The sequence below is a fragment of the Liquorilactobacillus aquaticus DSM 21051 genome (genome assembly GCF_001436755.1).
Classification (GTDB): domain Bacteria; phylum Bacillota; class Bacilli; order Lactobacillales; family Lactobacillaceae; genus Liquorilactobacillus; species Liquorilactobacillus aquaticus.
This window is the reverse complement of the sequence record NZ_AYZD01000025.1, coordinates 1-57,671: the sequence shown is the minus strand read 5'-3', so window position 1 is coordinate 57,671 and position 57,671 is coordinate 1. Positions and strand designations below refer to the sequence as shown.

At 38.4% G+C, this 57,671-nt stretch carries 45 protein-coding genes and 1 CRISPR repeat array (1 of these 46 running past the window's edge); of the genes, 34 read left to right on the top strand and 11 right to left on the bottom strand.

Features of this window, described 5'->3' with window-relative positions; translation table 11 throughout:
- From FC19_RS08605 to FC19_RS08585, 5 genes are all read left to right on the top strand, one after another.
- Positions 1–220 carry the final stretch of a DUF6681 family protein gene (locus FC19_RS08605; protein ID WP_057876562.1) on the top strand. The gene continues 602 nt to the left of window position 1, outside the view, so the window shows 220 of its 822 coding nt (coding positions 603–822); the start codon falls outside the window, past its left edge; its stop codon occupies positions 218–220.
- A 500-nt stretch (positions 221–720) separates the two neighbouring features.
- The gene (locus tag FC19_RS08600; RefSeq protein ID WP_057876561.1) at positions 721–1,455 is read left to right on the top strand and encodes an amino acid ABC transporter ATP-binding protein; all 735 of its coding nucleotides are present in this window, start codon (positions 721–723) and stop codon (positions 1,453–1,455) included.
- Between the two features lie 14 nt (positions 1,456–1,469).
- The gene (locus FC19_RS08595) at positions 1,470–2,303 is read left to right on the top strand and encodes a transporter substrate-binding domain-containing protein (RefSeq protein ID WP_057876560.1); all 834 of its coding nucleotides are present in this window, start codon (positions 1,470–1,472) and stop codon (positions 2,301–2,303) included.
- Positions 2,300–2,938: an amino acid ABC transporter permease gene (locus tag FC19_RS08590; RefSeq protein WP_057876559.1), complete on the top strand. Its 639-nt coding sequence runs from the start codon at positions 2,300–2,302 to the stop codon at positions 2,936–2,938. Before FC19_RS08595 ends, FC19_RS08590 begins: the two co-directional genes overlap by 4 nt.
- Positions 2,939–2,955: 17 nt before the next feature.
- Positions 2,956–3,609, top strand: coding sequence for an amino acid ABC transporter permease (locus FC19_RS08585; RefSeq protein WP_057876558.1), 654 nt, complete (start codon positions 2,956–2,958; stop codon positions 3,607–3,609).
- Between the two features lie 92 nt (positions 3,610–3,701).
- On the opposite strand, the gene FC19_RS08580 is transcribed toward FC19_RS08585, so the two are convergent.
- Positions 3,702–5,021 (bottom strand): APC family permease, encoded by a 1,320-nt coding sequence (locus tag FC19_RS08580; RefSeq protein ID WP_057876557.1) that lies wholly within the window; start codon positions 5,019–5,021, stop codon positions 3,702–3,704.
- Positions 5,022–5,082: 61 nt separating this feature from the next.
- The gene (gene hflX / locus FC19_RS08575) at positions 5,083–6,333 is read right to left on the bottom strand and encodes a GTPase HflX (protein ID WP_057876556.1); all 1,251 of its coding nucleotides are present in this window, start codon (positions 6,331–6,333) and stop codon (positions 5,083–5,085) included.
- Between the two features lie 454 nt (positions 6,334–6,787).
- Here hflX and FC19_RS08570 point away from each other — a divergent pair, with 454 nt between their 5' ends.
- The 5 genes from FC19_RS08570 to FC19_RS08550 all read left to right on the top strand — a co-directional run bounded on the left by FC19_RS08570 (position 6,788) and on the right by FC19_RS08550 (position 12,558).
- Positions 6,788–8,410: a peptide ABC transporter substrate-binding protein gene (locus FC19_RS08570; protein WP_057876555.1), complete on the top strand. Its 1,623-nt coding sequence runs from the start codon at positions 6,788–6,790 to the stop codon at positions 8,408–8,410.
- A gap of 149 nt (positions 8,411–8,559) precedes the next feature.
- Entirely contained in the window at positions 8,560–9,489 is a 930-nt protein-coding gene (opp3b, locus tag FC19_RS08565) for an oligopeptide ABC transporter permease (protein ID WP_057876554.1), read from the top strand.
- A gap of 5 nt (positions 9,490–9,494) precedes the next feature.
- The gene (locus FC19_RS08560; RefSeq protein ID WP_057876553.1) at positions 9,495–10,520 is read left to right on the top strand and encodes an ABC transporter permease; all 1,026 of its coding nucleotides are present in this window, start codon (positions 9,495–9,497) and stop codon (positions 10,518–10,520) included.
- 9 nt (positions 10,521–10,529) lie between these two features.
- Positions 10,530–11,573, top strand: coding sequence for an ABC transporter ATP-binding protein (locus FC19_RS08555; protein ID WP_057876552.1), 1,044 nt, complete (start codon positions 10,530–10,532; stop codon positions 11,571–11,573).
- 25 nt (positions 11,574–11,598) lie between these two features.
- On the top strand, positions 11,599–12,558 hold the full coding sequence (locus FC19_RS08550; protein ID WP_057876551.1) for an ABC transporter ATP-binding protein: 960 nt from the start codon (positions 11,599–11,601) through the stop codon (positions 12,556–12,558).
- Positions 12,559–12,685: 127 nt separating this feature from the next.
- On the opposite strand, the gene FC19_RS08545 is transcribed toward FC19_RS08550, so the two are convergent.
- A complete protein-coding gene (locus FC19_RS08545) occupies positions 12,686–13,357 on the bottom strand; it encodes a histidine phosphatase family protein (RefSeq protein ID WP_057876550.1) in 672 nt (223 codons plus the stop codon).
- Positions 13,358–13,616: 259 nt separating this feature from the next.
- Positions 13,617–14,264 (bottom strand): VTT domain-containing protein, encoded by a 648-nt coding sequence (locus FC19_RS08540; protein ID WP_057876549.1) that lies wholly within the window; start codon positions 14,262–14,264, stop codon positions 13,617–13,619.
- 171 nt (positions 14,265–14,435) lie between these two features.
- Between FC19_RS08540 and helD the strand changes: the two genes are divergently transcribed.
- The 4 genes from helD (at position 14,436) to FC19_RS08520 (ending at position 22,591) form a co-directional block, all read left to right on the top strand.
- Positions 14,436–16,733 (top strand): RNA polymerase recycling motor HelD, encoded by a 2,298-nt coding sequence (gene helD, locus FC19_RS08535; protein WP_157061299.1) that lies wholly within the window; start codon positions 14,436–14,438, stop codon positions 16,731–16,733.
- A gap of 136 nt (positions 16,734–16,869) precedes the next feature.
- The gene (coaA, locus tag FC19_RS08530; RefSeq protein ID WP_057876547.1) at positions 16,870–17,790 is read left to right on the top strand and encodes a type I pantothenate kinase; all 921 of its coding nucleotides are present in this window, start codon (positions 16,870–16,872) and stop codon (positions 17,788–17,790) included.
- Between the two features lie 110 nt (positions 17,791–17,900).
- Positions 17,901–19,457, top strand: coding sequence for a glutamine-hydrolyzing GMP synthase (gene guaA / locus FC19_RS08525; RefSeq protein ID WP_057876546.1), 1,557 nt, complete (start codon positions 17,901–17,903; stop codon positions 19,455–19,457).
- Positions 19,458–19,924: 467 nt separating this feature from the next.
- On the top strand, positions 19,925–22,591 hold the full coding sequence (locus FC19_RS08520) for an AAA family ATPase (protein ID WP_057876545.1): 2,667 nt from the start codon (positions 19,925–19,927) through the stop codon (positions 22,589–22,591).
- A gap of 217 nt (positions 22,592–22,808) precedes the next feature.
- Here FC19_RS08520 and FC19_RS08515 read toward each other — a convergent pair whose 3' ends face one another.
- Complete coding sequence (locus FC19_RS08515) at positions 22,809–23,159, bottom strand: helix-turn-helix domain-containing protein (protein ID WP_057876544.1); 351 nt, start codon at positions 23,157–23,159, stop codon at positions 22,809–22,811.
- Between the two features lie 154 nt (positions 23,160–23,313).
- Here FC19_RS08515 and FC19_RS08510 point away from each other — a divergent pair, with 154 nt between their 5' ends.
- From FC19_RS08510 to FC19_RS08500, 3 genes are all read left to right on the top strand, one after another.
- Positions 23,314–23,610 (top strand): hypothetical protein, encoded by a 297-nt coding sequence (locus tag FC19_RS08510; protein ID WP_034989064.1) that lies wholly within the window; start codon positions 23,314–23,316, stop codon positions 23,608–23,610.
- Positions 23,611–23,671: 61 nt separating this feature from the next.
- On the top strand, positions 23,672–24,442 hold the full coding sequence (locus FC19_RS08505) for a hypothetical protein (RefSeq protein ID WP_057876543.1): 771 nt from the start codon (positions 23,672–23,674) through the stop codon (positions 24,440–24,442).
- Between the two features lie 49 nt (positions 24,443–24,491).
- On the top strand, positions 24,492–27,422 hold the full coding sequence (locus tag FC19_RS08500; protein WP_162261191.1) for an SEC10/PgrA surface exclusion domain-containing protein: 2,931 nt from the start codon (positions 24,492–24,494) through the stop codon (positions 27,420–27,422).
- Positions 27,423–27,818: 396 nt separating this feature from the next.
- On the opposite strand, the gene celB is transcribed toward FC19_RS08500, so the two are convergent.
- Genes celB through FC19_RS08485 form a run of 3 tightly spaced genes read right to left on the bottom strand, consistent with a single transcriptional unit; the run spans position 27,819 to position 29,886 of the window.
- Entirely contained in the window at positions 27,819–29,168 is a 1,350-nt protein-coding gene (gene celB / locus FC19_RS08495) for a PTS cellobiose transporter subunit IIC (protein WP_057876541.1), read from the bottom strand.
- Positions 29,169–29,194: 26 nt separating this feature from the next.
- Positions 29,195–29,533, bottom strand: a complete 339-nt coding sequence (locus FC19_RS08490; protein WP_057876540.1) for a PTS lactose/cellobiose transporter subunit IIA — start codon at positions 29,531–29,533, stop codon at positions 29,195–29,197.
- A 29-nt stretch (positions 29,534–29,562) separates the two neighbouring features.
- Positions 29,563–29,886, bottom strand: a complete 324-nt coding sequence (locus FC19_RS08485; protein ID WP_057876539.1) for a PTS sugar transporter subunit IIB — start codon at positions 29,884–29,886, stop codon at positions 29,563–29,565.
- 230 nt (positions 29,887–30,116) lie between these two features.
- Here FC19_RS08485 and FC19_RS08480 point away from each other — a divergent pair, with 230 nt between their 5' ends.
- Positions 30,117–30,860, top strand: a complete 744-nt coding sequence (locus FC19_RS08480; protein WP_235809354.1) for a MurR/RpiR family transcriptional regulator — start codon at positions 30,117–30,119, stop codon at positions 30,858–30,860.
- Between the two features lie 126 nt (positions 30,861–30,986).
- Here FC19_RS08480 and FC19_RS08475 read toward each other — a convergent pair whose 3' ends face one another.
- On the bottom strand, positions 30,987–32,426 hold the full coding sequence (locus FC19_RS08475; protein ID WP_057876538.1) for a 6-phospho-beta-glucosidase: 1,440 nt from the start codon (positions 32,424–32,426) through the stop codon (positions 30,987–30,989).
- Positions 32,427–33,038: 612 nt separating this feature from the next.
- Between FC19_RS08475 and FC19_RS08470 the strand changes: the two genes are divergently transcribed.
- Together FC19_RS08470 and FC19_RS08465 are read left to right on the top strand one after the other, a co-directional pair.
- Positions 33,039–33,368 carry a PadR family transcriptional regulator gene (locus FC19_RS08470; RefSeq protein ID WP_057876537.1) on the top strand — a complete coding sequence of 110 codons (330 nt, stop codon included), beginning with the start codon at positions 33,039–33,041 and terminating at the stop codon, positions 33,366–33,368.
- The gene (locus FC19_RS08465) at positions 33,365–34,222 is read left to right on the top strand and encodes a DUF1129 domain-containing protein (RefSeq protein ID WP_057876536.1); all 858 of its coding nucleotides are present in this window, start codon (positions 33,365–33,367) and stop codon (positions 34,220–34,222) included. The genes FC19_RS08470 and FC19_RS08465 overlap by 4 nt, the downstream gene beginning before the upstream one ends.
- A gap of 316 nt (positions 34,223–34,538) precedes the next feature.
- Here FC19_RS08465 and FC19_RS08460 read toward each other — a convergent pair whose 3' ends face one another.
- Entirely contained in the window at positions 34,539–35,891 is a 1,353-nt protein-coding gene (locus tag FC19_RS08460) for an MFS transporter (protein ID WP_057876535.1), read from the bottom strand.
- A 386-nt stretch (positions 35,892–36,277) separates the two neighbouring features.
- On the opposite strand from FC19_RS08460, the gene FC19_RS08455 reads away from it, so the two are divergent.
- The 4 genes from FC19_RS08455 (at position 36,278) to FC19_RS08440 (ending at position 42,377) form a co-directional block, all read left to right on the top strand.
- A complete protein-coding gene (locus FC19_RS08455) occupies positions 36,278–39,454 on the top strand; it encodes a glycoside hydrolase family 70 protein (RefSeq protein WP_057876534.1) in 3,177 nt (1,058 codons plus the stop codon).
- Positions 39,455–39,822: 368 nt separating this feature from the next.
- Positions 39,823–40,434 (top strand): GTP pyrophosphokinase, encoded by a 612-nt coding sequence (locus FC19_RS08450; RefSeq protein WP_057876533.1) that lies wholly within the window; start codon positions 39,823–39,825, stop codon positions 40,432–40,434.
- A gap of 13 nt (positions 40,435–40,447) precedes the next feature.
- Entirely contained in the window at positions 40,448–41,152 is a 705-nt protein-coding gene (locus FC19_RS08445; RefSeq protein WP_057876532.1) for a response regulator transcription factor, read from the top strand.
- On the top strand, positions 41,130–42,377 hold the full coding sequence (locus FC19_RS08440; RefSeq protein ID WP_057876531.1) for a sensor histidine kinase: 1,248 nt from the start codon (positions 41,130–41,132) through the stop codon (positions 42,375–42,377). Before FC19_RS08445 ends, FC19_RS08440 begins: the two co-directional genes overlap by 23 nt.
- A 257-nt stretch (positions 42,378–42,634) precedes the next feature.
- Here FC19_RS08440 and FC19_RS08435 read toward each other — a convergent pair whose 3' ends face one another.
- A complete protein-coding gene (locus tag FC19_RS08435; protein ID WP_057876530.1) occupies positions 42,635–43,180 on the bottom strand; it encodes a cysteine hydrolase family protein in 546 nt (181 codons plus the stop codon).
- A 116-nt stretch (positions 43,181–43,296) separates the two neighbouring features.
- Between FC19_RS08435 and FC19_RS08430 the strand changes: the two genes are divergently transcribed.
- The 10 genes from FC19_RS08430 to FC19_RS08385 all read left to right on the top strand — a co-directional run.
- Positions 43,297–43,701 (top strand): Lrp/AsnC family transcriptional regulator, encoded by a 405-nt coding sequence (locus FC19_RS08430; RefSeq protein ID WP_057876529.1) that lies wholly within the window; start codon positions 43,297–43,299, stop codon positions 43,699–43,701.
- Between the two features lie 636 nt (positions 43,702–44,337).
- Entirely contained in the window at positions 44,338–47,112 is a 2,775-nt protein-coding gene (locus tag FC19_RS08425; RefSeq protein ID WP_057876596.1) for a CRISPR-associated helicase/endonuclease Cas3, read from the top strand.
- Positions 47,105–48,802, top strand: coding sequence for a type I-E CRISPR-associated protein Cse1/CasA (locus FC19_RS08420; RefSeq protein WP_057876528.1), 1,698 nt, complete (start codon positions 47,105–47,107; stop codon positions 48,800–48,802). The genes FC19_RS08425 and FC19_RS08420 overlap by 8 nt, the downstream gene beginning before the upstream one ends.
- Positions 48,803–48,819: 17 nt before the next feature.
- A complete protein-coding gene (casB, locus tag FC19_RS08415) occupies positions 48,820–49,437 on the top strand; it encodes a type I-E CRISPR-associated protein Cse2/CasB (protein WP_057876527.1) in 618 nt (205 codons plus the stop codon).
- Between the two features lie 2 nt (positions 49,438–49,439).
- The gene (gene cas7e / locus FC19_RS08410) at positions 49,440–50,513 is read left to right on the top strand and encodes a type I-E CRISPR-associated protein Cas7/Cse4/CasC (RefSeq protein ID WP_187327545.1); all 1,074 of its coding nucleotides are present in this window, start codon (positions 49,440–49,442) and stop codon (positions 50,511–50,513) included.
- Positions 50,494–51,207, top strand: a complete 714-nt coding sequence (gene cas5e / locus FC19_RS08405; protein ID WP_057876525.1) for a type I-E CRISPR-associated protein Cas5/CasD — start codon at positions 50,494–50,496, stop codon at positions 51,205–51,207. The genes cas7e and cas5e overlap by 20 nt, the downstream gene beginning before the upstream one ends.
- Before the next feature lie 14 nt (positions 51,208–51,221).
- Positions 51,222–51,893, top strand: a complete 672-nt coding sequence (cas6e, locus tag FC19_RS08400; RefSeq protein ID WP_057876524.1) for a type I-E CRISPR-associated protein Cas6/Cse3/CasE — start codon at positions 51,222–51,224, stop codon at positions 51,891–51,893.
- 3 nt (positions 51,894–51,896) lie between these two features.
- Positions 51,897–52,850 carry a type I-E CRISPR-associated endonuclease Cas1e gene (cas1e, locus tag FC19_RS08395; protein ID WP_057876523.1) on the top strand — a complete coding sequence of 318 codons (954 nt, stop codon included), beginning with the start codon at positions 51,897–51,899 and terminating at the stop codon, positions 52,848–52,850.
- Positions 52,847–53,731, top strand: a complete 885-nt coding sequence (cas2e, locus tag FC19_RS08390; RefSeq protein ID WP_057876522.1) for a type I-E CRISPR-associated endoribonuclease Cas2e — start codon at positions 52,847–52,849, stop codon at positions 53,729–53,731. The genes cas1e and cas2e overlap by 4 nt, the downstream gene beginning before the upstream one ends.
- Before the next feature lie 29 nt (positions 53,732–53,760).
- A CRISPR array of direct repeats spans positions 53,761–55,378; the repeat unit is 28 nt; unit sequence GTATTCCCCGCGCATGCGGGGGTGATCC.
- Between the two features lie 486 nt (positions 55,379–55,864).
- The coding region (locus FC19_RS08385) for an SEC10/PgrA surface exclusion domain-containing protein (protein WP_157061297.1) at positions 55,865–57,671 on the top strand (1,807 nt) is incomplete at its 3' end.

Sequence of the window (57,671 nt, the reverse complement as noted above, 5' to 3'; positions counted from 1 at the left end):
TAATCAGATTGAAAGAAAGCAGCTCGGGCAAATCAAATCTGTTGGTTTGATGCCGGTTACCGAGGTGGAACGGAAATACAGCTTATTTGTTGCCGCTGCAGCTGTTCATGGTGGCCCGTACAAGTTTGCTGGTCGTTCAACAGTAATGCAAGAAGAAGGTCCTTATGAATTGAAGCTCCAAGTTGCGTATCGAGAAAAAGAAGTTCCCAAAAAGGTTTAGGCGTTTTAAAAAAGTGAAGTTTTATGATTGAAAATGCCTAAAAAGCTTGAGAATGAACTAAAAAACAGTTAGAAATTGGCTTTGTTCAGTTTCTAACTGTTTTTTTTAATGACGAGCTTTCCAGAAAGGATGGATACAGATTTTGAAATTTGGTTTGAGAGAGTATAAATAGAATGGTCTTTATTTTCGTTGTTTTAGATTCGTATTTTATGTATTAACACGCGCTCAAAGTCATTTTATTTTGAATAAACACGAATTATTTTAATAAACTAATAGTTACGTTCGTGATTATTTGTTGGATACAAAAATCTCTTATTTTTTATAATTTATTTTTTGATGTTATGTAATTTTTTTGGTGTAGCTAACTTTGTTTAACAAAGTTAAATAGCTATAATTTATCTTAAAAATAATATTAATTCGAATTTCTTGCACAAAATCAAATTAAATTTTAATATTGTAGTTACCGGAAATTAATGATTGCTCTCAAGGAGGAAAAAGAAATGGCAATGATTGAGTTTAAAAATGTCGAAAAGTACTACGATAAGTTTCATGCGCTAAAAAATATTAACCTAAAGGTGGACAAGGGTGAAGTTGTTGTTGTCATCGGTCCTTCTGGTTCTGGGAAAAGTACATTGATTAGAACTATTAACGGTCTTGAAGATTTTACTGAAGGACAGCTGATCGTCAATGGCTATGATCTGGCTGACAGTAAAACGGATCTAAATCAGATTAGAAAAGATGTCGGAATGGTTTTCCAACATTTCAATCTGTATGATAACAAAACAGTGCTTGAGAACATTATGCTAGCACCCAAACTAGTTTTGAAACGTGATCCTAAAGAGAACAAGGAACATGCCATGCGTTTGTTGAAGAGTGTCGGGGTGGCGGACAAGGCTGAATCTTATCCACGCCAACTTTCTGGTGGACAAAAGCAGCGTGTAGCAATTGCGCGTAGTCTGGCAATGAAACCTAAAGCACTGCTATTTGATGAACCAACTTCAGCGCTTGATCCTGAAATGATTGATGATGTTTTAAATGTTATGAAGAAAATAGCGACTGAGGGAATGACCATGGTCGTTGTAACACATGAGATGGGTTTTGCCCGTGAGGTGGCTGATCGGGTTATTTTTATTGATGATGGGGAAATTCTTGAAGATGAAAGAGCAGATGTCTTCTTTAAAGCACCTAAGGAGAAGAGAGCACAGCAATTCCTAAGCAAGATCATCAAGCATTAAGAGGGGGAAGAATAATGAGAAAACTAAAATCAATCCTACTTTTACTTGGGATGCTTTTATTGACCCTATCGCTTGGTGCTTGTTCAAATGAGAAGAGTACCGAACAAAATGCGCTTAAAAGAAGTCAAACAAGTAACACTTTGACATGGGGCGTTAAAGCTGATACGCGTTTGTTTGGTCTGATGGATATCAAGTCTGGAACAATTAAGGGCTTTGATATTGATATGGGCAAAGAGATCACTAAAAGGGTCCTTGGTAAAAAGGGTCATGCAAAATTTGTTCAAGTTACCAGTAAGACACGTATTCCCTTGCTCAAGAACGGAAATATTGATGCTATCATAGCTACAATGACGATTACACCGGACCGAGAAAAGATTGTTGATTTCTCAAATGTTTATTTTGCAGCTGGACAATCATTGCTGGTAAAAAGAGAGAGCAGTATCAAGAATGTTCGTGATTTGAATAAAGATGGAATGACAGTTTTGGCTGTCAAGGGCTCGACCTCTGCAGTTAACGTCAAAAAATATGCACCCAAAGCCAAGGTTTTGGAACTAGAGGATTATGCACAAGCCTTTACAGCTCTTAAATCAGGTCAAGGGGATGCGATGACAACCGATAACGGTATTTTATTTGGGATCGCATCAGAGAATCCTAGCTATCATGTTGTCGGAGGCACGTTTACTAACGAACCTTATGGGATTGCCGTTGATAAGAATCAAACACAATTGAAGAATAAGATAGATAAGGCGATCGCCGATATGAGAAGAGACGGAACTTATCAAAGACTGCTGCAGAAATGGTTTGGAAACGTCGCAGGCTTTGATTTGAAGGAGGCGAGCCAACAATGATAAATGTCTTTACACAACATTGGCAAGAATTGCTGCTTGGTTTTGGAAACACACTTCTTTGCAGTGTGATCGCATTATTTTTTAGTTTGATAATCGGTTCGACATTTGCAATTTTTGAAGTTTTGCCATACAAGATATTGCATATAGTCGGTCGTGTTTATATTGAAGTTTTTCGTAATATACCGTTACTGGTAATTGGAATGTTCTTTTATGTCGTTGTTCCGCAATTTTTTGTTACTTTGGATGGCTTCACAGCTGGGACGATCGGCCTAACGCTTTATACTTCATCTTTCATTGCTGAAACCGTGCGTGCAGGGATCCAAGCGGTTGATGATGGTCAGATGGAAGGCGCACGTGCCAACGGAATGAGTTTTATGCAGGCAATGTGGCACATCATTCTTCCTCAAGCATTTAGATATGTTATTCCGCCTTTAGGCAATCAATTCATAAACTTAGTTAAGAATTCTTCAGTGCTGGCATTTGTGGCCGGCTTTGATTTAATGTATCAAGGAGATGCGATTGCTTCGACAACTTTTGATACGTTCAATACGTATATTGTTGTTGGGATTCTGTACTTGATCATTACGTTGCCACTAAGCTATTACATGCGGTATTTAGAGAAAAAACTGGCTTAAGAAGGAGGGTGAATTAAATGTCAAATTTAGCTGAAGCTTATTCATGGATCAACTTGCGCTATTTACTGGAGGGTTTGTGGGTAACTATTGAAGTTTCGGTCATTTCAATTGTTTTGAGTTTTATTTTTGGATCAATTCTAGGTATAATTCGATATATTCGCTTCCCTTTCTTGTCTGCGATAGTTGGATTTATTATTGATTTAATTAGGAATTTACCACTGTTATTACTTTTGTTCTTTACTTATTTCGGGCTTCCAAAGATCGGGATCAAAATGGAACCTCTGTCTGCTGCAATTGCAGCAATGACTGTTTTTGAATCAGCAATGATCGCTGAAATCGTTCGTGGTGGTATCCAAGCTGTTGACACGGGGCAGATGGAAGGGGCCCGTTCAGTTGGAATGACTTACTGGCAGGGACTGCGTGTTATCGTTCTTCCACAAGCAATGAAAAAAATGATCCCACCGTTGGTGAGTCAGTTCATTTCTTTGATAAAAGATACATCTTTAGCAACTATTATCGTTCTGCCTGAATTATTGTATCGTGCTCAAATTATCTATGGTCAGAACACCCGTTATATGATTCCAATGTTTATCGCTCTGGCGGTAATGTACTTTGTGGTTTGTTATGCTTTATCACTAGTAGCATCAGGCCTTGAAAGAAGAACAAGCTAGCAGCAAGATAACACAAATAAAAAAGCTGTCCTTGAATACACGTATTGTGTGTATCAAGGACAGCTTTTTTGTTTTGAACATTGTAAATGAAATCACCGCTCGGGTCTATTTTTATAGAAGTAGATTGGGATCCCAACAATGACGATTATCAGCGAGACTAAAACACCTTGAGTATCACTGATGATTTCACTGATCAGAACAAAGATGGCTCCTCCAATCGCAATCAAGGGAATCCATGGATAAAGGGGAACTGAGAATGGACGAGGTCGCTGCGGATGAACGAGTCTTAGTTTGAAAAGTCCGCAAAATGCTATAACGTAGAAACAATAGACAGTAAAAATGCATAGTTCAGTCAAACGATCAGCATTGACACTCAATATCATTAAAACAGCAATGCAAAAAATTACAAGAGTTGCAATCATTGGACTATGTGTTTTGGCGTTAACGTAGGCTAATTTCTTAGAGAAAGGTAGATCATCGTTTTTGGCCATTGCATACATGATACGCGGAAAAGACATGATCTTACCATTCAGACAGCCAGCAATCGAAATAATGATTCCAATATTAAGGAGTTTTCCGCCTAAGTTGCCAAATGCAATTGAAGCAAAGTGAGGTGCTGCATCTTCACCGAATTGATGGATCTGGTCAGCCGTTAAAACACTGAAAATGCCCCAAGTTACTAAAATATAAGCAACCAAGACGATTACAAGTCCCCAAATTATTGCCAGTGGAAGTAGTTTTTGCGGATTTTTGATCTCGCCTCCCATGTTAGCCAGTAGAATCCAGCCATCATATGCAAAAAGCGTTGCTAGGATAGCGACACCAAAATTACCTGTAGAACTGCTTGATGATTGTGAGACAACATTCCCCAAAGCGTTATGATCTCCAAAGAAAAGTCCAAAGATGATAATTGCAATGATTGGAATAAATTTACCGATCGTAGTTAGAATCTGAAAAGCAGCCCCATAACGATTCGACAATAAATTAAAAATTGTTATAAGCGCCACCGAAAAAATAGCTAACGGGTGTTCCCACGAATTGGGCAGATCAAAAAAGGCAACTAATAAAACAGCAAGATAAGAACCTAAAGCAGCGATCATAGCTGGTCCGTAAACAATAATTTGCATCCATCCAGAGAGAAATCCCCACAACTTGCCATAAATTTTTTCCATATAAAAATAAAGTCCGCCAGTGTGGGGCATTTGTGCACCAATTTCTGCAATTGTCAGACCCGATGCTAGGGTCAAAAGTCCCCCGAAGATCCATGCTAGCAGTGCCATTGTGGTTGAGTGAGAATAATCAAGGACTGATGCTTGTTTGAAAAAAATACCGGAACCAATGACTGTTCCGATAACTAAAGCAAGCGATGACCATAGGCCAAGTGAACGCTTGAGTTGTGCTTGTTGTTTCATTCTTTACTTTCCTTTCCCATTATTTGTTTGTATTTATAAGACAAATAATTGCAGATAAATTTTATTCAGTTAAGAAACGTGAGAAGTATTCTTCCTGCACTGGTGCTACTTCGGCAGTTATCACGGTCCCTTTCTCTGTATAATCCGTTTTGGTTACACGTGCCAACTTGTTCAATTTTTCCAGATAGCGTCCTTGTTCGTAAGAGATGAAGTATTTATGTGTTTTGTAATCTTTAAAAAGAACCTGTTTCATCAAGTCCGCAAGAGCACTTATTGATTCTTCATCGCGTGCGCTATAAGTTATTTGGAGGCCTTCGATTACGGGATAGTCTCCACCAGTCTTGTCCGCTTTGTTAAAGGCATAAATCATAGGAGTGTTTTCAACTCCTAATTGCTTCAGTGTTTCAGTTGTGATTTTAATCATCTCAGCGGAGTGTTCGTCAGAAATATCAACAACGTGAAGCAAGAGGTCTGCGTTTTTGACTTCTGCCAGAGTAGATTGAAAGGCTTTGACTAGGTTGTGCGGTAATTTGCTGACAAAACCGACCGTATCACTCAATAGAAATTCACGATTATCTTTAAAGTGTAATTTGCGAACAGATGTGTCAAGGGTCGCAAAAAGCATATCTTTAGTCAGGACTTCTTTGGCATCAGGACTATTTAAAAAGTGAAGCAATCCGTTCATTGTGGTTGATTTGCCTGAATTAGTGTAGCCGACTAGCGCAACACTTGGGAGACCTGATTCACGTCGCGAGCTGCTTTTGATCAGCTGTTCCTTGTCAATGTTCTTCAATTCGCGGCTCAACTGAGCAATTCTTTTTTGAATTGTCCGCCGGTTTATTTCAAGCTTTGTTTCGCCTGCACCACGGTTGGCAAGTGAGCCGCCAGAACTTTGCTGATCGAGCTTTTCGTGTGAAGAAGTTCTTAAACGAGGTAATTTGTACTTCAAACGCGCAATTTCTACTTGAAGCTGAGCTTCTTTTGTTCGCGCACGTGACGAAAAAATTTCAAGGATCAATTCTGTTCTGTCAAGCACATCCAGATTTGTTTCTTTTTCTAAGTTACGGATCTGTGTTGGTGAAAGTTCATCATTCAAAAGCAAAACGGCAGCTTCTTTTGCTTGGCCGATGCGGTAGAGCTCCTGAATTTTACCTTTGCCTAGGTAGGTTGCAGCAACAGGTCTCTGAAGCTTCTGTCTAACATCAGCAACGACTTGCATGCCATTTGCGTAAGCCAATTCTGCTAATTCTTCCATTAAATAATCAAAATTGGTTTGCTGATTCTCAATTCCGGCGATAATAACTGGGATCATAAGGAAATCCCCTCCTTTGTTATTTGAATATTATAACATTTAATCAAGATGGTCGCTGAATAAGATATAGATGAGAGTTGAGAGAAATATTAAATAATTTTTTAACTTTTTAATAATTTAAGCACAGCCGTTTGAGAGCTGGACGATGTTTATTAGTAAGAAAAATAATATAATTTTGAAAAAAAAGCCTTGAAAAACATTTTTTTCAATCAGAGCGAATGTTTTTATGATTGGAAAATAATAGAGCTTTTTGCTTTGAAAAAGTAAATAAAACGGCAAAAATGTTAACAAAACTAAGTTATGGCACTTTTTGTAACATATAATTTCAACGGATTGTTTTTTGTTATCATGAATATAAGAATTTTTACTTGTATTTAATTTAAATTTCATATAAAATTTAACCACTGTAATAAATAATGTTTCGTTTAGAAACAAAAAAAGGAGTAGTTTTGCGATGAAATTGAATAAATTCGCTAAGCTTGGAGCAGTTGCGGTGCTGTCGGCAGTCTTTTTAGCAGCCTGCGGTTCTAAAAGTACAAGTAGCTCAACCAAGCAAGTCTTAAATTGGGATGAGAACGCAGAGTTGCCTACAATAGATCTTTCCAAGGCAACTGACCGTGTCAGCTTTGATACATTAAACAATACGAATGAAGGTTTGTATCGTTTAGGTAAGGATAGCAAGATCGAACCGGGTATTGCGACTAAAACCACGGTTTCTAGTGATGGCCTGAAATACACATTCACGCTGCGCAAGAATGCTAAATGGAGTAATGGTGATAAAGTTACTGCCAAAGATTTTGTTTACTCATGGCAGCGGACGGTTAAACCTTCAACTGGTTCACAATACGCTTACCTGTTCAGTGGTATCCAAAATGCGGATGACATTATGGATGGGAAGAAGTCACCATCTACTTTAGGGATCAAAGCAGAAGGCAATTATAAATTAGTTGTTACTCTAGATAAGAAACTTCCATACTTCAAGTTATTGATGGGCTTCCCAAGTTTCTACCCACAAAGTCAAAAGGCTGTTGAAAAGTATGGCAGCAAGTATGGCACAGCTTCGAAGTATATGGTATATAACGGACCATATGAATTGACTAAATGGACAGGAACTAATTTGAGCTGGACATTGAAGAAAAATAATGATTATTGGGACAAGAAGAATGTTAAGTTGTCAGCCATCAATTACAAAGTCAACAAGAGCAACACAACGGCTTATAACTTGTATCAATCTGGTAAGCTTGACATGACATACTTAAATGCCGAACAAGCAAAACAGATGAGCAACTCTAAAGAATTAGTTACACGTCGTGGTGCATCGACTTTCTATCTTGAATATAACCAAACCAAAAAGGAATTCCAGAATAAGAAAATTCGTCAAGCGATCTCACTGGTCATTGACCGTAAACAGTATGTTAACAAAGTCTTGGGTGACGGTTCAACTGTTGCTAAGGGCTTAGTAGCATCTGGGTTGTCCAAGCATAACGGCAAGGATTTTGCTGATGAGGCAGTCGTTAAAGATGCAACTGCTACAGATACAGCTAAGGCTAAGAAGCTGTGGAATGAAGGCTTGAAGGAATTGGGCGTTAAGGAATTAAGCTTTAGCATCTTAAGTGATGATACAGACTCTGGAAATAAAACAACTCCATTCTTACAAAGTCAGATTGAAGAAAGTTTGCCAGGTGCAAAGGTTTCCGTTACTAATGTACCATTCAAGACACGTTTAGATCGTTCAGAAAAGGGTAATTTCGATGTCGTTGTTTCAGCTTGGGGCGCTGATTTTGCTGATCCAATCAGTTTCTTAGACTTGTTTACTTCAGATAACTCTTACAATAATGGTAATTGGAAGAACACTGAATATGACAAATTGATCGAGGCTTCTAAGACAACTGATTCCGGGAACACAACAAAACGTTGGAATGATTTAGTTCAGGCTGAAAAGATCTTAATGCAAGACCAAGGTATTTCTCCTATCTATCAACAAGCACAAGCAACATTAGTTAAATCTAAAGTTAAGGGTGTAATTTACAACTCTTCTGGTGCTAATTACAACTTTAAGGATGCATATATTAAGTAAACAGTACCGTTTATTTTAGAATTTTAAAATTGATTGGGGGATTAACAGCAAATGTTAACCCCCAATTGCTGTTTGACGGTATATAATGAAGAAAGACTGCTAAATGCGGTTTGCTAATCTATCTTGTTTTTAGAATGTGAGGAAATAATATGCGTAAATATCTTCTTAAACGTGTTTTCTATATGATATTGACGTTATTCTTGGTAGCAACAATTACCTTTTTCTTAATGAAATTGATGCCAGGGACGCCTTATTCAAATCAACAGAAAATGACGGCTCAACAAATTCAAATCATGAATGAACAGTATGGTTTGAATAAACCAATGTGGATGCAGTACTTGATTTATTTGGGTGGAATGCTCCATGGTGACCTTGGAGTTTCATTCCAGTTCAGTAATCAACCAGTTTCGTATTTAATTGCCAGTCGAATCGGAGCCTCAGCACAGCTCGGTATCCAAGCAATGATTTTCGGGGTTGTTTTAGGAATAATCATTGGTTCGATTGCAGCTGTGCATAGGAACACATGGATCGATACCTTATGTACAGTTCTATCCATTATTGGGAAGTCAGTTCCTAACTTTGTTTTGGCTGTTTTGCTGCAATTCTATATTGCGTTGAAACTCGGTTGGTTCCCAATTGCCGATTGGGGTAATTTCAGTTATACGGTCTTGCCAACAATTGCACTTGGTGTTGGACCTTTGGCAGAGACAGCGCGTTTCATTCGAACCGGAATGGTTGATGTACTTAATTCAGACTATATCGAATTGGCTAAGGCAAAGGGTTTAAGCCGTTACGGAATTGTTTACCATCATGCTTTGCGTAATAGTTTGATACCGCTAGTAACTTTGATCGGACCGTATACGGTTGCTCTTATGACAGGTTCGATGGTTATTGAAAATATCTTCTCGATTCCTGGAATCGGGGAACAATTTGTTAAATCGATCCTGACCAATGATTATCCAACGATCATGGGTGTCACGATGCTGTTTTCTGCGGGCTTAGTTGCCATTATTTTGATAACGGATATCATTTATGGAATGATTGATCCGCGGATTCGACTAAGTGGAAGTGGGGATTAAATAAAATGGAAGAAAAAATAAAGTTAAGTCCAGAAAGTTTTGAGGCGTTACCTAAGGCTGCGGAGTTGGATAACGAAAAAATTGCTGCGCCGTCATTAACATTTGTTCAGGACGCATGGCGCCGGTTGAAGATGAATAAGGGTGCGCTTATATCTTTGTTCGTTATCATTTTGATGATGGTTGTGGCATTCGGCTCAACCCCCTTTATCAACCACGATTCCTTGGTTAAATCGGCTCCTCAATATGCTAATTTACCAGCCAAAATTCCTGGGGTTCCAATCAATGGATTGAACGGAAAACTGAAAGTATCAGGTGAATGGGTTGATGAGTATAAACAAAATAATGTTCCAAATAATAAGTATTTTGTCTTAGGAACTGATTATCTAGGTCATTCATTAGCGCAACGAATTATTTATGGAACGAAGATTTCACTGATCGTTGCTTTAGTCGCGACGTTCTTTGACCTGACACTGGGAGTTGCATACGGGATTATTTCCGGCTGGCGCGGCGGTAGAGTCGATAATGTTATGCAACGGATTATTGAGGTTATCTCTTCTGTTCCTAGTCTGGTAATTGTTGTGTTGATGCTGATTGTTTTGAAGCCCGGCATGACGTCGATTATTGCCGCGATTGCGATCTCAAGTTGGACAACGATGGCCAGGATGATTCGAGCCGAGACTTTGCAGCTGAAATCGCAAGAGTATGTTTTAGCTGCAAGGACTTTGGGTGAATCGCCGTGGAAGATAGCGTGGAAACACTTAGTCCCTAACCTTTCCAGTATCATTATCATTCAAACGATGTATACCATTCCGACTGCGATCTTCTTCGAAGCGTTCCTGAGCTTTATCGGAATAGGGATCAGTGCACCGCAGACTTCGTTAGGTGTGCTGCTGAATGATGGACAGAAAAACTTTCAATTCTTACCGTATCAAATGTGGTATCCTGCGATCGTGTTGTGTGTCTTAATGATTGCTTTCAACCTGCTTGGCGATGGATTACGCGATGCATTTGATCCAAAGACTAGGAGGTAGATGAGGATAATGGCTGAAAGAATTTTAGATGTAAAAAACTTAAAAATCGATTTTCACACTTATGCTGGAGATGTCAAAGCAATTCGTGATGTTAGCTTTCATCTGGATAAAGGAGAGACACTGGCAATTGTTGGTGAATCTGGTTCAGGTAAATCAGTAACAACTAAAAGTTTAATGGGCTTGCTCGCTAATAACGCTGAGGTCACTGGTGGTTCAATTATGTTTCATGATCAAGACATCTTGAAAAAGTCAGAAAAGGAAATGCAAAATATTCGTGGAAAAGATATCGCGATGATTTTCCAGGATCCGATGACTTCACTTGATCCGACAATGCGAATTGGACAACAGATCGCGGAACCACTTATCAAGCATAAACATGTTAATAAGAAAAAAGCCTGGGCACAGGCGCTGGAATTGATGAAACTGGTTGGAATCACAGATGCGGAAGAACGGATAAGAAATTATCCGCATCAATTTTCTGGAGGTCAGAGACAACGGATCGTAATTGCGATTGCGCTGGTTTGCTATCCGGAAATACTGATTGCCGATGAACCAACGACGGCGTTAGATGTCACGATCCAGGCTCAGATCTTAGAATTGATGAAGGAATTACAAGAGAAGATCGACACATCGATTATTTTCATCACGCATGATCTTGGAGTTGTGGCTGGGATGGCAGATCGAGTTGCAGTTATGTATGCTGGACAGATCGTTGAATACGGAACTGTTGATGAGATCTTCTTTAATCCGCAGCATCCTTATACTTGGGGCCTGTTGAATTCAATGCCGACCTTATCAAGTACGAAGCTTGAAGCAATTCCAGGAACTCCGCCGGATTTGTTGGATCCACCTAAAGGAGATCCTTTCGTAGCGCGCAATCCGTACGCGATGAAAATTGATGCTGAACAGAGGCCGCCATTCTTCAAGGTCTCAGAGACACATTATGCTGCAACGTGGCTGTTGCATCCGGATGCACCTAAAGTTACACCGCCAGATGAAATTATCCGTCGCAGACAGACCTTTAAAGACATAATGGCTCATGAAGCAATTTGAGAGACTGAGGAAGGAAGAAGACCGTATGTCAGAAAAACGGAAAAAAATTTTGGAAGTAAAACACCTTAAACAATACTTCAATGTGGGAAAACTCGATGAGGTCAAAGCAGTTGATGACATTACTTTTGATGTCTATGAAGGGGAAACATTTGGGCTTGTTGGTGAATCTGGTTCGGGGAAGACAACTACTGGAAGAAGTATCATTCATTTATATGAGCCGACTGACGGAAGTATCTTATTTGAGGGTAAGGATATCAGTAAGTTGAAAACTAAAAAGGATTTTTTGGATTTCAGAAGAGAAATGCAGATGATTTTCCAAGATCCATATGCTTCACTGAACCCCAGGATGAAGATCAAGGATATTGTCGCTGAAGGAATTGATATTCACCACCTTGCAAAAGACGATGCAGAACGCAGCAAGATGGTTGAAGACCTGCTGGAAACAGTTGGGCTCAACCGAGATCATTCAAGTCGGTATCCACATGAATTTTCAGGTGGGCAGCGTCAAAGAATTGGAATTGCACGTGCTTTGGCAGTTAAGCCTAAATTTATTATCGCTGATGAACCAATTTCGGCTTTGGATGTGTCGATCCAAGCCCAGGTTGTCAATTTGTTGAAGGATCTGCAGCGAGAACATGGATTAACATATCTTTTCATTGCCCATGACCTATCAATGGTCAAGTATATTTCTGATCGGATCGGTGTTATGCATTATGGCAAGCTGCTGGAAGTTGGAACAGCCGATGAGGTATACGCACATCCACTGCATGATTACACTGCTAGTTTGATTTCGGCTGTACCCGTGCCAGACCCAGAGTACGAGCGGAACCGCAAGCAGATCCCTTATGATTCTTCGGGAGAACAAGACCATCCAGATAATCCACGCAAATTGCGTGAAATTGTCCCAGGTCATTTTGTTCGCTGCACAGAGGATGAAGTTGCGGGTTATCGTCAGAAGGCAGAAACATATGAGCAGAAAGCCTAGTTTTAATTTGAAGTAGTCGATGATCGGCTAGAAAAAAAGACTCCATATATTCATTAAATTGAATATACGAAGTCTTTTTTTTGACTAAAGCGAGCAGCGATTGGCTGTGATTAACTCAAAATACAGTTTAATAAGTTTGTTCGTCGAGATAATGGTTGTAGTATTCAACTTTGACATTATCATTATCAACGATCATTTTTGTAACAGAACCATTAGCTGGTCCTCTTGAGATAATGTCGATGTCAGGTGCAAAACGGTGGACGATACTGCGGATGGTTGTGCCATGACTGACAAGCAGAACTTTGTCATTGTCCTGTTGTTTAGTGCGCAAATAATCAAACCCAGCATTAACACGAGCCCAGTATTCAGTATCATTTTCAGCGTCATGAAATGGATCAGTTTCTTTCATGAAGTCACGCGATTTTTCAATTGAGTACTTAGTGATCAATTCTTCGAAGGTTTCGCAGCCATGGATAGCTCCTACCATCAACCAAGTTTGACTTGAGTCATTGCCTTCGAAATAGCCATAACTTTGTTCCCGAAAATTACGCAGAATTTTAGGCTGCGGGAGTTCTGCTGATGCTACATTTTCGTCGATAATATAACCGCAGGTCCGCTTTGCTCGAGTTGTATCACTATGATAAACATCAGAGAAATTGATATGAGCCAGATGGCGTCCCGCGCGGTGTCCGTCTTCAATTCCTTTAGGTGTTAAAGGTGAGTCACACCATCCTTGCATTCGACGATAATGATTTAAAAAGGTTTGTCCGTGACGTACAAAATAAATAGTAAACGACATCAATTTGCCTCCTAAAAGTTAGTTACGAAATAATTAGCGCTACAATAAGTATACATTGAAATTCGTCTTGACTGAAATCAAATTGTTTACAAATAGTTGAAAAAAACAAAAAAGCTTGATCATCGACATAAAGTGAAAGAAAAGCTTGCATGGGTAGGGGCAAACCTGCCAAGCCAAATTAAAATATGCGGTATCTAAAAAAGGCTGGGGGCAAACAGTCGCTTTCCTCAGCCTTGTTGAATTTAGATTTAAGTTAGTATCAGTAACCTGCGGTAGTACCGTTTTTCATGAAACGGTAAAGTAGTACGAATAGCCCTGGCACAGCTGTCAAAGCTGCTAAGGCGATAAAGATTAAAGAGAAGTGTTCTTGGACATAACTGATTTGGCCGAAGAAATAACCTAGAGAAGATCCAAATGTTACCCAAAGTAAGACCCCGAGCAAATTATAAATTGAAAAACGTTTATAATCCATTTTGGCACTTCCAGAAATCAAAGGGATAAAGGTTCTGATCAAAGGAATAAAACGTCCAAAAATAACAGTTTTTCCACCATGTTTTTCGAAGAAGCGTTGCGTTTTTTCAAGCTTTTCTTCCGGTATCAAACGTCTAAAGAGCGGTAATCTATGCAGATTACGACCAATTTCGTAGTTGACAGTATCTCCGATCAAAGCAGCGAAGAAAAACACAGGGAGCAATATGCGAATATCAAGTGTCGAGCCTGTAAGAGCAGCTAAAGTACTCGTGAAGAAGATCAGTGACTCACCTGGAAGAAACGCAAAGACTACAAGCCCGGTTTCCATAAAAACAAGGGCAAATAAGGCAAGATACACCCACCCACCAAGTGTCTCAATTAGTGGTGCTAAATAGAGATGAAAGTGAGAGAGAAAAAACAAAGCTTGACTAATCAAGACAACACTTCCTTTACAATGTATTTAATTGAATTCTACTGGGTTTGAGGACAAATTACCAGTAATATAGCTGCAGTTAAACTATTTTTAACTTTCTTTGAATAGGCTTTAATTGTAGCTGTTCAGTAAAAATGATAGAATTGTATGATCAGTAATTATGTGAGCGGGGGGATTTATTTGACGATCAGGGAACAAGAACAGCAGCGAATGGATGACGTTATAGACAAGATTAAGATAGCGGAAAAAAAGCATCATGAAGAAATTAAGAATGCCGAAAGCGACACCCACGCCATTAAGAATGATTTTTCAAATAACTTACGACTAAAAACAGAGTCATATTCGGGTATTTTTGAAACAGCTGCTACAGTTCGGCAGCAGCAGCAAATGCTGCAGGAACGCGAAAACAGTTGGCAGCATGCTACCAAAAGACTGGATATCTTAAAAAAATTGGAGAAGACACCATATTTTGCTCGAATTGATTTTCAGGAGAAGGGCGAAAAAAGAGCGGAATCGATCTACATTGGGTTGGGTTCATTTGCTGACCAACCAGATAATTTTTTGATTTATGACTGGCGTGCCCCAATCTCAAGCATTTATTATGATGGCGGGATCGGGGATATTACTTATCAGACACCAGATGGGCCGCAGCATGTGAATGTAACTTTAAAGAGACAGTTTCTAGTTGAAGACGGAAAGATAAAGACAGTCTTTGACACGGATGAAGCAGTTGGAGATCAGATGCTGCTGGATGTGCTGGATGAATCATCTGACACTAAGATGAAGAGTATTGTCACAACTATTCAAAAGGAACAAAATCAGATCATTCGTGAGACTAATGCAGAACTTCTCTTCGTTCAAGGTGCAGCTGGTTCGGGTAAAACCTCTGCTGTCTTGCAGCGAGTGGCCTATTTACTGTACCGGTACCGTGGCAAGTTGACCGCTAGCCAGGTTATCTTATTCTCACCTAATCAATTGTTTAACGATTATATCGATCAAGTTCTGCCGGAATTAGGTGAACATAATATGGTTCAGATGACGTATTATCAATACGCACAGCGCCGGCTTCCGCGAGTTAGCGTTGAGACGCTCCAAGAAAGATTTGAGGCCAAGCGGACCCCATCCCAGCAAAAAATTCTTAATTTGAAGAATAGCCTGCTTTTCTTTGAGGCAACAACGGCATATACGCGTTACCTTGAGAAGAAGAACATGCGTTTCAAGAATATCATGTTTCGCGGCAAACCTTTCTTTGATCGGAATAAAATTAGTCAAATATATTATAGTTTCAACGAAAATTATCATTTACGCAATCGACTGAGCGCTACCAAAGAACGTTTGTTGAAGATGCTCAATCGCAAAGTTGAAAGTGAATCGCGGACCGAATGGGTCGAAAAAGCTATTCAAGAGGCAAGTTCGCAACAGTTGGCAGAGTTATATGGTGATCAACCACGTGATTTTGAAAATGGTGATAAAGAATTGCGTTTCCTTGCCCGTCGTTTCGTCATGGAACAGTACAAGAAGATTCATGCTGATATTGTTCATAATCGCTTTTTAAATATCAATGCTCAGTACGTTCACTTTCTTAAAAATGTGCCAGAATTGATCGAATTATCGAAGATGGGGATTTCAGTAGAGCAATGGAAAGATAGTATTGCAGATGTGATCGATCGGCTGAAAGCAAGAAAGATGCAGCTCGCAGATGTTACACCGTATTTGTGTTTATATGATCGAATTACCGGCAAGCGTGGGAACGTTGAGATGCGACACGTCTTTATCGATGAGATTCAAGATTACACACCTTACCAGTTGGCATTCTTGAAAGAAAACTTTCCGCGTGCCAGATTCACTGTTCTCGGAGATCTAAATCAAGCAATTTTCACAAAAACAAACAGCTATAATTTATTAGATGACGTGAGTGTAATGTTCCCCAAGGATAAAACCAAGGTTGTACAGCTGACCAAATCTTATCGCTCGACCCAGCAGATCACTGACTTTACCAAGCAGATTCTTATTGACGGAGCTGCCGTGGAATCATTTGAACGCAAGGGAGAACTACCGCAGATCATGGTAGACACGACACCGGACGCACTGACAAACGATGTTGTTGCGCAAATCAAGAAGAACGATGCTGACCAGCTGACAACCGCGATTATTTGTAAAACGCTTAGGGAATGCGAAGAACTGACGAATGCTCTGCGCGCTAAAGAAGTAAAGGTAACGTTGATTAAGACGGAAAATCAGCGCTTGGCTGCAGGAACGATCATCGTGCCAGCCTTTTTAGCCAAAGGGCTTGAGTTTGATGCTGTTATCATGTGGAATGCCAACAAGGAGAACTATGCGCTTGAGAGTGAACGGCAGTTGGTCTACACGATTTGTTCGCGGGCGATGCACCGCTTGAGCATCTACGCTTACGGTGGACTATCATCGTTATTCGAACGCGTTCCGACAAAATATTATGAACTGAAACAATAGGACTGTTTGCTTGAGTAAGATTTAGATGAGTCAGTTTGAGTTATTTTGAAGAAATACTAGTCATTACTATTTAGGCTTGCAGCTAAAAAATGGTATAATCAGCATAATTATTTTAAGTAGATATAGGGAGCCGCCAATGTATAATCAAATGAATTACTACAAGATTCCGCGAGAGGAATGGCGTGAATTTTATCAGGATCATATCTCTCCTTTGAATGCAGCCGAGTTGGTCCGAATCAAATCATTGAATGATCGGATTTCGCTGCAAGATGTGCAAGATGTTTATGTGCCGCTGGTCCATCTTCTGGGGCTGCATCTTGAGTCGCGCCAAGATCTTTTAAATAAACAGGCTGCGTTCTTGGGAGTTGAGCCGCATAAGGTGCCTTTCATATTAGGCATCGCAGGAAGTGTTGCTGTCGGTAAAAGCACGATTGCCCGCTTGTTACAGACGATGCTGAGCGAGATCTATCCAGATAAAAAAGTCCAGCTGATCACAACAGACGGTTTCCTTTTTCCAAATAAGGAGCTGAAAAGACGCCGCTTAATGAAGCGCAAGGGCTTCCCTGAATCATATGATATGCGGCGCCTGCTGCTTTTCACAAATGATGTCAAAAACGGTCTTCTCGCTAAGGCACCAGTTTATTCGCACAAGGTCTACGACATCATACCGGGAGAATACGAGATCGTTGATAATCCTGATATTTTGATTGTTGAGGGAATTAATGTTTTGCAACTGCCAAGCAAGCAGCAATTGTATGTTAGTGATTTCTTTGACTTCTCGATCTATGTTGATGCGCAGGAGAGCCTGATTCAAAAATGGTATTTGGAACGTTTTGAGATGCTGCTGGATACAGCCTTTCAAGATCCAACAAATTATTACTATCCGTATGCTATAGGGGATCGTTCTTCAGCTTTCAGAATGGCTAAGCGAGTCTGGCGTTCGATCAATCGGCCTAACCTGCATGAATATATTGTACCAACCAGAAATCGCGCAGATTTGATTGTTCATAAGACGAAAAACCATCTAGTAAACGAACTATTTCTACGGAAATATTAAAAAACTGTCATAAATGTACGTGGTTTCCATAATTTGATTTGACCAGTCTCTTAACTATCTGTAAAATAAGTGGGAGAATGTAGTAGTAAAAATAAGATGAGGTGAATATCTTGACAAATATTGACATGCAGGCTTTTGATAAGATCATTGTTCTTGACTTTGGGAGTCAGTATAATCAATTAATTACACGCCGAATTCGCGAATTTGGTGTTTATTCAGAATTATTATCACATAAAATAACGGCGGCTGAGATAAAGAAAATGGCACCTAAGGGTATTATTTTTTCCGGTGGTCCTAACAGTGTTTATGATGGAAAAGCCTTCCATGTTGATCCAGAGATCTTTAAACTCGGAATACCGATTCTCGGTATCTGCTACGGGATGCAGCTAATGGCAACTGAGTTACCAGGTGGTAAAGTCGAAGGTGCGACCAATAAGGAATATGGAAAAGCTGTCATTGAAGTTACAGACGACAAGGCGGTTCTTTTCCAAGATCTTCCTCAAAAACAAACGGTCTGGATGAGTCACGGAGACTTGGTGACACAGGTTCCAGATGGCTTCAAAGCGACAGCTACAAGTGAGAACTGTCCGATTTCCGCAATGGCTAATAATGACAAGAAATTTTATGGTTTGCAATTCCATACTGAGGTTCGCAATACAGAATACGGCAATGAAATTTTGCGTCATTTTGCATTCGATGTCTGTGAAGCACGCGATAACTGGTCAATGGATGACTTCATTGATATGCAAATCGCCAAGATCCGTGAAACTGTCGGTGACAAGAAGGTCCTGCTGGGGCTTTCCGGTGGAGTTGATTCGTCTGTTGTCGGAGTGCTGCTGCATAAAGCGATCGGCCCGCAATTGACGAGTATCTTTGTTGACCATGGACTTTTACGTAAGGGTGAAGTTGAACAAGTCATGGAAAGCCTAAAGGGCAAGTTTGGCTTGAATATTATCCAAGTCAACGCAAAAGAACGCTTTATGAAAAAGCTCGCCGGTGTTTCTGATCCAGAAAAGAAACGTAAAATTATCGGTAATGAATTTATCCGCGTGTTTGATGATGAAGCTGCCAAGTTAGACGGGATCGACTATCTAGCTCAAGGAACGCTGTATACTGATGTGATCGAATCTGGAACAGATACGGCACAGACGATCAAGTCGCATCATAATGTCGGTGGATTGCCAGAAGATATTCAATTCCAGCTGATCGAACCTTTGAATACTTTGTTCAAAGATGAAGTCCGCGAATTGGGTGAAAAGCTGGGGATGCCATCTGAATTAGTATGGCGTCAACCGTTCCCTGGTCCTGGTTTAGGGATTCGTGTCATTGGTGAAATCACTGAAGAAAAATTACAGATCGTGCGCGATAGCGACTTGATCTTACGTGAAGAAGTTGCTAATCACGGACTCGAACGTGAAATCTGGCAGTACTTCACCGTCTTACCCGGCATCAGAAGTGTTGGTGTAATGGGTGATGGCCGCACATACGATTACACGGTCGGAATTCGTGCCGTGACCTCAATCGACGGTATGACAGCTGACTTCGCCAAGATTCCATGGGATGTTCTCCAAGAGATCTCTGTCCGTATCGTGAACGAAGTTGCACATGTCAACCGCGTAGTTTACGACATTACGTCCAAGCCACCAGCAACGATTGAGTGGGAATAAAAAGCCAACTTAACTTGAAGAGGCAATCCCAGTTTATCAACGTTTTAAGAGGGAAAACTAGGCAAAAAACATCCAAATAAACAGACTTGTCTACCAAAAGTCTACTGTTTTAATTCCATCAGAGTAAGTTCTGGTGGTTTTTCTTTTATATTAATGATAGAAAATTATATTTCTGTACGTAATGTATTTTAATGTGAAATATGATAATTTGTAATACCTATAGGCTATAAAGGCTATAATTGATTCAGTTAATTTAATGAGTCGCTAGTGAATAAAGTATGAATACATTTCAAAATTCATTAGGTCACAGAAGAATTGAATATGATTCCTATGGTAAATTTATTTCTTTGATTAAAATTTATCCGCATTTATACATACGTTAATTTTTTAATTCAATTGATAATGATAAAACATATCTATTTTTTTATTGTGGTAAAATATAGTCTAGATAGGTTGGAGGCGTTTGTATGTCATTGAAAGATGCGGAAATTTTAAGAAAATTTATTGAAGAATCAGAGCCTGAGTTGACATTTTTTGAAAATAAGTTGTGTATATTGATGTATTTACACTTTAAAGAGCTAGAAAAAACAACTTTTTATTCAGGTGTCCGACAAAGAACTATTTCCCGACTCATTAGTGAGAACAAAGAATCGAAACTCGAATTACCAGACCGGTCAATGCCGCACTATACAGAAAATAGAGTTGCTCGATTGGCTAAAATGACAGTGAAGAGTTTTAGAGGATTTCAGAGTCAGCAAGAGTTTAGCTTTGGCAGTAAATTCACTTTTATTTATGGACGCAATGGAACTGGTAAGTCAAGTTTTGTAGATGCGATTGAATTTTCATTGATGGATAGTATTCAAGAAGCTAAGTTTAAACGAATTGACATTGAGGAATACATCAAAAATATTTATACTAATACTGCGATGCATCCTGTGTTGATTGGTGTGGATGATGATGGAAGTGAGATAAAAGTTACTCCGAATCCAGAGCAATTCAACTTTGCGATCGTGGAGAGAAATCGCATTGAAAATTTTGCACGAATATCTGCTGAAACAACTTCAGTCCAGCAACAACGTCTTGCCACACTTGTTGGTCTTGATACTTGGAATAAGTTTGTTAGCGGCTTTTCAAAAGATATTGATAATTATATGCCATATGTTGATGAACTTGATAAACAGCTAAGTGAGGCCAAGGCTAAGTTTGAATCCAATAACAAACGGTTTTCAGACTTAGAAGAAGCCCTAAAGGGATCAAACGCTAATTTGAAAGATTTATTAGAAAAATATGATCAGAAGGATCGGAAAAAATTAGATTTATATTTTATCACCCAGAAAAGGAATATTAATTTGAAACTGAATTCAATCGGTGATACGGCATCGTTACCAGAAAAATTGCTTTCAAATGTTGAAACAATGCAACAATTTTTTTTGAAAACACGTGATACATACCATAAAGATTGTTTAAGATTAAAGGATTATAAAGATGATTTATCACTAGTAGAATTAGCTAAAGTGATACTGAAACAAAAGGCGATTAATTCTGATAATTGCCCTGCTTGTCTTACCCCAATTCGAAATGCTTCTGGGTCTTTAATGGTGAAAGTTGATCCATATAAGCATGCTACAGAAGTACAAAAAAATTTTGAAGCAGCAACTACTCTTGAAAAACAAACAAACTCTGAATATAGGCAACTAAACAAACAAGCTAGGGAATTAGAAGCATCACTTCGAGCTTTGAATCAAAAGCTTGAATTGGTTAAGTTGTCAGAGCTTCTCCCAACTGAACCGTTGATTAATGCGCTAGATGATTTGTTTGACGAACAAAAGGTAATACCAGATAAAGCATGGATAAGTCAAGATGATTTTTTGAAAGCAAAAGCTGGCGTAAAAGAATTTAATGAAGGAAATGCTACTCGACAAGCTAGAAAACAACAACTTCAGTCGGAAATGGCTGATCTGAATAAAGCAGAAGGAATTTTTGTGAACTCAATCGGTGTACTTGATAACGCAAAAGCACGCCAAGAACAATTGAAATTAGATATAAAGAATTCAAAACAATTATGGGGGGAATTGATTGATAAAGCAAAGGAAGCCAAGCGATATAATGCGTCATTTAAATCTTATGCAGATGCGTATAAGGGATTAGTGGGTAAACTTAAACATTATACTGAGCAACTTCCAATCATAGAATTGTCGAATTTAAATGAATTGACGCTTAAAATATATAATCTCATTAATCAATATGATTTTGAAAGTGAGCAACTGACGAATTTGGAACTGCCAACTTCCGCTAATGAGGTTATTAAGATTAAATTTAATGTTCAAGATGCTCCATTAGTAAATGCACTTGATGTTTTAAGTGAAGGGCATATTCGTACACTTGGATTAGCTATACTCCTTGCAAAAGCATTGAAAAATGACCAGTTATTTATTGTTTTTGATGATGTTGTAAATGCTATTGATGATGATCACAGGAAAGCAATTGCTGAGCTTATTACTGACACGAAGGACATATTTTCGAATGTTCAATGGATTGTGACTACTCATGGTCAAGAATTTGCAAAACAGCTCATTAGTGCTACGCCCCAGTCTTTAAGACCAGAAATAAAAGAAATTACTTTTAAATCTAAAGGCATTTGTTCAGATGTCCAACCTATTGATAGAAGTCAGAATTATATTGTTTTGGCATCAAAAAGACTTGAAGAAGAAGATGTGAGAGGATGTCTTGCAGATTGTAGAAGAGAGCTTGAGGTGATTATGGTCAAACTTTGGAAATTATTTAGCAAACGATTTCATGAACGAATTAGCATTCTTGTTGATCTATCGCGACCAGATCCTGAAACCAAAAATGTGTTGACAACACTTAATTCCTCATTTAAAAAAAAGCTAAAAGGCAATGCTGATGAATTAGCTGTTATGTCACCTGTAATTGAAATTTTGGATAAAATATTAGATGACAGAGGCATAGACTGGTTTTTAGTTAATAAGGGGACTCATGAAGAGGAAAATGGCGATCAGCTAGACTGTGCTGAAACAAAAATCTTGTTGAATGAGAGGATAGCTCCACTCGACGAGTATCTTACAAGTTTAATAAAGGTTAAAAATTCAAGGCTAATTTCTGTGGGCAATTGAGTATTTTACCTAATTTTATGGATGTTAATAGCAGCCCAATTTTTGTAGACTTATGTGGGTTAATGAAGAAATTCTTTATATTTAACAATAATGAGTTTTTATCAACGATAAGCAGGAAAAAGGAGCCAAGATATTAACTTTAGCATATCCATTGAGTTTAGAAAATTGTATCAGTTTTAAAGTACATTATTAAGAGACTTAAAATCTAGTCTCTTTTTTATTTGTTTAAATCATCAATAAGCATTGAAAGGTGTTTGCTTATTTTGTTAGCTTTATCATAATCAAAACTGTTTAATTGTTTGAAAAGGAGAGACATTGAGGGAGGAATTTTAGGAGAAGGTTCATTTGGAGATGATAAGTTATTTTCTATTAATGAAATAATATTTACACCAAGTGTATCAGCTATGGACTTAAGTTTCTTAATACTAATATTCTGGCCATCAGTGCGCTCAAGCTTAGAAATAAAATTTATAGATAAACCACTATATTCAGCTAACTTTTCTTGTGTTAGGCCGGATTTTTTTCTTTGAATGCGTATATTATTACCAATGTTAAAGTCATTTTTCATAAAAATACCTCATATCATTTCTTATATACATGACATTAAAGCTTTTCATCACTAAAAATAACTCATTATAGTAATTAAAATAAACTGTTAAAATAGTAATACTTTGTGTTAAAATATCTTTGTGGAAAATAATATGTTAGGAGATGCACGATACATGGAAAATTTATTTGGATTTATTATTTTTATCGGAATAATTTACGTAGTCTATAAAATTTTAAGTAGACCTAAGTATCGAGTTATTTTGGTCGACCCTGTAACAGGCTATCGTAAATACCTTAAGTCAGTTGATGGTATTAATAATACTTTTCAATATACTGGGGATTCAAAAAGCGCACTAATTTTTAACAATGGTTCTCGTGCAGAACAGTTTATTACCGGTGTTGATCAAAATGCTATGCCTGAGGTAGAGGTAAAGAAATTTATTGGTTGGAAAAAATTGACTAGGGGTTAGTAATACATAGGTAGTGTCTTACTACAAATTTGAAAGTTAGCAATTTTTAGGGGGAGATTTTTTGTCTAAATTTAAATTTTTAAGTATAATTTGCCTTTTTTCACTATTATTAGTTGGATGTAAAAAACAGAGTGATGGTGGAAATACTGTTTATTCGGAAGCAAGTAAAAATGTTAGCAAAAAGCAAAGTACTAAAAACGATTTGCTAAAAAAGAAAGTGATAATTGCTAATAAAATAGTAAGCTCTCTTAATAGTCCTAATACAAAAATTAAGGTAGTTAAATCTAGTAATGGGGCTCTTGCTGTTAATGATGTTGTCTGGTCCTCAAATTCTAATAAGGAAACTTATGCCTATACAACAGGTACAGAAGGGGTAAGTATTACAAATTTTGCACAAAATAAGAACTTAGGTCAGACTGGAGTTAACGCAATACAAAGTTTTGTGTCCCATGCATACAATAAAAGTAACGATTCTATTTCGGATGCTTCTAATTTGATACCTGTAGGCTCGGATCCAAATAATTGTACATATAATTATGTAACGTTTAATGGTGTACACATTGAAAAAAATCCAAAAGGCTATGGAAAAGGAACAGTTGTAATCGAAGGCAATGTTATTTTAAATTATACAATTTCAGGGCAGGAAAAGACCGAGACATATAGTACATCTAAAACTCAAAATACAGTGATAAGTGATACTAAGATAGAAACTCTTAGAAAAAAATCCTTGAAAAGGATCGATAACGCAAAATTTAAAAATGTAACCTACCCAAATAATGTAATGACTTCGCAAACACATGATGCCAAAAATGATACAGTGATTGCCCAGTAAAAAAGGTGATATTTTAATGATTAGTTTGCAGCTTAAAGGTGGAGAAAAAATGACAAAAGAAAAATACATTGTTAGTAGGAAGTTAATAGCATTAACGGCGGTGTCAGGAGCACTGAGGGCTGTAGCATTTAACTCAAATATTTTGAAAGCAAATGCTGATACAGTTTCAAATGACAGCAGTTCTTCATCATCAGCACAGGCTTCCAACCAATCAAGTACGACTGATAAGAAACAGCAAGCTACCGATGATGTTTCTAAAGCTCAAACGGATTATTCACAAGTTCAAAGCGAAACCTCGTCAGCAAAGGCAACGGCCGATAGCACAAGTTCAGCTCAATCAAATGCACAAACTAAAGTCGATCAAGCAAGTTCTAGTGTTTCAAGTGCTCAATCAAGTGTTGATACAGCCAAGGCAAATGAATCATCTGCTGAAACAGCTCAATTGAGTGCACAGTCAACTAAAGATGAAGCTACACCAGATAATATTAACAAAACACAGGCTGATGTTACTGAACAAAAGAACTCTGTAAGTAATGCTGAAAATACAGCAAATAGCGCAAGTACCGCCACAAAATCCGCACAAACAGACGTTGAAAATGCACAAACTGCTGAAAGTGCAGCACAAACTGATGTTAACAATCAGCAAACAAACGTTGACCAAGCAAGTTCAAGTGTTGATAAAGCACAGGGCGATCTTGATGGAACAAATACTCAAAAAACTGAATCAGAAGTTTCAAGTGCCAAAGCCCAAGTTGCAACCGACCAGAGCAAGATTGTTGACGACCAAACAGATGTTACTAAAGCTCAATCAAGTGTAATTGATGCACAGTCGGCTCAATCTTCTGCTGAATCAACAACCGAAATTGCTAAACAAAATGTTGAAGATAAAACAGCAACGGTGAATGATAAGGCTTCTTCTAAAGCAGACGCTCAAAAAGATGTTGACTCAACACAAGCATCGGCTAACAAGGTTTCGGATGAAATCAATTCAACCAACACGATCACATTGCCTGATGGTTATAACGACAATATGTTTAAGACCAAGACAACTGATGAAATTGATACAATCGCTAAATCAGGACTTACAACCAATATTTACCAAGCTAGTGATACTGATAAGGCAACTAAGATTGCCGATGTTGACAATTTAGATGCCAATACTCAACAGCAATTAGCTCAATTCGTTGCTAGTTTATTACAGCCACTGCGTAAAGAGCTTGGAAATCATACTCTTTCAATTTCGCAAGGTTCAATTGATTTTGCACAGGCCGTAGCTAAACAATACGACACCGATAACTGGAATTTGTTTGCTAAGAGTGCGCATGATGAAGATGGTATCAGCAAGGTTGCAGGCCAATATGGTTTAATGACTGGTGGCAACTATTATGAAGATTTAAGTGCAGGTTTCTTGCCAGAAACTTCAAATATCACATTAAGTGATTTGAAAGAAGCTCTTTACAACACGATTGTTTCAATGCTTTTTGATGATAGTGGTTCATCTTACTTACATGCTGAATCATTGTTAGGTTATGACAACTACGGTTATTCAGATAACACGTACTTAGGTGTTTCAACTGATAAAATGGGACAGGTTCATTTCGAATTTGTTCAGGATTACCAAATTCAAGATGCTTCTAAGTTTAATACTGCAACAACTTATGAAATTCCATCAAACGATGTTTCTGCTTTGAAACAGCAATTAAGGAATTTGAATGACACCTTGTCAGCTCAAAAGCAAATTTTGAGTAATGCAACTACAGCTTACAACAGTGCGGTTACTGATTTGAACAACGCAAAAACAGATTTAACAAAAGCTCAAACTAACTTATCTACAAAGAAACAAGCTGTCGCTGATGCTGAAAATGCTGTTTCAAAGGCACAACAAACTTTGGAAAACGATCAAGCACAATTGACAGCCGATCAAGCAAAAGAAAAACAAGCTGAACAGGATTTAGCTGATGCCAATGCTGACATTGCAACTAAGCAAGCTAAATTAGCTAGTGCTAAAGCAGAATTGAAAACACAGCAAGATAAGTTAGCAGAATTACAGGCTATCTTGCAGAAAAAGCAAACTGCGGTTTCCAATGCTGAGAAAAAACTTACAACTGTTCAAGCTAACGAAAAAACAGCTAATGAAAATGTTGCTAACCAAAAAGCTATTTTAACAACGTTGCAAAACAAATTAGACACTTACCTAAATGCTGATACAGTTTTAGCTGATGCAAATGATAAATTGGCACAAACTAGGACGGCTGTTGAGAATGCTGAAAATGTATTGACACAGGCAAAAGCACGGTTAGCTGATGCTGAAACAGCTTTGGAACAGGCAAAAGGTAACAACAAAACTGCTCAAAAAGCTTACAAAGATGCTTTAGCTAATGAGCAAGCTAAAAAAACAGCACTTGCAAATGCCGAAAGTACATTGAACAAGATTGTTGCACAAGAACAGATTGAACAAGCTGTCAAAGAAGCTGAACAAAAAGCTAGGGAAGAGAATGCTAAGAAAGACAATAACAATCAGTCAACAGGTAATACAATATTTGGAAAAGGTACTCAAACTGTTTCATCTAGTCAAACTCAAAATGTTATATCAGGTAAGACACAAGCTGCATCTGTAAATCTTTCAAATGTTTCAGGTAGTGATGTTACGATCGATCTTAATAATCAAATAGTTCAAGCTTGGGTCAAGACATTGAAACAACGCGGCTATAGTGACAAAGCTATTGAGCGAATTTTGAAGAACAATACCAAAATTGTTCCCTTAGCGAAGGATACTTACATTAATAATAGGTTAGAGCAGAAGACTTACACTAACTCAACAGAAAAATTTGTTCGAAAGTCAAATAAGGTTGAAGTACAAAGTGTTTATCCTCAAACTGGGGATATGAGTAATCCAATTATGAAAATTTTGGGTCTGTTACTCACGTTATTTAGTCTAGGGTTAATTTTCAGAGACAGAAAAGCAAAACATTTTAGATAGTTATTTTAAAAAATTTTTAAATGAAAAAACTAGCCATATTGAACAGATACAATTTGTTCAATATGGCTTAGTTCTGTTGCTGTTTATAAAAGTTAATAGTATAGAACAAATTCAGAAAAAAGTATGTGCATTTATTTTCTAAGACTTATTTTCATGTTTATCATCAAGATAACGAAAAAGGTCGAATTCTACAATCCTGATATCATTTGGGCGCTTGATTTATCAGTAACTCTTGAACAATGCAATAAACAAAATAGACGACGAGAGTTATCCCAGCAAAAGAGGGGTACCTATCATCGCCTAGAAAATATTTTAAATGATGTTTTGAGGTTTGGGGAACATTATTTGGTAACTTCAAGTTCTCATGAGCTTGAATCAATTCAAGAAAACTTTTTATTATTTCTGTTCTTTAGCTGCCGCTTGTTCTTGTTTTAACAAGGTGCGGTCATAATATTTGATAAACGGATACCAAACGATGAAAGCAGCTGCGGCACAGATGAATGCAAGAATAGCACCCTGCCAACTTGTTGTGGCGGTGAAACCGCCCAAACCAATAGGTGTCGGCCAAGGTTGTTGAATAATAATTTTATGAACCAGATTAGTGCTAATTGCAAAATACCCAATGCCCCCTGAAACTAACGGTGCAAAAATAAAGGGAATAAAAAGTTTGACGTTATAAACAATTGGTAACCCAAAGATCAAAGGTTCATTAATGTTAAAGATCGCTGGAACGATTTCTGCTTTACCAATTTCTCGTAATTGAACGGACCTGGATCTAGTGACTAACCAAATAGCTACGCCTAAAGTAGCTCCTGAACCGCCAAGAAGAACAAAAGCATTCAATGGATCACCGGCGAAGAAATGGTTCGCCCCTTTAACATTAGCGGCCATATTTGCCAATACGATTGGTGTATAGAACGAGCTGACGATTGTTGCGCCGTGAATTCCAAACCACCAGAGAAAATGAATCAGGAAAATAATAACTAGGAAGCCCCACCAAGTGTCGGCAATGCTGCTAACAAATGAGAACGGAATGTAAAGAACTTTAAAGATATCAGTTCTGGCAAAGACTAGCAATAAGTTAAGCCCAGCAATTACAAAGGCCACACAGAATCCTGGGATCAGAGCACTAAATGAGTTAGAAACGCCAGCCGGCACTGAGGCAGGCATCTTGATCGACCAGTTGTGTTTGATCGTAAACCGATAAATTTGAACTGTCAGCCAACCAACAACTAAGCCAGTAAAGATCCCAACTGCGCCAATTCGTGTAACGCCCGAGACCGATACGGCATACCCGCCGCCAATAATGTTAGCTTTATCCAAGGTTTGGACGAACTGAACTGTTCCACCTTTCCAAACTAATTGCGGGACCGTAATAAACATTGCCATCAAAAACATCAACAGACCATTAAGCGGATTTAAGTTAAGATGTTCCTCTTGTTGGTAAATCTTGGTATAATTATAAGTGAATGTTCCTGCAAAAATTAATGCCAAAATGCCCATCGTTGAGTTATAGACGGTTTGGAACAAAACGTCAAAGCGACCTAGGGTGCCTGCATATAGCTCTGCAAAACCAGGAATTGGAAAAGCTTGGGGTAAAACTTGCAAGATTAAAAATATAGCTCCAATAATAGAAAAAGCAATAACACTGTATCCAGCTTCCATGATTGCACGGACAAAACGCGAGCCAGAAAACTTACCGACCATATTTGTCATTTTCTCTTTGAACGCATCAGAATTATTCATTAGACTAACACCTCTTTCTGCGAGATTTAAACTCTCTTAGTTTCAGCCAACTTTTCGTAAACACTGATCAATTCTTGAGCTAAGTCAATAAATGTAATGGCAGTCATCAGATGATCTTGCGAATGTACAGCCAATAAGGTCAGCTTCGCATGGTGTCCGTTCGCTTCTGCTGTTAACATTTTTGTCTGCATGTTGTGAGCTTCAACTAATGATTTGTTTGCTTCTTTGATCTTGTCATGAGCTGCTTCAAAGTTGTCGCTGTGTGCAGCGTGGATAGCCTCCATCGCCAGAGACTTTGCGTTACCAGCATTAGTTATCAGCCCCATCGTCTGCATTAATTGTTGTTCTTCGTTGTTATCAGACATTAAACTATCCCTCCAAAAAAACTGAATTTTTAGTTGCTTAATTTGAGACCTTGTTCCAAAACTTTGGCACCGTTCATCATGCCGTAAGCCTGCATGTCAATTACATCGACTTTGATGGGCTTATCTGCAACTTTTTTCTTGATATTATCAAGTAAGTAGCGAACTTGAGGCCCCAACAAAATACTGTTAATATTTTCTTGTTCCAGTTTTTCATCGACCTCTGCAGCTGGGCAAGCAAATATTTTTGCATCAATCCCTTTTTCACTGGCAGCCTTCTGCATTCGCGTAACTAACATACTGGTACTCATACCGGCAGCACAACACAGCATAATTGTTTTTGTTTTTTCACTCATGATAATTCCTCCTAGCTAATTTTGTATTTTAGTATCAAGAACGATAAAATTTTACATTTTATCACACCTGCCTTTGCTTTACTACGCTAATTATAGCAATGTATGTAAGCGCTATCTACAAAAAACAAAGAAATGGTTACATTTTACAGATAATGAAACAAAGTAGAATTTTGTTTTTTTTGAATTATTATTTTATAATTTAGTCATCGTATGTTTTAAGGAAGGTTGGGATGAAAGAAATGATCGATCTAAAGGACTTCACACCAACAGAAATTATAATTTACAATTATTTGATAGCCCATCCTAACGAGACACTTAAGTCAAGTATTCGCCAGTTAGCTATGGTGATTCATGTTTCATCTGCTTCTATTATTAGATGTATCAAAAAAATGGGTTATGATAGCTTTTATGAATTTAAGTTTGATTTAAAACAACAGAAATTGGTATTACAGACAAAAAAATTGTCAACAAATTATGAGACAGAAATTATAGATTTAACGGGTGAGTTCTTTAACCGACCCTTGCTGCAGCAGTACTCTAATGAACTGGCTGCTTTTAAAAAGTTAATTTCCAATACAAATAATGTTCTTTTTTTTGGTATTGGAACTTCAGGCGTACTAGCACAATATGGTGCTCGTCAGTTTGCTAATTTTGGGGTTAATTCAGTTTACAATAGTGATCCCTTCTATCCGCTGCCTCAAGAAGTTCGGCATGATACTGATCAGATTGCTATTATGCTATCTGTTAGCGGTGAAACACATGAGATTGTTGATCGGGCTATTAGTTTAAAAGGGGAAGGCTTTCATATTATCAGCGTTACAGATAATAATTACAGTACCTTAGCGAAAGTTTCTGAAATTAATTTTTCATATAATGTGAAGCCCGAGGTCATTAAGAAGACTTTAAACATCACGACCCAAGCTCCAGTAATCTTTATTTTAGAGCTTCTGGCTAGGAATATCGGGCAGCGCTAATATAAAAAGGGCGACAAAAATTATCGTGAAGAATTTTTGTCGCCCTTTTTGTGTTTATTTTGACACAATATTGTAGTGAACAGTCGAACACTTTTTAGATTACTTTCTAAAACAGTTGTCGGAAGTTTATCCTAGATCTTCTCCATTAGTCGCAATAACTTTTTGATACCAATAAAATGAATCTTTTTTCAGACGTTTGTTACTGCCATTACCTTCATCATCACGATTGACATAGATAAAACCATAACGTTTTGACATTTGTCCTGTTCCCGCGGAAACAAGATCAATACAGCCCCATGGGGTATAGCCGATAACTGAAACACCGTCTTTTTCGATCGCATCCTTCATTGCCTGAATATGGGCTTTTAAATAAGAAATCCGATAATCGTCATGTATTTTGCCCTCGGCCGTAACCTCATCTTTGGCGCCTAAGCCATTTTCGACGATCATTAGAGGTTTGTGGTAGTGGTCAGCTAACCAATTTAACGAGTAGCGCAATCCTAATGGATCAATTGGCCAGCCCCAATCACTAGTTGTCAAATAAGGATTTTCTTGTATTGCTTCAGGGCCGACAAAATGGAATTCAGGATTATTTTCTTGAGCGGCTATTGTTGTTGAATTGTAATAACTAAATCCAATATAATCAACTGTACCTTCTTTAAGAACTACGCGATCCTCAGCGGTAATATCTGAGCGTAAGCCATTGTCTTGGAAAAAAGCTTCCATGTGTCTTGGATAGTGACCGAGTGCTTGAACATCGCCAAACCAATAGCGCCGCTGCATTGCTTTTAAGGATTGGAAGGTATCTTCAGGTTTGCATGTTGCTGGATATAATGGTGAGACGTTCAGCATACAGCCAATCTTAAATTCAGGATTGATCTCATGTCCGATCTTCACGGCAAGGGCGCTAGCAACTAACTCGTAGTGAGCTGCTTGATACATCAGAGCCTCACTTTCTGGATCGTCTGGCTCTAACACTAGACCCGAATCGGTAGCCATTAAGAATTGTTCTTTGTAATCTGTTTGATTATTGATCTCGTTAAAAGTCATCCAATACTTAACTTGTTCTTTATACCTCTTAAAAACAGTTGTGGCAAAGTGAATGAAGAAGTCGATCACACGGCGGTCGCGCCAACCACCGTATTTTTTCACTAGATTATAAGGAATCTCAAAATGTGCCAATGTAATAATGGGTTCGATCCCGTACTTGTGGCATTCTGCAAAGAGGTCATCGTAGAATTTTAAGCCAGCTTCATTCGGTTGTTCTTCATCGCCTTGTGGGAAAATACGTGCCCAAGCAATCGAAGTCCGAAAGCTTTTAAAACCCATTTCAGCGAACAATTTGATGTCATCTTTATAGTGATGGTAGAAATCAATCGCTTCGTGGTTGGGATAGAATTTATCAGGTTTGACCCCATCGGTGATCTGACGAGGAACTCCATTTGCCCCAGCAGTCATAACATCTGCGATACTCGGGCCCTTACCGTCCGTCTGCCAAGCACCCTCTAATTGATGAGCCGCAACTGCGCCACCCCATAAAAAGTCTTTTGGTATTGAATATGTCATCTAAGTCGTCTCCCTTTTTTGGTTTTCTTAATTATATCTTATTTTTGAATGCGCTAACATTGCTGGTGAGTGAATAGTAACAGTAGCCGAAAGAATGTAATATGTTACAATTTTGAAACAGATGTAGAGAGACAGTACTTAAAGATTTGAAATGAATTATTTAAAAAGAAAGTAAATCTATGATTTAATTTCCATAACTGTGATGATCCTTAGTTAACCATGTAATTTAGATTCCTAAAAATAAAGAGGCTTAGTCATGAGTTCTAAGGCAAAGAGCTTAAGCTAGAAGGCAAGACGTGCATCAATAATTTTGAAAGAGTATCATACTACAGGTGATATTAGATACGTGAAAGCTAATCGATAATTTAACATGCTTTAAGAAATAACAAAAATTGGCGTATAATATTCGCTCCAGTGAACGCTTATTTTACCAGTAAAGCTTAGGTGTTTTTGCCATAATTATCGATTACATGGTAATTGAACAACTCTCAGAAACAAAGTATATAATCTGTATCTATTTAACTACTATGCTTTACAAACTAGTGAAAGGTATGATATATTTTTAAATATGGTAGTTGTTATTACATACTAGCTACTGAAAGGGGTGGAACATTGAGTAAAACACAAATGTTAAAAGGCGTCCTAGAAGGATGTGTTTTACAAATTGTTGCCCAGCATGAAACATATGGGTATCAACTTGTGCAAGAACTGCGTGCCGTTGGTTTTACAGATGTAATAGGTGGGACGATCTATCCGATTTTGCAGAAACTTGAAAAAAAAGCACTTATTATCGGCAGGATGAAGCCATCACCTGAAGGACCGAGTCGCAAGTATTTCAGTATTACTCCGGACGGAAAGGTAGAACTAACAGCATTTTTGCAGGATTGGCAAGAAATTAATAACAGTGTCAAACGGATCTTTAAACTAGGGGGAAAAGAATGAATAAAAAAGATACACGAATGGAAAAGTTAAGGGATGAGACAAATGAGCTCAAGAAACAGTTGGAAGGATCGAATGCAAAATTTTTTGATGATTTGAGAAGTTATTTGCTCACTTCAGGTATTTTTTACGATGAAGAAGATGTCACCGAACAGATATACAATGTCTGCCTGGACTTGATTGAAGCGCAAGAAAACGGACAGACCGCCGAAGAATATTTTGGTAAAGACAGTCGGAAACTGGCCAATAGTATGATCAAAAATTTTAAAAAGGCTGGTTTTAAAGAGATGGTCGACATAACATTAATTCCAATTGGAATTTTTTGGTTGATTACTTTTCTGAGTGATTTCGCCCATCCTGGAGCGCTTAAAATAAATGTTATAGAGTACCTTTTGATGGCTGGGTTATCAATTGCGTTGACATGTATTATTTTCAGTTTAGTTCATAAGTCCATTTATTTAAGTGAAAATAATATTTTGCGCAAGTCAAAAGTAGTAGGGTATATTGTTGGAACAGTATTTTTTGCAAGCTTTGTTTTATTGTTCTTGGCTATTTCATCTTGGACTCCCGACTTTTTGACAATTAAAATTGTCTATCCTTATGATACGATCCTTATTTTAGCTTTAGCAGTTATCTTCACGTTCTGGATTGTTAGCAGCAAGCAAATATATCTGTATCCGATAACACCATTTATTTTCTTGATAGCGTTAGTGGGAATTATTCAAAGAATACCTGTGATGGTTGATATCATAGGAGCAGGCAATATCAAATATCTGTCGGTTGGTGCTGCTGTTATTGGCTTTTTAGCCAATATCGTCTGGTCAAGGATTCAGGTGAAAAAAATAGCTAAGGATTAGGAATTATTATTACAGTGTTTTTCCTCAACAAGTAGTACATGTGTTATTGCAAGTTGGCAGAGAGTATGAACAAATCTCTACCGGTAACAGCGAAAGGAAGAAGCTTGAAATGTATCATAAAAGGCCAAGATAGATGGTTTGAAAACATACATACTTATAAACTATAAGATTTGAATCTCAATCATTCTCAACCTTCTTCTAACTAGCTGCTAAACTGTGATTTGTATTTTTGAAAATAAAAAGCAGGTATTGGTGTAAAAAACAATACCCGCTTTTTTGTTGTAGGCATACAACCGTATTAAATTACACTTAGTTGCTATTTTGTAGTTCTATTTTTGAAAAAATAGCTTGCAAATAATCCAAAGATCAATATCGCTAAACCGACAGATAACCAGGAGAAGTGCTGAAGACCGTTAGCAACCCCACTTTCGGACTGCAAAAGGGCACCTACTGTTGTTCCGAGCGCACCCATAAACATTTGCAGTGTTTGGACGATTGCTGTTGCATCTGCCTTATTACTTTCTTTTTCATCCGCAAGAACTGCGGTTTGCGCGCTTGTATATGACATATTCCGACCAATAATAAATGTAATGTAGAGTCCAATAATTAACACTAAGGATAAGTGATGTGACCACACAGCTATTATGAACACAGATACTGTGAAGATGGAATTACCCAAGTATGATGGCAGCTTAGCACCCTTCAAATCGTATAACCGTCCAAACACGGGAGTCAAGAATGCACCAAGTAAGGCACCCGGCAGTAAAGAAAAGCCTGCCCAAAAGCTTGAGGTGTGTAAGAAATCTTGAAGATATATCGGAATAATCAGATTCAGTCCCAACATGATGAACATAGAGATTGAAATAACGAGTAATAGCGACACAAATTTTACTTGGGCGAATAGTTTCAAGTTCAAAAAACTATGAGTTGATGTAAGGCCGCGCCAGATAAAGCCGATCAGAGTTACCAGTGCTGTAATAAGCCATGTCCAATTAACTGTGCCGCTTTCTAATTGATTAACGAGAAGCAAAGACGCCGTTAAGCAGATCGCTAATAAAACGAATGCGATTACATCAAATGTTTTACTCAATGGATGTCGTTCAATTGAGCCGACTGTTTTCCAGCCCAAAAGTAGCGAGACTGTCGGGGCAATCAGTAAAATAAAAAAGATTGAACGCCAGCCAAGCGTGTCGACCAACGCACCACCGTATGTTGGACCAAAAGATGGTGCCAAACCAACCACCATTGAAGCTAAACCTATCCATGTACCGACTTGAGTAAAAGGAACGGTTGCTACAACAATATTAAACATGAGCGGCATGGCAATACCAGCAGCAATACCTTCCAAAATACGACCAAAGAGTAGTAATACTACATTCGGCGCAAAACCGCCAATCAATGTTCCGATCATGAAAATTATTACACTAGCGAGCCATAAGCTACGGCTGCGATAGCGTTTGATCAGATATGCACTTGTCGTCATCATCACGGTAACCGCTAATAGATAGGCGGTTGTAACCCATTGAATGCTATTCAGATTGGTATGGAATTCTTTTGATAAGACTGGAAATGTAACATTCATCGCTGTTTCTGCCATGATCCCTGAGAAAGATACTAAGGCGACTGCTACAATGCTCAGCATTGTTTTTAATGAAACTTTTTCATTCATAAAATAACTCCCTTAAATTTTAAAATAAAAGTTGAATGTTGTTTCTGATAGGTAAATTCTAAATTTTGCTAGATGAGCTATATCTATAACTAAAATCTAACTGATAAAAAAAGTAAGTCAATAACTAAAACTATTAACTAGAAAGGTTTGCTCTTGTTCCCAAGTTAGGTGATTATTTTATTTGTAAAGCTTAGGCTAATTATCATCCCCCCAAAATTTTGTGTCAATGGGCAACAAAAATCATTGAAAACAGAGTGTTTCATGAATTGATAATCCTTTTATGAAAGTATCAGCATCTTTTTTTGAATAAAAAGCGAACATGCGTTTGATTATATTGAATCTTGGGCTTAAGATGAAATCAATCTTAAAGGAAGGGAAGTTTTGATATGATTCAATCAATCTTAGAAACACGGCAAAGAGTAAACAAACGGCACGGGGGAGAAGGCTTTAAGAATAAGAAACAAGTGCTTAATTCTGCTGGTAAAAGTAATGATTCTGAAGCTCGAGAAGTTTATGGGGGAAAATACGTAAACTCAAATGGGACACGTTTTTATCTTGACAGGTCCGGGAACAAGCTTAAGGGTTTAAATAAAATTAATGGACATTTGCAATATTTTGATCAGACATCTGGTGCACAATTGAGAGGTGAATGTCAAAGAGTTAATGGAACAACTTATTACTTTGATAAAGTTTCAGGTAATGCGATTCCCTATGTTTTGACAAGCAACGGCAAAACAACAGCTTATCAAAGTGATGGCAAACCAGCGAAACCAGGCTTTTTTAAAGCTCAAAGCGGTAATATTTATTACTTCAATGAGGATGGTTCGTATGCGAAGGGATTGCAGACAATTGACGGGGTAACGTATTATTTTGATACGGATGGTCACCTAGCTAAAGGCGTGTTAGAGACAGTTGACGGTAAAACATATTATTCCGATGAAGCAACTGGACAAGTTTCTCAATTGATTTCTCAGAACATCCCAAGTCAAGACAGTTCTGCTAAAGCAGTTGCTGATTTTGCAGCTCACAATACTGCTTATTCACATAATAAGAAGAGTTTTGAAAATATAAATGGTTATCTAACAGCTGATTCTTGGTATCGTCCAAAATATATTTTAAGAGATGGGCAATCATGGGACAAGGCAAGAAAAACTGATTTTCGACCGCTTTTAATGGCGTGGTGGCCTACCAAGAGCATTCAAGCAGATTATGTGAACTACATGCTTGCACAAGGAATTGTGCAGAGCGAACATAAATTTTCGGCTGATGATAGTGCGCGCTTGCTTGACAGTGCAGCTCACAATGTTCAGATCGCATTTGAAAAAAATCTGATGATAACGTCCTCTGCCAATTGGCTACGTCAACTGATGCATAATTTCATTAAGACAGAAACAATTTGGAACAAATCTTCGGAAGATGTCAGTTCAGATGGCCTACAATCATTGCAAGGTGGGTTCTTAACTTACATTAACAGTAAGTTGACCCCAAGAGCAAACTCTGACTATCGTATCTTAGGCTATGTTCCATCATATATAAAGAATAATGAGAATAAAGGTTCAGAGTTTTTGCTTGCCAATGATATCGATAATTCCAACCCAATTGTACAAGCCGAAGAGTTGAATTGGCTGCATTACCTACTGAACTTTGGCTCGATTACGGGAAATGATGCAACCGCTAATTTTGATGGGATTCGGGTTGATGCGGTCGATAATGTTGACGCGGATCTGTTGCATATAGCTGCTGAATATTTCAAAAACGCTTATCATGTTGAGCGAAATGATAAGACGGCTAATGCACACTTATCGATCTTGGAAGATTGGGGATCGGACGACCCGCAATATATCTTTGAACAAGGCGCTAACCAATTAACAATGGATGATTATTTTGTTGGTCAGATGAATTATTCTTTAGAAAACAAGCCGGGAACAAATGACAAGATGGACCGTTTCCTGCACTGGTATCTAATCGATCGTTCTAAAGACAGCACCGAAAATGCAGCTATTCCGAATTATACATTTGTGCGAGCACATGATTCTAATTCGCAAGATCAGATTCAAGCGGCAGTTCAAGCAGCGACAGGCGAAGAATATGGGGTATTTAACTGGCAACAGCTGCAGCAAGGACTAGAGTTATATTATAAGGACCAAGCTGCAACAAACAAGCAATATAATCGTTATAATATGCCAAGCACGTATGCGATGCTTTTAACTAACAAGGACACTATTCCACGAGTTTATTATGGTGATATGTACCTTGAAGGCGGCCAATATATGGCAGGTAAGACCATCTATTATGATACGATTGCTAATTTATTGAGGACGAGGAGCAAGTATGTTGCCGGTGGGCAGACAATGTCAGTTGATAGCAATGATATTCTTACCAGCGTTCGTTTCGGTAAGGGAGCAATGACGGTAAGTGACCAAGGAACAAGTGAGACACGAACCGAGGGAATTGGTGTAATCGTCAGCAACAATACTACTTTGAAATTATTAGAGGGCGAACAGGTTGTATTGCATATGGGCTCTACCCATCATAATCAAGCTTATCGCGCAGCTGTTTTGGCCACTGAGGCTGGAGTGGCTAACTACACTGTTGATGAAGGTGCTCCAATTGCCTACACCAATGATGATGGAGATTTATTTTTCAGCAATCAGGATGTAGTGATCAATGGACAAGTTGAAGCAAACACTCATGTTCAAGGATATGCTAATCCACAAGTGACAGGATATCTGGCTGTTTGGGTACCAGTGGGAGCGTCAGCTGAGCAGGATGCACGAACATCAGCTACAGTAACGGCATCAACTGATGGCAAAACGTTTCACTCAAATGCGGCATTAGATTCAAATGTTCTTTTTGAGGGTTTTTCGAACTTTATCTCTTATCCAGACACACATGATGATAATGCAAATGTTGTTATTGCGAAAAACACGGCGTTATTCAAATCACTAGGATTTACCAGCTTTGAATTAGCTCCGCAATACCGGTCAAGTGGAGACAAGACATTCCTAGATTCAATTATTGATAATGGCTATGCTTTCACGGATCGGTACGATCTGGGGTTTGAAATGCCAACAAAATACGGAACGGTCGATGACCTGCGGAATGCGCTTAAAGCACTGCATGCTGCAGGAATTCAAGCAATTGCCGATTGGGTACCTGATCAAATTTACAATTTGCCGACAAAGGAATTGGTGACAGTTGATCGAACAGATGAGAGAGGCAACCAATTAACAGATTCTAAGATGCACAGCTGTTTGTATATCACAAATACAATTGGAGGAGGCAAATACCAGAAAATATATGGTGGAGCCTTTCTAGATCTCTTAGAAATCGAATACCCAGAATTGTTTACTGATATTCAGGCTTCAAACGGTAGTCCCATCGATCCAAGTGTGAAGATTACGAGTTGGTCTGCTAAATATTTCAACGGAACAAATATTTTAGGACGTGGGATAGATTATGTTTTACGCAGTCCGTATAGCAACTACTTCTATGTCGGAGAAAATTCACCAGCAGTGCAGAAGTTTTTGCCAGCCCCACTTGTGGGCAAGCACTTTGAGTAGTTTTTTGCAGTATTGCTTTTTCGATTTATGAGATAACTGTAAGGACCATAAAAAACGGCACACTGTCTTTTTAGGGATATGCTCCCTTAAAGACGGTGTGTCATTTTTTTGATCTTTCGGTTTTCAGATATCAAATAAGTATTAATTTTTACTTCTATTCAGATTTTTTATAAGTAAATTTAATGTTTTAATGTTAACATTTGATACATCATAAATTTAAGTTTTTAATTATGAGATAAAACTATACAGTTAGTTAGATTAACAGGTGTTGTTTAATTATCTTTAGTTTTGTGTTTGTTTTGTTTAGAATAGTAATTGGCATGAATGCTGTTATAATGTTTAATTAATATACTAAAGGAATGACGATGATGGAAATATACGGGGAATTTAAGCCTTATCTTTCGCAAATAAAAGACGATGTTATGAAGAAACTCGCTGTTCTTAACCAGCAGGAAATTGAAAAAAATAAAAACAAGCTATATGAACACTTGATTGGTCGCGTTAAGACTGAAGATAGTATGGTAGAGAAGTGTCAGCGAAAAGGCTTTCCACTTTCTCCAGAAGGAGCACTTCGTGAATGCAAGGATGCTATAGGAATTCGCATTGTTTGTAATTTTATTGATGATGTCTATCGTTCTATTGATCTTTTGAAACATGCAGACTGGTGTGAGGTAGTTAAAGAGAAAGATTATATTACAAGGTCAAAGCCTAACGGATACAGAAGTTACCATCTTATTTTAAAAGTCGATACGCCATACCCCTATATTGATGGTAATACCTCGGGATGCTATTTTGTTGAAGTACAGCTGAGGACAATTGCGATGGATTCGTGGGCTAGTTTAGAACATGAAATGAAGTATAAACATAGTATTGAAAATCCCGAACAAATTGGTAAGGAATTAAAACGTTGTGCGGATCAACTTGCATCTTGTGATGTTCAAATGCAGACAATTCGGCAGTTGATTCATGAAAATGATTGAGGAGAGCGGTAGCATGCGAATATTATTAGCTGAAGATGAAAAAGAACTTTCCAGGGTGCTTGTCACTGCTATGCGTAGTCAAGGATACGATGTTGTCCCTGTTTATAATGGTTCAGAAGCCGTTGATAAGGCTGACCATGGGGTCTATGACCTGATGATTTTTGATATTATGATGCCTGTAATGACCGGGATCGAGGCCTTGAAAAAGATTCGATCGACTGGTGATCAAACTTATGTGATCATGCTGACAGCCATGTCTGAAATTGATGATAAAGTAACGGGCCTTGATGCTGGCGCAGATGACTATATAACCAAGCCATTCTCATTGAAGGAATTATTGGCTCGTTTACGTTCACTTGAACGGCGAAGTGAGGATTACACAAATGACGTACTGAAGTTCGGCGATATTACGCTTGACAGTAATGAGCAGCGGCTAGAGAGTTTTAACTCTATTAGTCTTTCCGCAAAGGAAACTAAGCTGTTAAACTTGTTCATTCTAAATGCAAACAAAAAAATAGATAGCGACATACTGATCGACCATGCTTGGGATAATGATGATGACATTGATCGCGATACACTCTGGATTTATATATCGTATCTTCGCCAGAAACTACAGTCAGTTAATGCACATGTTGAAATCTATGGGGAGAAAGGCGGTCCCTATCAGCTTATTAATACTAATGGGGGGGACTCTAATGATTCAGAAGTTTCGTTATAGGTTCATCGGTATTTCCACAGCTGCCTTGTTTATTGTTCTTCTCACGGTGATTGGAAGTATTATCGGAATTTCGATTTATCAAGCAAAGCAACAGGTTAATAATGTCCTTGTGATACTTTCACAAAATGATGGGCAAATAAACTCTCAGATTAACACGCAGAATGTCAGAAAGCGTTTTGGATCTGCTTTTAATCGTGAAAGTTTATATCAGTACCGATACTTCAGTGTTTCTTTTGATAAAAACGGTAATCAGACCAATCTGGATGATTCGCATATTGTTAGTATTTCAAGAGAAACGATTATGGATTTAGGACGCCAAGTTTACGACAGTGAAAAACAATCGGGAACAATCAGTTCTGTAATGTCGAATTATGCCTACAAAGTAACCAGAAAGGATGATAAGACAACGATTGTTTTTCTTGATGAGTCGGTAATTATGGAAAGTACGGATAATATCATGAAACTTGGCATGTTCCTTGGAGCAATTAGCTTGGTCCTCTTCACGTTGGTCTTGATCGCATTTTCAAAACAAGCAATCAAACCGATAATCCAAGCCGATAAACGGCAAAAGGAGTTTATTACTAATGCTGGTCACGAGCTGAAAACGCCGTTATCAATCATTAAAGCTAATACTGAATTGCAAGAAATGATGAACGGTGAATCTGAGTGGACAAATAGTAATGAGCAGCAGGTGGATCGCTTGACGCATCTGATTAACAACTTGATTTCACTGGCGCGGATGGAAGAACAGCCTAAAATCACTTTGTCGACGGTCAACGCTTCTGAAGTGTTCGAAAAGGCTGCGGATAGTTTTAAAACGGTTATGTCTCAAGAAAAGAAAGCTTTTAAAGTAAAGATTACGCCCGGGCTAAAAATCAAGGCTGATGAAAATAGTTTTTACGAGCTGTGCAACATTCTCTTAGATAACGCCAATAAGTATTGCGATGATGAAGGTGTTGTGACGGCTTCGCTGACCTCTGACAAACGGCAAAAGAAAATTACTCTTTCGATTGGCAACACGTATACGGATGGAAAAAAGACTGACTACGGTAAGTTTTTTGAACGTTTCTACCGTGACGACAAATCACATAATAGTAAGAAAGAGGGCTTTGGAATAGGTCTCTCCATGGCTCAAAAATTGACGGCTTCTTTTAAAGAAAAAATGAGTGTCCACTATGATGATGGTCAAATATTTTTCAGTGTTAATTTTAAACCGGTTAAATAAAAACGCTAGATAAATATTAAGTTATGGAGGTAAAAATCATAATTTTTTAGATAATTCTACAAGTGTCTTATGTGAATGATCTAGCTTTTTTTCGAGTAATTAAAGTTACCGATCATATTCGGCAACTTTAATTGCTCTTTTCTTTATCAAGAATATGCATGTCTAAACGGCTGTCGATCATTTCGCAGTGATAAGCAATAAAGCCGAAAATAATTGATTAGTTAAGGAACAATGGTAAAAAACGCACGAATAATTGATTAAACTTGGGAGATGAATTCAGTTGTTGTTTTAAGAGTTGCAAAATTTGTTAATGAGGCAAGAAAGGCATTTTGAACATCTTTAGCAAGTACAATTTTTTTGTTAATAGTTAAATTTTTTGTTGCAGTTGCATCACTGATCAAAAGAGGATCAAATTCCAGTTCTTTACTTGCTCTCGTGGTTGAGTCGACGCACATATGTGTCATCATACCGCAAATAACTAATTGTTCCACGCCAACTCTGTGCAGCTCGGTCTCAAGGTTTGTTTGATAAAAGCTGTTTGGGAAATGTTTCTCGATAATTATTGAAGAAGGCTTGTTCTGCAAATCAGAATGAAGTGCCGCCCCTGTCGTGTCGGCTTCAAAAAAGGCAGCGTTCTTTTCGTGTTTGATGTGTTGAATGTATATAATTGGAAGATTGTGCCTTAGAAAATATGATTCTAGCTGATTTATCTTTTTAAGTGCGGCCTCTGGTAGAACAAGCTCCATTTTTCCTTTTGCAAAATAGTCATTTTGAACATCAATTACTAGTAGTCCTTGTTTCATTAAAACAGCTCCTTTGTTTATTTAATAACCTCAGTATAAGAAGTATTGCTGTTTTTGAACATAATCTGTTGAAATTAAGTTAGCAATTTTACTTTCAGTGTGAAAGGAGTGAGTTAATGGATTATATTGATAAGCAAATAATCGCCTTATTGAAGAAAAATAGCCGTTTAACTAACAAAGAAATAGGAGAAAAAATCCATCTAACCGGACAGGCAGTCGGTAATAGGGTTAATAAGTTGATTGAACATGAAATCATAAAAAGTTTCACGATTGATGTTCGTTACGAAAACACGCAATATATCCGTTTGTTCATGAATAGTACAGCATTTAGCACGATTGAAAGAGTAGTAAACAATTTTGAAGAGATTGAAACATTTGACAAAGTCAGCGGGCAGGCTTGCTACGCAATTGTCACACATTTTTCTCAAGATCGTCTTAATGAATTTATTGAAAAAATTTCAAAATGGGCGCGTTACAGTGTGGAAACTGTGGTAACCAATAAATTGCGAAATGAAAGTTAAATAAATATTAGCGGTATACAGCACAATTGATGAAAGATTGATCATGAAAATGAAAAGTGAATATAAGAGAAGGGAGTGTGACATAAGTTAGTAAAATTGGAGTATTAACGCGAAGTTATGAGCACAATACATTGTTTGTTGTGAGTAATGCAGGGTTAGACGGATGATTTTGATTTATGTAACACGTTTAGAGAAAATTAAAAATGGGACTGGCTCAAAAATCAACTTGAAGTGCCTCATAATTGTTAGACAAAAGTCTAATGATTGTGAGGCACTTCGTTATGATGTCATCTTTTTTTAAGGCTATATAAACTAATAAATAATTGCTGGCCGCGGATAACGTCCATATAACTGTGTAAAAGATAAAAGGTCGCGTAAATGCCCTTTTACGGTACAATGTTTTTAACCGCAAAAACATACATAGGAGGCTTTACATGACTCAAGTGCATTTTACACTGAACAGCTAAATCCTATGTTCAACGAGTGACTCAGCTCTATAATGAAATGTATTAAGTTTGATCAGTAAGCAACTTTTAAAAATTGTAATATTTTTTACACAGAACTATGTGCTTGACTATGTTAATTAAGCTATAATAATTACATAAATAAATCTATATATGCAGGTGATGATTTTTGATTTCTCTATCAAGACAGGTAACGACCCTGTGGGCCAAAAAGCGGTCCCAAGAAGGTGAACATTATTGGTTACCATTAATTACACATTTACTTGACACACAAAATACTATCAACTGGCTTTTTAACCACTGGTTTAGTGATGGGCAAAGACAATTACTTGCACAACGGTCAAGTGAGGAAAATATTGAAAAACTGGTTAAATTTCTTGGATTTATTCACGATATTGGTAAAGCAACACCTGTGTTTCAAGTGAAGAGATCTTTTGATGGTGATAGTGAATTAGATATTGAAATATTGGAAAAGCTTTTTGAAGGCGGTTTTACAGGATTAGATGAATTAATTTTAGCAGCACCTCAGGAATCTCAACATGCACGCGCAGGAGAAGCTATTTTAGACCGTGAAGGCGTTCCTGAATCAATTACTGCAATCGTGGGTGCCCATCATGGTAAACCAGAGGAAGGACCACAGGACAAACAGATTGCAACTTATACTGCAAATTACTTACAGAGAGATGTTGGAAAAAATTCTGCAGATAAGAAAATCCAGGAAAACTGGAAGCAAGTGCAGAAGACTCTTTTTAAGTATGGATTGAATTTATCTGGCTATGAGTCAGTCGATGAAATTCCAGACGTTAATCAACCTGAGGCTGTTCTATTAGAAGGACTACTTATCATGGCCGATTGGCTTGCTTCAAGTGAATATTTGGGGAATGACACTGCAGTACCGCTATTTCCACTGATTAGTCTTGATCAATCATTTGAAGAGTTAGATATGAAAAAGAGATTTAGAAATGCCATGATGGTGTGGTATCAGACGGGAGAATGGGTACCAGATCAGATCGACACTAAAGATGACCTTTATAAAAAATATTGGGGATTTAATGCACGACCAGTCCAACAGATTATGACAAAAGCGATAGCTGCTACAAAAGATCCCGGCGTAGTGATTATAGAAGCCCCAATGGGCCTAGGGAAAACTGAAATCGCACTTTTAGCTGCCGAGCAATTAGCGTTTAAAACTGGACAAAATGGCTTGTTTATGGGATTACCGACGCAGGCAACAACAAACGCAATGTTTGCACGAGTGGAGGACTGGCTGGAAGTATTGGCTAAAATGCAAGATGAAAACTTCTCTATTAAGTTAATGCATGGTAAAGCTGAATTCAATGAAGATTATCGACAAATCCCTAATGCTTCTAACGTAGATGATGAAGGTGCGGTCGTTATTAATAGCTGGTTTTCGGGTAAAAAGTCAATCTTAACTAAATTCACCGTTGGGACTATCGATAATTTGCTGCTGATGGGGCTTAAACAAAAACATCTCTTCTTAAAGCACTTGGGATTTAGCGATAAAGTTGTCATTATTGATGAAGTCCATGCATATGATAGTTATATGAATCAATATCTATACAAAGCAATTGAGTGGTTAGGGGCTTATCACGTTCCTCTGGTAATTTTATCTGCAACCCTTCCAAAATTAAAGCGCAACGCACTGTTAAAAGCCTACTACAAGGGGAAATATGGAAAACATTTTAAAAAAAACGTTATTGCTCCAATTGGATGGCAGAACCAGCAGGCGTATCCCTTACTTAGTATTCTTGATGATAAAGAAATTAAGCAGATAACTGATTTTAATGGTCAAAGTGATCAGAAGTCTGTCGAGCTTCAAGTGAAACGACTTCAAGTGACTGATGCAGAAGTAATTCAAACCGTTTTGCAAAGAATATGTAATGGTGGTATTGCAGGTATTATCGTTAATACTGTTAAACATGCACAAGTATTGGCTAAGTTGGTACCGGACGATGTTAAGTTAATGGTACTGCACTCAGCCTTTTTAGCAACAGACCGTGTGTTTCTTGAGAAGAAACTTGAAAAGACTATCGGGAAGAATGCTGACCGGCCACATAAAATGATCGTGATTGGGACACAGATTTTGGAGCAATCATTAGATATTGACTTTGATGTCATGTTCACGGATATTGCACCAATGGATCTTTTACTTCAACGGGCAGGACGTCTACATCGACACTGTATTAAACGACCTAAGACGCTAGAGCGACCACGGCTCTACGTTATGGGGATTAATGAATTTGGTGATTATGGTTCTGCAAATGAATCGATATATGAAAAGTACCTTTTAATGAAGACAGACCATTTTCTAAGTGATAAAATTCAGTTACCGAATGATATTTCAAGTTTGGTGCAAAATGTTTACGACAATAACACAGATAAGGAAGTTGATCAATTAATTGAGGCACGAGATAAGTTCAATACGGACCTACAACGTGAAGAGAAAAAAGCTGAGGTTTTTCAAATTGATGCTCCCAATTTAGCGGTATCAGCAACGGATGATGACATGACGATTCATGGTTGGTTAAGCCGAGGACAGAACCATGTTGATACTGACGAGCGAAAAGCAGCTGCCGCTGTTCGTGATATTCAGGAGACAATAGAAGTTATCTTAGTTCAACATCTTGGAACAGGCGATTTTTTGATGGATGGGCAAAATTTAAAAGATTGTTCACCTATTAAAATTGCTCAGCAAGTTGTCCAAATTCCAGGAGCTATTGTACCAAGTTACAAAATAAACCAAGTGATTTCTCAACTTGAAACACAAACAAGTCACTATTTTTCAGATTGGCAAGATAGTCGTTGGTTAAGGGGGGCGTTAGCGCTGCCCCTCGATAAAAATTATCTGGGAGAATTGGCTGGTTGGAAGCTGCATTATTCCCCAATACTGGGACTAAGTTATGAAAAGGAGGATGACGATGAGTAACCAAGTTTTTAATTTAGTTACCGATCCATGGATCAAAGTGATTGATAAAGCAACAAATCAAGATAAAGAAGTATCCCTAACTGAACTATTTGAAAACGCGCAGCATTATAGTCGACTAGCAGGTGAGATGCGGTCACAAGATTTGGCTATCTTACGCTTTTTATTAGCAATCCTGACAACTGTCTATTCAAGGTTTGATGCTGATGGCATGGGATATGATTGGTTGGAAATTGATACAGAGACTTTAAAAATAATCAATTCAGTTGATGAGGATGACTATGAACAAGATGATTTGCAAAAAACTTGGCAGCAATTATTTCAGCAAGGCCATTTTTCGAAAATTGTAATTCAGTATTTAAAACGATACCAAAAACGGTTTGATTTATTTGGTGAGCAGCCCTTTTATCAGGTAACAGCGGATGAGTATGATGCTGTGGTACCTGAAAGAAAGAAAGTTGCAACGGGTTCTGGTACAGTTTCGGTTAAACAAATCAATCGTCTTATCTCGGAAAGTAATCATACACCAGATATTTTCACTCCCAAAACGGATGGCGAAAAAAATCATGTTTCGTTAGATGAGTTGGTGCGTTGGCTGATTATGTATCAAAATTTCACTGGTGTTACTGACAAAACAAAGGTTGACACCAACGAAAAGTTTTCGACACCCTCAGGATGGTTGTATAAATTAAATCCGGTCTTTGCAAATGGGGCTACCCTATTTGAAACTCTGATGTTGAACCTTATTTTATTTACTAAAAAGGAATATGTTACTCAAAAACCAGTTTGGGAATACGAAGATCTTCAAGATTATGTAGCAAATCGTAAAAAATTAATTTTACCAGATGATTTAGCGGGGTTATATACTACTTGGTCACGATTATTACACATTGAATGGGATGAGCAAAGTCAACCAACTATTTTCAGTGCAGGGTTACCAATGTTTAGTAACAAAAATGCTTTTATTGAACCGATGACGACTTGGAAACCAGATTCACAAGGGGGTGCAGAAGATTTTAAACCAGCTGTAAAAAGTACTCGTTCTCTGGGGATTGCGATGTGGCGTAATTTTGGTCAATACGTTAATGTTGACAAGAGTATATCTCATGAACCTGGAATCGTTACATGGTTGCACATTCTGGAGAAAAAAGGGATGCTAGTGCCGAATAAGCAACTTAACCTATCAACTGCCGTTCTGGTAAGTGACGGCAATGCTACATCTCAGGCGCCTATCGCAGAAATAGCTGATGATTTGGTCGTCAAAGCTGAAGTACTGTTTGATACTAAAGAAACACAGCGTTGGCCTGAACGAATTGAAAATATCATTGATCTGACACAACAAATTGGTAAAGATTATTGGCAATTTGTTGCAAATGTGGGTCAGATTCGGAATCTTGATTCTCGTCAATTTGCAAGCGAGTATAGTGCTAAGTTCTATGATCGATTAAATGAACCATTTAAACAGTGGCTAGCGGGATTATCAAACGATGATAATCGTGATGAGAAAGAGCTTGAATGGCAACGAACTTTAAGAAAAATTGTGTTACGCTCTGCAGAAGAATTGATGAATTCAAGTACTTCAAGAGATATTAGAGGTATTACAACTGTTAGGAAGGGTAAGTCAGTTATTCAGAACATTTTTACGTCAAATAATAATCTTAGGTATAACTTGAAACGACATTTAAACCTCTAGAAAGAGTGATCAAATATATGGAAAATTCAATTGTTATCTCCGTTAACAATATCCTTTGTAATTTGTACAGGAATGGAAATATCAATAAAGCAGTTCTTGCAAGTGCAAGACACGCTGTATCTATGGCAAGTCCACAAGCGCAATCAGTTTGGCCAGTAATGATGGCAGAACTGCAAAAGCCAATGTTGAGTCAAAATGGTGAACCAACATATGCGGAAATAGCAACCTATGCAGCAGTTCGACTATATGCGATTCATCAGCAAAGTACCGATACTTGTGTTTATTCGTCATCGTTTAATCAATATAATGAGAAGCCAGAGGGCCTTTCGTTATTCGCGGCTTTAGCTAGTTTACGACAAATCGAGGATGCTAGAGTTGCGTTGGACCGGCGGGTGCAGCCACTGCTTGCGACAACGAATGTTAACAGTGTTATTAATTCACTCACACATTTGGTTGCCATTCTTAAGGTTAGCCAACGAACATGTAAAATTGATTACGCCCGTTTGGCGGATGATCTTTTTCATTTTCAAATGAGCTACGAACAAGCCAATCGAGTTCGATTGAATTGGGGACGCCAATATTTTTATTCAATTAATAAATCCATAAAAACGCAATCTGAAGGGAAGAAAAATTAATGATTACTCCAAACTTGTACCTTGACATACATGTTTTACAGACTGTACCTTCTTCAAACCTCAACCGTGACGATACAGGTGCACCTAAAACTGCATTGTATGGTGGTGTAACTCGAGCGCGGGTTTCCTCACAGAGTTGGAAACGCGCAGTTCGTCAGGGGTTTAAAGCTGAAGATGTAACAGCTGGTGTTCGGACAAAAGAAGCTGCTCAATTATTAATTGACCAGTTAATGAAATTAGATGAGGACTTAGATGAGAAAGATGCACTCGAAAAGGCAATTGAAGTCTTCAAAGCTGCTGGTGTCAAAATTGATAAAAAAACAAGCGAAACAGGTGCATTGCTTTTAGTGAGCCATGGTCAAATTGAAAAACTGGCTCAGTATGCACTCAGTAATGCCGACCTAAATAAGAAAGAAATTAAAAAAGTTTTAAAGAGTGACCAATCCCTTGATCTTGCATTATTTGGACGTATGGTAGCCGATAATCCAGAATTAAATGTCGACGCTTCTGCTCAAGTTGCGCATGCCATCTCAACACATGAAGTTGTTCCAGAATATGATTACTTTACTGCTCTAGACGATTTACAACCAAAGTCCAATGCTGGGGCTGCAATGCTTGGTAGCTTAGAGTTTAACTCATCAACCCTCTATCGCTACGCAAATGTGAATGTAAATGAGCTGATACATAATCTGGATGTAGATAGTGCCATAACTGGTGCAGTTGCTTTTATTAAAGAATTTCTGTTGACAATGCCATCAGGAAAGCAGAATACATTTGCTAACAAAACGCTGCCTAGTTATGCCATGCTTAACCTTCGTACTGACACGCCAGTTAATTTAGTTTCTGCTTTTGAAGAACCAGTAAAATCAAGGAATGGTTATCTTAAAAAATCTATTGAAAAATTTGAAAAAGAATTTGAGATAAGTGAGCAATATCTTGATACGCCAGAATTAAACGTTGTTCTGAGTAAGTTTGAGACGAATACCGGTGCAAAGGTTGCTAATTTATCAGAGCTCTTGCAACGAGTTAATGATGGACTTAAAGAGGCGATAAAAAATGAAGACCTTAACGATTAGATTAAATGCACCTTTGCAATCTTTTGGCAATGAAGCTACGTTTGCCCGCCGGACTACTTGGAAATGTCCTTCAAAAAGTGCTGTTATCGGAATGCTGTCAGCAGCAATGGGTTATCGGCGTAATGATCCACGAATTGTTGACCTTAACACGTTAAAGTTTGCAGTCCGCATTGATCAGCCCGGCCAAATAATGACTGATTATCAAACTGTTGAATGGAAATTCAGTACGCGAAAAATAACCTATCGTGATTATTTGCAGGATGCTATTTTTATGGTAGCAGTTGGAAGTGAGGACGCTCAATTGATTGATTCCTTACAAACAGCACTTCGACATCCAAAGTTCCAGTTGTTTTTTGGTCGCCGTGCCAATGCTCCGGCTGGGCCGCTTCAACTACATTTAATTAATCATCGAGATCCAGTTCAAGTGTTAACAGATTTTAAGTGGCAGGCATCTAAGTGGTTTCGTCAAAAAACGAAAAAAGAGTCTGTCAGGCTTGAGCTGATTGCAGATGCTGATTTATTGCCAGACTCTAAAGTGGGTCCTGAATTAGTAAAAGACCGTGTTATTTCGCTTGATCAGCGGTGTCGGCAAATTGGATTTCGAGCTGTTTCACGCACGCGGGTTCAACTCAACAATGATAAGTTTAAAAAACAAACAGTAGATACTAATCATGATATCATGAATTTTCTCTAGAGAGGAGTCGCTCTATGTACTTATCAAGGGTCGAAATAGCAACTAAAAATCGACAAAAAATTAAGGATCTAACACATTTGGGCGCTTATCATAATTGGGTTGAGCAAAGTTTTCCGGATGAAATCAACCTCGGTGAACGAAAGCGCCATCTGTGGCGGCTTGATCAGCTAGCGGGTAAAAATTATTTGCTAGTATTAAGTGAAAATGAACCGGATGAAGGCCAACTGGAAAAATATGGTGTTTCAGGCACTGTCGAAACCAAATCTTACAATCGATTTTTGGATACAATTAAAATTGGTGAAATAATGCGCTTTAGATTAACCGCTAATCCAAGTTATTCTGTTTTGCAACCTGATAAAAAACGTGGACGAGTGTATCCACATGTTACTGTTAAACAACAGCGCCAATGGTTAAATGAAAGGTCTGAAAAGGCGGGATTTAGACTTGTTCGGCAACGGTTGTTGAATAGTGAAGGTAATGATGATGGTTTTGCTTTTGATATCGTCAGTCGTGATTATCCAGTCCTGTATCGTGAAAAAGGACACGGTATGCGATTGAGTCGCGTAACGTTTGAAGGTTTGTTACAAGTTCAGGATGTAAATGTATTCAAAGAAACCCTTATCAATGGTTTAGGTCGTGAGAAGGCTTTTGGGATGGGATTAATGACGGTGATTACCGAGGTGTAAGCAATGAATAAGAAGATAGGTGCAAAGAAACCTGAGCGTTCTGAATTGGGGCGAGTAAGAGACCGACTGACTTTTCTTTATTTAGAGCATGCAAAATTGAATCGGCAAGATAGCGCTATCCTTGTAATGGACAGCAGGGGAACAGTGTGTGTTCCAGCAGCAGTAGTCAGTGTTCTAATGCTTGGACCAGGTGTTGATGTAACTCACCGTGCTATGGAACTGATTGGCACATCAGGGATGGGTGTTATTTGGGTCGGTGAACATGGTGTAAGACAGTATGCCTATGGGCGCCCGTTAAACCATGCTTCAACATTGTTAGAAGCTCAAGCAAGACTAGTTTCTAATTCAAAGACCCGGGTAGCAGTTGCACGGAAAATGTATCAAATGCGGTTTAAGGATGAAGATGTCTCTGATTTATCTATGCAAGAGTTACGAGGAAAAGAGGGGGCAAGAGTTCGCCGAGTTTATCGGGAGCAGTCGAAGCAATCCAAAGTGGATTGGTCACGTAGAGAATATAATCCAGATGATTTTAATGCAGGTACACCAATCAATAAGGCATTGACTGCAGCACACCAAGCACTCTATGGCTTAAGTTACAGTGTTATTTCTGCTCTAGGTGCCTCAGCAGGGTTAGGGTTTGTGCATACGGGACACGATTTGTCTTTTGTGTATGATTTTGCAGACTTATATAAAGCAAAATATTCAATTCCAATTGCTTTTAACATGACGGCAAAAGTCGGTGATGATAAGGATATTGCCTCTAAAACACGCTTAGCAATGCGAGATGCTTTTAAAGATGGAAATATTTTATCCAAAATGGTTGTAGATTTAAAATATCTTCTAGGTGAAGCAGACTTGGAAGAAGATGTTGATTCTCTAAGCCTTTGGGATGATAAGCTTGGTTTACAAGAGATGGGTGTTCAATATCATGAGATTGAAGAAGATGAATCAGTATGATAGTGATTACTTTAACTAAAGTTCCTAACTCTCTTCGAGGTGATTTAACCAAATGGTGTCAAGAAATTCAAACTGGTGTTTATGTTGGCAATGTTAGTGCTAAAATCCGTGATGGCCTGTGGGATAGAATCATGCGTGATATTGGAAATGGACAAGCAACAATGGTTTACAATACGAATAACGAGCTTGGATATACATTTAAAACAACTCGTTCAGACCGTGATGTGATAGATTATGATGGAATTCCCTTAATGATGCACCTGGTTGTATCGAATAAGGCCGTTAAACATGGCTTCAGCGATGCAGCAAAATTTCATAAAGCTAAAATAATGACACATAAGAGGCTAAAAACGACGGATAAATTGGAGAAGGCTTTAAGCGAGTCTATTGTATCGATTGATATTGAAACAACAGGTCTGGATGTTACGAAAGACCAAATAATTGCTATTGGTGCAGCTAAAAAAAACAGTTGTTTTTATTCTTTAATCAAGTCGAATACCATAGTACCTGAAAAGATATCTGATTTGACGGGCTTAACCTCCACAATTTTGTCAGATGAAGGTATGGATCTTAAAGTGGTACTAATCCAATTGAAAGAATTTATTGGGAATCTACCAATAGTAGGTTATAATGTTCGTTTCGATGAGGCCTTCCTAGAAAAGGGATATAAAGACACTCATGAACTCGGCTTATCAAATAAAATAGTTGACTTGATGCCTGTGATTAAAAAGACAAATAAGTTTTTGGATAATTATCGTCTTAAGACTGTTTTAGAAGACTACAAAATTTCAAATCTTCATCCTCATCGTGCGGATTCGGATGCAAAAGCAACATTTGAATTGGCAATACAACTCATAAAAAAACAGGATTTGAAAATTTAAAGATACCGGTCTAACGGGATTAATTTAGTGTATTCCCCGCGCATGCGGGGGTGATCCTCTACTGTCCGGAACACAAGATTTTAATATCAAGTATTCCCCGCGCATGCGGGGGTGATCCCAAATTTTCCGCTGACTTGCGAAATCGTTGAGTGTATTCCCCGCGCATGCGGGGGTGATCCCAAGTCATCTGCATACGCTCCACCAAAGCCCTCAGTATTCCCCGCGCATGCGGGGGTGATCCTATGAGTTCTGATAGTTGAGTAGTCCTCATTAAGTATTCCCCGCGCATGCGGGGGTGATCCTATCCCTCTTTATGTTTTAGCCTGAGCCACAGTGTATTCCCCGCGCATGCGGGGGTGATCCTTTCAGTGTTAAGTGGGCGCTGATAGATGGAGCGTATTCCCCGCGCATGCGGGGGTGATCCCTTCCCAGTCGCTCCCGTGTAATGCAAAAGCGAGTATTCCCCGCGCATGCGGGGGTGATCCTAATTAGGCCGCATTCTGGTAAAACGTCACCGTGTATTCCCCGCGCATGCGGGGGTGATCCTCAAGTATGTAGTGCGACATGAAGGCAAGAATGGTATTCCCCGCGCATGCGGGGGTGATCCCCTGCTTCTCTGCTCTGCTGGTGTGGATCTTTTGTATTCCCCGCGCATGCGGGGGTGATCCTATAAGACACGCTCGGATAATCAAATAGAAAATGTATTCCCCGCGCATGCGGGGGTGATCCTATAAATGATTAGGTTTTTTATTTTGCGCAAAAGTATTCCCCGCGCATGCGGGGGTGATCCCAAACTCAATGATGCAAATACTCAGATTGGCAAGTATTCCCCGCGCATGCGGGGGTGATCCCTACAAGGCTTATTAGAGACATCAAAGAAGAAGGTATTCCCCGCGCATGCGGGGGTGATCCTAAAAAAGAGGAAAGCCGATTAAGACTCTCCTCGTATTCCCCGCGCATGCGGGGGTGATCCTTACAAAGCGCCATTGACAAAACAGACACGGAGGTATTCCCCGCGCATGCGGGGGTGATCCCTAAGACATATCACTCTACTGTTGAAGAAGCTTTGTATTCCCCGCGCATGCGGGGGTGATCCCATGTAAAACGTTGATTTGACGGTGTTCTTACAGTATTCCCCGCGCATGCGGGGGTGATCCCCAAAATTCCCACGTTTTAACCGACTTTTGTAAGTATTCCCCGCGCATGCGGGGGTGATCCTCATTTAGATCTATCTAGTTTAGCTGATGATTAGTATTCCCCGCGCATGCGGGGGTGATCCCCAAAATTCCCACGTTTTAACCGACTTTTGTAAGTATTCCCCGCGCATGCGGGGGTGATCCTTGTCACAGCGAAATAATGTCAGCGTTGCTACAGTATTCCCCGCGCATGCGGGGGTGATCCTAAAAATGAATAAATTTAAAAAGGCAGCATTAAGTATTCCCCGCGCATGCGGGGGTGATCCTATGGGATTAATTGATAACACCCCCACAGGGCAGTATTCCCCGCGCATGCGGGGGTGTGATCCCACCATATCAATTGTTTTGAACGTTATTTCTTGGTATTCCCCGCGCATGCGGGGGTGATCCCTCCAGTCGTATCTTTCGGCGAAGTTCAGCCATGTATTCCCCGCGCATGCGGGGGTGATCCTAAAGAGGATGGACATTTTTACTACAAGCCAAGGTATTCCCCACATTACGCGGTGTAATGTCTTTTTTTATTGCCTTTTTTCATCAAAAAATTTTATCAGAAAGTACTTACTGCTTATTTTAAAGAGGCAAGGTCGGAAATAAGTAACCGCATTAGAGTAGGCTTTTAGGCAGAGACACCGTTTGATAAGCAGTTAACGTATGTATGAGACAGAATTTCACGTTAGTTTAGTCAGTGGGCTCCAGTAGTAAGCAAAACTAAAAATATTTATTGACTTAAATAAAATATTGATTGATAATTGTTTATGGTAAAATATTTTATACATAAGAATGCTGCATACAGCAAAGTTTTTAAAGGGTTGGTCGAATTATAAGTGACACGTTACGATCAAAACAGATTAGTTTTACTGCAAGTACGAGCAGTAATATCATGTAGATTATAAATTACTACATAAAAAACTACCTAATTAAAAAAGGACTTGTCAAAATGAAGACTAAAAAAATTAATACCTTAATTAAACGAACTGCTGTTGCAGCCGCGGTTGTAACGGCTGGAACTGCGATAGCTACGACAGCTCGGGCAGATACTGTTAGTAAAAATGACAATACAGTTTCCAGCAGCACGTCCCAGCCAGCAACTGGCAGTTATCAGAGCAGCTCAAGAACTAGTTCTAGTTCTAGCACTAGCGCGAATACCAAGAATGTACAAAAACAAACTGAGGACGCTAGTGAAAGTTCACAGCAGCAAACACAAACGGTCCAAGATAAAACAGAACAAAATCAGACAGATAAAACACAAGCAGTGCAAGTAAAGACGATGCAATCAGATTCAACTAATACACAGAGCAAAAGCTCTACGCAAGCCAATGCGGCTAAACCAATTGCAGGGGCAAGTGTTCAAAAGTCATCAAGTACGGATAGTAGCGTTGCAACAGCACAAAAAAAAGTGAACGATGATCAAGTTGAAGTCGATAAAGCATCTAGTGCTAAAACAACTGCATCAACAGCAAAAGACAAAGCTCAATCAAACTTAGATACCCTTAAGAATAGCCAAACATCGACTGCTGATGGAAGTACAATTAATTTAACAGATAAACAGAAAGTTAATGTTGCTGATAATCCAGCATTACTGGATGAAGGGACTGGCACGAATAGCAAATTTGTTGATAATAATTCATCTGATAAGAGTTCAAAAATTGATGTAAATACTTTGACAAGTGCGCAATCAATTGAACTATCATCGTATGCAGTAGCGTTGATTAATAATCTTAGAGAACAAGTAAGCTTTGTTCAACATAACAGCAAGGCGGGGGCAGATAATCAAAAAAGTATAATCAAGCTTGTCGTTACTAATGGCTCGATTGATAATGCTAAAAAAATTGCTGAGAATTATAATAATGATCAGTGGAGTGGCTACAAACATAGAAATGATGATTATAAGGGATCATATAAGGGAGAAGATGTGCCAGCTGTTGAAACAGTTCTTGCTAATGACGGTTTATTGTCCAGTGGAAATTGCATTGAAGTTATGGAATCGTTGTCTGACTATTACGATACTTCAATGACAATGTATACCGCTAAGCAATATTTATACAATGCAATTCACAACATACTATTTAACGATAAGTCCAGAGAATATGAACGTGCACTTACTTTGCTGGGTATAGATGATTCTGTTTTAAAGAATGATTTTGGAGAGAATTTCTTTGCTGTTAGTTTTGATAAGTATGGGAATATCCACCTTGAATTTATTAGTTGTTTTGAAAAAGAAAATTTAAAAATGGCGAATTTCGATACGACTGACGTAACAATAAATACAACCGGTGCTACAGCTGCACAGATCGCATCTGCTCAAACAACATTGAACAATGCTACAGCAACATACAACACAGCTAGTGCTGCATATACAGCAGCTGTTAATAAGCTCAAGGTTGATACAGCGGCTTTGAATACGGCAAAAGCAAATGCTGACAAAGAAGCTTCAAGTCAAACAACATCAAAAAATGGGCAATTCTATGAGGATGCCCATTGGTATCTCTATAAAGATAATAAAAAACAGACTGGTTTGCAGTATATAGCTAACCAACATAAAACGGTTTACTATAACGTCAACGGTCAAATGCAGTATGGGCAGCAATACATCAAGGGACACTGGTACCTGTTCGACAACAATACTGGAGCAATGAAGACTGGCTTGCAGTATATAGCTAACCAACATAAAACGGTTTACTATAACGTCAACGGTCAAATGCAGTATGGGCAGCAATACATCAAGGGACACTGGTACCTGTTCG

What these genes read in the sequence shown, in the direction of transcription:
- FC19_RS08490 (WP_057876540.1), bottom strand. Translation starts at nt 29,533, where the DNA reads ATGTCTGATAACAACGAAGAACAACAATTAATGCAGACGATGGGGCTG.
- FC19_RS08510 (WP_034989064.1), top strand. Translation starts at nt 23,314, where the DNA reads ATGGAAAATTTATTTGGATTTATTATTTTTATCGGAATAATTTACGTA.
- FC19_RS08580 (WP_057876557.1), bottom strand. Translation starts at nt 5,021, where the DNA reads ATGAAACAACAAGCACAACTCAAGCGTTCACTTGGCCTATGGTCATCG.
- FC19_RS08455 (WP_057876534.1), top strand. Translation starts at nt 36,278, where the DNA reads ATGATTCAATCAATCTTAGAAACACGGCAAAGAGTAAACAAACGGCAC.
- FC19_RS08545 (WP_057876550.1), bottom strand. Translation starts at nt 13,357, where the DNA reads ATGTCGTTTACTATTTATTTTGTACGTCACGGACAAACCTTTTTAAAT.
- cas6e (WP_057876524.1), top strand. Translation starts at nt 51,222, where the DNA reads ATGTACTTATCAAGGGTCGAAATAGCAACTAAAAATCGACAAAAAATT.
- FC19_RS08555 (WP_057876552.1), top strand. Translation starts at nt 10,530, where the DNA reads ATGGCTGAAAGAATTTTAGATGTAAAAAACTTAAAAATCGATTTTCAC.
- opp3b (WP_057876554.1), top strand. Translation starts at nt 8,560, where the DNA reads ATGCGTAAATATCTTCTTAAACGTGTTTTCTATATGATATTGACGTTA.
- cas1e (WP_057876523.1), top strand. Translation starts at nt 51,897, where the DNA reads ATGAATAAGAAGATAGGTGCAAAGAAACCTGAGCGTTCTGAATTGGGG.
- FC19_RS08485 (WP_057876539.1), bottom strand. Translation starts at nt 29,886, where the DNA reads ATGAGTGAAAAAACAAAAACAATTATGCTGTGTTGTGCTGCCGGTATG.
- celB (WP_057876541.1), bottom strand. Translation starts at nt 29,168, where the DNA reads ATGAATAATTCTGATGCGTTCAAAGAGAAAATGACAAATATGGTCGGT.
- FC19_RS08420 (WP_057876528.1), top strand. Translation starts at nt 47,105, where the DNA reads ATGAGTAACCAAGTTTTTAATTTAGTTACCGATCCATGGATCAAAGTG.
- FC19_RS08560 (WP_057876553.1), top strand. Translation starts at nt 9,495, where the DNA reads ATGGAAGAAAAAATAAAGTTAAGTCCAGAAAGTTTTGAGGCGTTACCT.
- FC19_RS08600 (WP_057876561.1), top strand. Translation starts at nt 721, where the DNA reads ATGGCAATGATTGAGTTTAAAAATGTCGAAAAGTACTACGATAAGTTT.
- FC19_RS08550 (WP_057876551.1), top strand. Translation starts at nt 11,599, where the DNA reads ATGTCAGAAAAACGGAAAAAAATTTTGGAAGTAAAACACCTTAAACAA.
- FC19_RS08570 (WP_057876555.1), top strand. Translation starts at nt 6,788, where the DNA reads ATGAAATTGAATAAATTCGCTAAGCTTGGAGCAGTTGCGGTGCTGTCG.
- FC19_RS08585 (WP_057876558.1), top strand. Translation starts at nt 2,956, where the DNA reads ATGTCAAATTTAGCTGAAGCTTATTCATGGATCAACTTGCGCTATTTA.
- FC19_RS08515 (WP_057876544.1), bottom strand. Translation starts at nt 23,159, where the DNA reads ATGAAAAATGACTTTAACATTGGTAATAATATACGCATTCAAAGAAAA.
- FC19_RS08465 (WP_057876536.1), top strand. Translation starts at nt 33,365, where the DNA reads ATGAATAAAAAAGATACACGAATGGAAAAGTTAAGGGATGAGACAAAT.
- cas5e (WP_057876525.1), top strand. Translation starts at nt 50,494, where the DNA reads ATGAAGACCTTAACGATTAGATTAAATGCACCTTTGCAATCTTTTGGC.
- coaA (WP_057876547.1), top strand. Translation starts at nt 16,870, where the DNA reads ATGTATAATCAAATGAATTACTACAAGATTCCGCGAGAGGAATGGCGT.
- FC19_RS08520 (WP_057876545.1), top strand. Translation starts at nt 19,925, where the DNA reads ATGTCATTGAAAGATGCGGAAATTTTAAGAAAATTTATTGAAGAATCA.
- FC19_RS08500 (WP_162261191.1), top strand. Translation starts at nt 24,492, where the DNA reads ATGACAAAAGAAAAATACATTGTTAGTAGGAAGTTAATAGCATTAACG.
- FC19_RS08445 (WP_057876532.1), top strand. Translation starts at nt 40,448, where the DNA reads ATGCGAATATTATTAGCTGAAGATGAAAAAGAACTTTCCAGGGTGCTT.
- FC19_RS08430 (WP_057876529.1), top strand. Translation starts at nt 43,297, where the DNA reads ATGGATTATATTGATAAGCAAATAATCGCCTTATTGAAGAAAAATAGC.
- FC19_RS08590 (WP_057876559.1), top strand. Translation starts at nt 2,300, where the DNA reads ATGATAAATGTCTTTACACAACATTGGCAAGAATTGCTGCTTGGTTTT.
- FC19_RS08480 (WP_235809354.1), top strand. Translation starts at nt 30,117, where the DNA reads ATGAAAGAAATGATCGATCTAAAGGACTTCACACCAACAGAAATTATA.
- cas2e (WP_057876522.1), top strand. Translation starts at nt 52,847, where the DNA reads ATGATAGTGATTACTTTAACTAAAGTTCCTAACTCTCTTCGAGGTGAT.
- FC19_RS08475 (WP_057876538.1), bottom strand. Translation starts at nt 32,426, where the DNA reads ATGACATATTCAATACCAAAAGACTTTTTATGGGGTGGCGCAGTTGCG.
- FC19_RS08450 (WP_057876533.1), top strand. Translation starts at nt 39,823, where the DNA reads ATGGAAATATACGGGGAATTTAAGCCTTATCTTTCGCAAATAAAAGAC.
- FC19_RS08595 (WP_057876560.1), top strand. Translation starts at nt 1,470, where the DNA reads ATGAGAAAACTAAAATCAATCCTACTTTTACTTGGGATGCTTTTATTG.
- hflX (WP_057876556.1), bottom strand. Translation starts at nt 6,333, where the DNA reads ATGATCCCAGTTATTATCGCCGGAATTGAGAATCAGCAAACCAATTTT.
- FC19_RS08440 (WP_057876531.1), top strand. Translation starts at nt 41,130, where the DNA reads ATGATTCAGAAGTTTCGTTATAGGTTCATCGGTATTTCCACAGCTGCC.
- casB (WP_057876527.1), top strand. Translation starts at nt 48,820, where the DNA reads ATGGAAAATTCAATTGTTATCTCCGTTAACAATATCCTTTGTAATTTG.
- FC19_RS08435 (WP_057876530.1), bottom strand. Translation starts at nt 43,180, where the DNA reads ATGAAACAAGGACTACTAGTAATTGATGTTCAAAATGACTATTTTGCA.
- FC19_RS08460 (WP_057876535.1), bottom strand. Translation starts at nt 35,891, where the DNA reads ATGAATGAAAAAGTTTCATTAAAAACAATGCTGAGCATTGTAGCAGTC.